We start from the raw sequence: 57,671 nt of genomic DNA, 5'->3' as shown, positions 1-57,671 counted from the left end.
ATATATCGGAGCCTGTACAAAAGGATTGAAATCTGATGAGGTAGAAACGTTTGAGCTATCTCCGATTACTAAACGCGATCCAGCTACTAATGAATTACCAAGTGTCGTATTTGTATTACAGCCACAATCTCAAATGGAAGAGATTGGATATAATGATTTGAATTATGGATGGGATTGTAATTTGATGCTCCCAACTTTGATGCATCCTAATGAAGTATTGGACGGTGCAATGATCTCGGGTTCATTTATGCCGTGTTCTTCAAAGTGGTCTACGTATGATTTCCAAAATTTTCCAATGATCAAACGTCTGTACCAAGAACATGGAAAGTCGATCAATTTTTTAGGCATCATCATGTCAAATTTAAATGTAGCCTTGGAACAAAAGGAAAGAGCGGCGCTTTTTGTAGCTCAAATGGCTAAAAATTTAGGCGCCGATAGTGCTGTAGTAGCCGAAGAAGGATATGGGAATCCGGATGCTGACTTCACTGCTTGTTATGTTGCATTGGAAGATGCTGGTGTTAAAACAGTTGGTTTGACTAATGAATGTACAGGACGTGATGGAGCGAGTCAACCGTTAGTATCAATGGATGACAAATGTGATGCCATTGTATCTACAGGAAATGTCTCAAGTTTGATTGAATTACCACCGATGAAGACCGTTTTAGGCGAATTAGAATCTTTAGCGCGAGATGGACTTTCTGGTGGTTGGTCAAATGATGAGCTGTTAGGGGCCTCAGTTAAAGAGGATGGCTCGATCATTATGGAAAATAATGCTATGTTTTGCGGCGATCAGGTAGTAGGATGGTCGACCAAAACAATGGTTGAATTTTAAGGAGGATAAAATGAAAGCGATTTTATATATTAACCAATTTTTTGGTCAAATTGGTGGAGAAGAATTTGCAGACCACGAACCTGAGATCAGGGAAGGGTTGGTTGGTCCGGGGATTGCATATGCCAATGCGTTGAAAGAGGAGATTGAGATCACCCATACGATTATTTGTGGCGACAATTTTATGGGATCAAATACTGAAGAAGCGGTCAAACGAATTTTAGAATTTTTAGCAGATAAAGAATTTGATATCTTTTTTGCGGGGCCAGCTTTTCGTGCCGGACGTTACGGGTCAGCGTGTGGACATATCTGTTCTGCCGTGCAAAAAAAATTCGGAGTACCAGCTATCACTTCCATGAATGATGAAAATCCTGGTGTCGAAATGTTCCGTAAAGAAATGTACATTTTTAGAGGCGGAGCAAGCGCAGCTGCCATGAGAAAAGATGTAAAAAGAATGACTGCTTTTGCTTTGCGATTGTTACGTAGAGAAACATTGAGTTCAGCTTCGGAAGAAGGATATTTTGGCCGCGGTGTAAGAGATCAAGTTTGGCTGGAACCTAAAGTCCCTGCGACCGATCGAGTGATCGATATGTTGTTGAAAAAAGTAAATGGCGCAGAGTATCAGTCAGAATTGATTATTCCTAAATCTGAAAGAGCACCGATTGCACCGGCTATTCCTGCAGAAAAACTAGCTAAAATGAAAGTGGCCTTGGTCACCTCGGGAGGAATTGTACCAGTAGGCAATCCGGATCGGATTCAATCTGCTTCAGCAACAAAATGGGGGAAATACAATGTTGAGGCTATGGATAAGTTGGCAAAAGGTGAATTCATGACGATACATGCTGGATTCGATCCTGCAGCAGCAAACGATGATCCGAACGTAGTACTTCCATTGGATGTTTTGAAGGAATATGCAGCTGAAGGAAAGATCGGCGGAGTGTATCCATATTTTTATGCAACTGTCGGCACTGGAACGACTCAAGCAGAAGCAACACGTATGGGTCAAGAAATTGCAAAAGAATTGATCGATGATGGTATTCAAGCAGTTATCCTAACTTCCACCTGAGGAACCTGTACTCGTTGCGGTGCAACGATGACCAGAGAGATTGAAAAAGCTGGCATTACAATTGTTCAAATGGCCAATCTGATTCCAGTTGCGCGAACAGTTGGAGTAAACAGAATCGTTCCAACAATTTCAATTCCTTATCCGTTAGGGGATCCGGCAACACCAAAAGAGGAGCAACATCGCTTGCGCTATCATCGGGTTGGAGTAGCACTAGATGCATTAACAACAGAAATCGATGAGCCAAGTCTTTTTGAAGTGAAAATTTAATCAATATCTAACGAGCCGTTTCAAACGGCTCGTTTAATTAGAGAACTTTAAAAAAGGAGATTCACTATGAAAAAAAATCCAGTCTTTTACGTTTCTCTTTTGATTACCGTTGCCATTGTAGTAATTGGATTAATCATTCCGAAGCCTTTTGCTTTAGCTATGAATGCCACAAAAGCATTTTTGGTAGATACATTTGGGTGGTTTTATTTGATTGCTATGTTTGTTTTTGTCATATTTTCGTTAATGATCGCCTTTAGTCGTTTTGGGAATATAAAATTAGGTCCAGATGATTCCGTACCCGAGTTTAGCAACAAATCTTGGTTTGCGATGCTTTTTGGAGCTGGAATGGGGATAGGATTAGTTTTTTGGGGAGTTGCAGAACCACTAAATCATTTTTCTACATTTGGTGGAACGGAGCAAGCCGCTGATTTAGCGATGCAAAAATCATTTTTACATTGGGGCTTTCATCCTTGGGCAGCCTATTCCATTATAGGTTTGGCATTGGGTTATTTTCAATTTAGGAAAAATACTCCGGGTCTGATTAGTAGTATTTTTTTACCGTTATTAGGTGAGGAAGGGGTTAAAGGTCCTATTGGAAAACTGATTGATATTTGTGCAGTGTTTGCTACAGTCGCGGGAATTGCTACGTCCTTAGGACAAGGTACCTTACAAATAAATTCAGGGCTAAATTATTTATTTGATATTCCGACTACTAGATTAGTCCAAATAGTGATCATTGTAGGGTTGACGATTGTGTATACTTGGACCGCTGTAAGTGGGATCGATAAAGGAATCAAAATTCTATCGGATATTAATCTATATTTAGCTATTGCTATCTTAGTTGGAGCATTTATCGTGGGACCTAAAATTATGTCCTTGAATATTTTTACGAATTCTTTTGGTGGATATATTAATAATTTTGTATCAGAAAGTTTTTCCATCAATCCATTCGGTGATAATTCTTGGTTAGGTTCATGGACCATTTTTTATTGGTCGTGGTGGATTGCTTGGGGACCTTTTGTTGGGACCTTCATTGCCAGAATTTCTAAAGGTAGAACGATCAAAGAGTTTGTTTTAGGGGTTATCATTGCTCCTTCAATGGTTTCCTTTATCTGGTTTTCGATTTTTGGAAGTTTGGGATTGAATTTGGATAGTGAAATTATTGATCAAGCCAAGCAAGTGACAGAAACAGCGTTGTTCGTGGTGTTTGCAGAGTATCCGTTAGGTATGTTATTTTCTATTATTGCAATCTGTCTTTTATGTACATTTTTTATTACCTCAGCCAACTCTGGTATTTTTGTGCTATCCATGCTTTCTTCAGAAGGCGATTTGAACCCAGGTAATGATAAAAAGATTTTATGGGGAATCATTCAAGCATTATTAGCATTGGTGTTATTAATGACGGGAGGATTGGATGCCTTACAAACCTGTTCGATCGTAGCGGCATTGCCATTGACAGTCATCATGTTGTTGAGTGCTGGATGTTTACTTAAAGCATTAATAAGTGAAGCTAGGGATAAAAAGAAAATAAAAGAAATACCTATTGTGAACAATGAATAATCAGTTGTCCAAAATGGTAAAAATCATTGTGTTGATCACTATAGGCACTGACCTTTCATCAAGGGGAGAAGCAAATTAAACACGTTACGCATGAATGAATTGCCAATAGCAGTCAGAGAATTTCATGTGCTATCAATAATGAGATGAAGGTTGTTTTACTAGCAAAAACGTTCTGTTTAGCTTGTGTTGATTCATTTTTTCTTTAATTTGTAGGTTGGAGGAGGAAATATGAGTGAGAAGGTGACCGTATGGACAAAGCAACATGCAGCTATTTTACGAGATATAGAAGAAAATAATCGTTATATAGTAAAAAAAGAGTACATTCAACAGAAGATGGAAGAGTATAGCGACCTTTATTTAGAAGCTTATGGATGGTATTTCAAAGCTGCGTCAAAAATTATTCCCCCGCCCAAAGACGTGCGTTACCCTATTTGGGTCTCATTGTCTCCAGAAGAAGCAATCCACAATAGTGAAGGAAATATAAGATTAGAAATTGTAATTGAAAAGAGCCATCTGCTCATGGTTGATTTGTTGAAGTGGGGAAATATCGTTAATCATTTATATATTCCTAAAAATTTAGCCGATCAAAAAGAACATGATCAATTGTTGAAAACTTATGGAATCGATGATTGTACCGCGTACATGACACCATTTTACCCAAATATCAAACAGAAAATCAAAAAGAGTCATGAGCGTTTATTTGAGGATTCAAGTATTTTAGGCGAAGAGAAGGTAGGAACGATATGGGAAATTCGAAAAGAATGGATCACCAAAATAATTCGGTAAGACTGTATACTTCACAAAATACAATTGTAATCGAAAGATTGAAAGAAACTAAAAGATATGTAGTTAAAAGTAAATTCATACAGGATAAATATGGTGAAGTGGCGCCGGTCTTTTCCCAAGCCTATTTTTGGTATCATCATCACGCAAGAAGTCTCGTTCCACCACCTGAAGATGCTGAATCAGCAATTTGGACTTTTACGGACATTAAGTATTTGGACAATCATGAAGATACAGTGCTGATGGAATTATCGGTGCCAATCGATAATGTTATTTTTTTTAGGATGTCTGATTGGAACAAAGTGCTAAATCTCCAATTTTTAGGCAGCGAAATAGAAGTAAAACAGTATAAAGATAAACTAAAAAAAATTAACATAGCTTATGAAGGCGACGTTTTTAATACATCATTTTATCCTATTTTAAAAAGAGAACTTTTAACTAGTTGGGAAAAGCTTTTCCAATATGATGAATGGATAAAAAGAACCAAAGAACTCCCTTTTGAGGATATTCAAGGTGGTATCTGGGAAATCAAAGCTTCTTGGGTTCATTCGTTTATGGATTGAATAAAAAAATAGAAAAACATAATAAGAGACTGTACATTTGTACAGTCTCTTATTATGTTTCTTTTTTTAATTCAATTTGTTGAGCGTTGATAGCATTTAAAAATACTGCGTCATGTTCCACGATCAAGAGTGTTGGTTGAAACTCTTTTAATAGCACTTCTAATTGTTTTTGATTAAACACATCCAGATAATTTAAAGGTTCATCCCAAATATATAATTCAGCTTCTTGAGCAAGTGATTTTGCTAATTCTACTTTCTTCCGTTGTCCCATACTCATTTCTTCGATGCGATTTTGGAAGACGTTCCGCTCCATTCCAAGCTTACGTAAATTATTTAAGAACATCGAATAATCCAAATGATTCGCTTCAGAGAAATCTTTTAGCGACCCTTGATTGTCTTCGTAATTTTGCCGAACATAACTGATACGGATAGCTGGAGAAGTAACTTTGCCGTGACCAGTACCGGTAAAATCGCCTAAGATATGATGCAGGATACTAGATTTCCCACTGCCGTTTGGACCAATCAATCCAGTAATAGTCCCGCGAGCTACTGAAAAAGATAAGGGAGCAAATAAATTTATTTGTCCATCATAAGAAAGTTGCAGATTTTCGATTGTTAAAAGTTGTGTGTGTCGACTAGAATGGTAATTCATCGTTAATTGATCGACGTCTTCTAAATCTTTTAATAAACCTTCTTTTTCTGTGATTTGCTCATCCATTCGATGAACGATCGTTTTTGAACGTTTCATGGTTCGAGCAGCACGAGCTCCAATTGCTCCCGTATCAAAGATTTTTCCGCTGCCTTTTTCAGAAGGTTTGCCGTATTTATCAGTTTCTCTAGAATACGACCATTCAGCTTTTTCAGCCGCAGTTTGTTTCAATCGTCCGACTTCTTTTTTTATTTTTTTATTTTGTGCCAGCTCAAATTCATCACGTAATTTTTTTTGCTCCTCGTACGTAGCAAAATTCCCTTGATAAAGTATCAGCTGACTTTTTTCAATTGCTAAAGTATGATCGGTAATTTCGTTTAAAAAATGACGATCATGGCTGACGACGATGTATCCCTCTTTATGCTTTAAATAATCTGCCACATGTTTCCGACCTAAAATATCTAAATGATTTGTTGGTTCATCGATTAAAGGAAAATAGCCCGTTTGAGTGAAAAGCAAGGCTAATAAGATTTTTGTTTGCTCACCGCCAGAAAGTGATTGAAAAGAGCGCCACAATAATTGTGGATCTAGTTGAAGCAAAGTCATTTCACGTTCTAATTCCCATTGTTCAAAATCCATGATTTCTAATAGGGAGTAGTAGGTGATTTGTGCGGGTTCTTTTATAGCTGATGGAAAATAAATTGGTTGGAGCGGAAAAATAATTTCTCCTTGATAAGGATAATTGTTTAGTAATAAATTTAAAAAAGTTGTTTTCCCGCGACCGTTGCGGCCAACTAAACCTAATTTCCAAGAGCTATCGATGGTTAGGTTTGTATGATTGAATAAATAATCGACTTGTTTATCAAAGCCGAAAGTTAAATTTTTAATTTGGATCGTTGTCATATAGGTCTTCCTCCATTCTATAAATAATCTGCTTAAACAGCTATTTATGATTTTCAGGAAGAGGGGAGGAGGGTGATCAATCGATGTGAAAAAAGCGTACAAAAAAGAGACCTACCTTTGAAATCCTAAGCCAATCCTGAAAATTTGCACACCAATCCATTGACATGGTCAATCTCTGATTAGTTTGCGTCTTCCAATCTTCGCTTAGTTTTTCAATGGCATGATCCCTCGTTTCGTTCTATGTTAGATTTATTAAAACAGAAGTCGTCGGCTTTGTCAAAAAAATATGGACGTAGCCGCTTCCCCAAACATGCTACGCCCTGGAGTGATCCTCGATAAACGAGGTGAAGAAAATTTTTTCTTCTATTATTATAGTAGCATATTTTCACTAAAAATATGAGTTAAAAGCCTAATAATCTGTATTAGTGGAGTTATAATTATGGAATTGATACAATAAAATTAGAAACGGAGGTGGTGGGATGAATTATGCTGGAATTTATCATCGTCCCGAAAGTGAATATGCTTTTCTTTACACACAGGATTTGATGCGCATCCGATTGCAAACAGCCCGCGATGAGATAAAAAAAGTAGAGCTGTTAAGTGGCGATTTCTATTTATTTGCCGAAGAAAAATGGTATCAACATCCGCAAGTAATGCAAAAAGCCTATACGACGGACACCCATGATTACTGGGAAATCGAAGTGACCGCGCCGCATCATCGTCTGGCGTATGCTTTTTTGATTACTGACTTTTCAGGCACGCAGATTTTCTATACGGATCAAGGTATTTTTGCTTTTGATGAACAACGAATAGCACGTGATAATCTTTACTTTAGAATGCCGTATTTTCATGAAATCGATCGTTTTAAGGTTCCTTCATGGGTAGCTAAAACGGTCTGGTATCAAATTTTTCCAGAACGGTTTTGTAATGGTGATCCATCGAATGATCCTGAGGATACAATTGCTTGGGGTAGTGAAAAGCCGACCAGAGAAAGTTTTTATGGTGGTGATCTACAAGGGGTAATCAATCAACTAGACTATCTAGAAGACTTAGGAATCAATGGGTTGTATTTATGTCCGATTTTTACTTCTCCTTCCAACCATAAATATGATACAGTCGATTACTATGAAATTGATCCACACTTTGGTGATAAGCAATTGTTTCGTGAATTGGTTGAAAAAGCGCATGAACGTGGGATTCGCATTATGCTGGACGCTGTTTTCAATCATTTGGGTGCAAGTTCTCACCAATGGCAAGACGTTATTCTACATGGAAAAGAATCTGCTTATGCGGATTGGTTCCATATCGAATCGTTCCCGCCACGCTATACGGCGATCCCAAATTCAGAAAATGCCAAGAATTTGACTTACGATGCATTTAATTTTAATCCGAATATGCCAAAACTCAATACAGCTAATCCTGACGTTCAAAAATATTTATTAGAGATTGCTACTTATTGGATTCGTGAATTTGATATTGATGGGTGGCGTTTAGATGTGGCTAATGAAGTCGATCACCATTTCTGGAAAGAATTTCATCAAGCTGTATTGGAACAAAAGCCAGACTTGTATATTCTCGGTGAAATTTGGCACACTTCACAAAACTGGCTTCAAGGAGACGAGTTCCATGCGGTAATGAATTATGCATTTACAGATGCAATCAAAGCTTTTTTTGTCGAACAGTCGATTTCACTTTCACAAATGATTTTTGGTATGAACCGTCAACAACTGCTTTACCGCGACCAAACTAACGAAGTGACATTCAACCTTTTGGATTCCCATGATACACCAAGAATCTTAACTTTGTGTCAAGGCAATCAAGCATTAATGAAAGCCGTCTTGACTTTCATGTTTATTCAAAAAGGAACACCGTGTATTTACTATGGGACAGAGGTTGGAATGGAGGGAGGAGCAGATCCGGATTGCCGCCGCTGCATGTTATGGGGAGAAGACCAAGATCAAGAGCTACATACTTTTATGAAACAGCTGATCGCACTTAGAAAGCAATTCTCAGAAGTCTTTAGTTATGGATCAACTACTTGGCACTATGATGACGATAAAAAAACTGTTTCCTTGACCAGAACATATAAAGAAAAAACAATTGTTGCATTGTTCAATGAAGGTGAGTTTTTTGAAACAGAAATTAAAGGTCGTCGTTTATTTGGACAAAATTACCATGAATCATCAACCTATCAGTTGGCAAAACATGGTTTTGTCATTGAAGAATGTTAAAAACAAGTCCTATTAATGGGAAAAGTGCCTCAAAATCGTTATAGTGAAGGAAGTAAAATAAAGGGGACGTTTGTATGGGAAGTATTATTTTGGTTCTTTCAACGATTATTGGGATCTTACACGTAATTATCATGGGGTTAGAAATGTTTGCGTCGAATGAAAAACAGGCGCAAACATTTGGGATGCCATTGGAATTTGTAAAATTGTCAAATGCACAGATCGCATTAAAAAATATGGGAATCTATAATGGCAGTTTGGGTTTGGTAATGATAGCGAGTGTTTTTATATTTCAAGGGACCACCCGCTTCAGTGTCTTGCTGTTGTTGAATTTATTCGTTGTGATCGTCGGACTATATGGTGGCAAGACAGTTACCAAATCAATCTATTTGATTCAAGCACTGCCAGCGTTTATTACGTTAATCTTGATTTTAATGAAATTAGTTTAAAAAGATTCGACTAAGAAAAACTTAGTCGAATTTTTTTGTTTACCAGATGATAAAAAGATATATGCATTTTATAAGTGGTTTAATAAAATATATAATCATCTTATTGACAATTAATAAGACTCGTATTATGCTGTATTTAGAACAAATAAACTATTTAAAAGGAGAATGGCATGAATCAATGGGTTTATTTATTTTCAGAAGGGTCAAAAGAGCAAAAGGATTTATTAGGAGGGAAAGGGGCAAATTTAGCAGAAATGACTAAATTAGGTTTGCCTGTTCCAACTGGTTTTACTGTGACAACTGAAGCATGCCTCTACTATTTAAACCACGGCAATCGTTTAACTGATGAAATGAAAAAACAAGTAATGATAGCCATAAAAAAATTGGCACATCAAACTGGCAAATCTTTTAATGACTCTCAGAATCCATTGCTTGTATCTGTTCGTAGTGGTTCAAAATTTTCGATGCCAGGTATGATGGATACGGTTTTGAATTTAGGTCTGAATGATCAGACTGTTGAAGCTTTAGCTATAAATAGCCAAAATCCGCGTTTTGCCTATGATTGTTATCGTCGACTTTTACAAATGTTTGGGAATGTTGTGATGGGTATGGAGACAGCTGATTTTGAAAAACATATTACGGCTTTAAAACAAGCGAATGGACTCGTTTATGATCATGAATTGACTGCAAAGCATTGGCAACAAATTGTAAGCGAATACAAAATGCTTTACCAAAAAAAATTGAAGCGTGATTTTCCTCAAGACCCAATTGAACAGTTGTATTTAGCAATCAAAGCTGTTTTTAGTAGCTGGAACAATTCACGCGCTAAAACATACCGCCGATTGCATGAAATTAGTGATGATCTAGGGACAGCTGTTAATATTCAGGAAATGGTTTTTGGCAATTTTGGTGAGACTTCTGGAACTGGAGTGGTCTTTTCGCGGAATCCTTCACTTGGTGATCGCGGATTATTCGGCGAATATTTGATCAATGCTCAAGGTGAAGATGTCGTTGCAGGCATTCGTACACCTAAACCGATCCAAGTGTTGGCTGAAGAGTTGCCGGAACAATTCCAGCAATTGACAACTATTTGTGAGCAGTTGGAGCATCATTATCAAGATATGCAAGATGTTGAATTTACGATTGAGCGTGAACAATTGTTTATTTTACAAACAAGAAACGGCAAACGGACATCAAAAGCGGCATTAGCGATTTTACTAGACTTATACAAAGAACAAATCATTAATGAAAAAGAATTGATTCAACGGATCGAAGCAAAAGATTTGGCTGCTGCCCTCCACCCAAATTTTGAAGAGCAGGCATTACAAAAACGAGTAGCCTTTTTATCGGGATTGGCAGCTAGCCCCGGTGCTGCTACAGGAGCGGCTTATTTTTCGGCCGAAGCAGCTACAGAGGCAAAAGCCCGAGGTGAACGAGTGATCTTGGTACGTGAGGAAACTTCCCCTGAAGATATCGAAGGAATTGCCGTTAGTGAAGCAGTCATCACCAGCCGTGGTGGGATGACTTCTCATGCGGCTGTAGTAGCGCGTGGGATGGGAATCTGTTCCGTTGTAGGATGTGAACATTTGTCTGTATTGGAAGAAAATCGCGCCGTAGTTGGTGAGGAAGCGATTGAAGAGGGGACGATTCTTTCGGTCGACGGCTCGAGTGGAAAAATTTATTTTGGTGAAATACCCATGGAAGAAGTCGCCCAGACGGTGGCATTAGATGAATTGCAAGCCATTTGGGATCAGTATTCTACGATCCAAGTAAGAGCCAATGCTGAAACGCCAAAAGACATTGAGATGGGATTAACTTTAGGAGCTGTAGGAATTGGTTTAGCACGAACAGAGCATATGTTTTTTGAAAAAAATCGTTTATTGCAATTTCGACGTTTGATTTTGGCGGATAACTTAGCAGAACGATTAGATGTGTTGAAGGAACTAAAAACTGTTCAAAAACAAGATTTCAAATTTATTTATCAAGCATCGTTGGGAAAACCGACAACGATTCGCTTGTTGGATCCGCCATTACATGAATTTTTACCTAAGACTAGTGATGAATGTCGAGAAGTCGCAACGGAATTAGGAAAAACATTCAACGAAGTCAAACGAAAAACCGAAAATTTAGCTGAAGTAAATCCTATGTTGGGATTTCGTGGATTACGTTTAGGTGTGGCTTATCCAGAAATCTATCAAATGCAAGCTGAAGCAATCGTTGAAGCAGCTTACGAAGTCATGGATGAAACCGGCTATATGATCCAGCCAGAGATCATGATTCCTTTTACGATCGATGCGCGAGAATTTGCACATGTGCGTAAAGCAATTGAAGCGGCTATCGTCGAGAGTTTGTCTAATAAGGAACAGCCATTAAATTATCAAATCGGGACAATGATCGAGATGCCTAGGGCCTGTTTTGTTGCGGATGAGATCGCCAAGTATGCTGATTTCTTTAGTTTTGGTACCAATGATTTAACGCAAATGACGCTAGGTTTATCACGGGATGATTCTCCGCGGATCATCAATCAATACTTAGATGCTGCGATTCTAAAGGATGATCCATTCCAAGTATTAGATGAAGCGGGAGTAGGAGCATTGATGAAACTAGCGATTGAACGTGGACGGCAAGTGAATCCCCAATTAAAAATCGGGATCTGCGGGGAAGCGGCGGCACATCCGAAATCAATTGCTTTTTTGAAAAATTTAGCGATCGATTATATTTCATGTTCGCCATTTAGAATTCCACAAGCTAAAATGACCTTAGCACAAGCGAAAGTTGCTAGCCTATAAAAAAACAAAAATTAATTTTTGGTTAGATTAAAATAGTAAATCAGAAAGAGAGTGTCTTGATATAGACACTCTTTTTTTACTATTGTACAAAAAATATGAAAAAAAGAGATTAATCACATATGGCATTAAAATGAGAGAAACCGCAATTAAATGAATAAATTGTAAGTTGTAAACGTATACATACTTAGATATACTTTTATCAGGCGTTAAATCAGTCATGTCGTGAATGTCGAACTCAATAATTATTCAGCTAAAATAGAATAAATTTTTATGAAAAAACCTTATTTCTGATAAAAAACTGTTCATTTTTTTTAAAATGATAGATTTTTCACAATGACTTATTAGATAAAATACGGTATAATGCTAACTTGGGAGGTGAAACACACTGCAGAATTAGGAATGATAGAATAACATTTTCATTATTCAGAAAATGATTTTTTATGAATTGTCTGACACAATAAATTTTTCTCACAAATTGTTGTTCAGTTGAATTAATGAGTTATTCTAAGCTGTCAGAATCTGAGTATCACATTTTAGACATGTACTTTCTAATGAAACTAACAAGTTATATAGCTTGTTTAAAAAAAGAGAAAGCAGGGATTAAATAATGACAATCGATTGGCAAAAAGAAGTAGACGCACGTAAAGACGACTTATTAAAAGACTTAGGTGATTTGATCCGTATCAATAGTATTCGCGATATTGAGCATGGAACTAAAGAAGAACCTCTAGGACCTGGACCAGCTGCCGCATTACGTAAAGTATTAGAATTTGGCGAACGTGATGGGTTTGTTACTAAGAATATCGAAAACGTTGCTGGACACATCGAATATGGTGACGGCGAAGAAATGTTTGGATTATTAGGACACGTGGACGTAGTTCCTGTGGATGATAACTGGGATACAGATCCATTTGAACCAGTAATCAAGGACGGAAAATTATTTGCACGTGGTTCTGCCGATGACAAAGGACCTTCAATCGCTGCTTACTATGCAATGCGCATCATCAAAGATTTAGAATTACCGATTTCTAAGAAAATCCGCTTTATCTTCGGTACTGACGAAGAAAGCGAATGGGTAGGAATCCACCGTTATATGGAAGTTGAAGAAATGCCAAAAGTTGGTTTTTCTCCAGATGCACAATTCCCAATCATCAATGGTGAAAAAGGAATCTTATCTTACGAAGTAACATTTGCAAATAAAGACAACGCTGAGTCAGGTGACTTTGATTTAGTAAGCTTCAAGTCAGGGTTACGTACGAATATGGTCCCTGGTGACGCGACAGCTGTACTTAAAGTAAACGATGAAGCAAAAGTTGCTGATTTAAAAGCTGCTTTTGAAGCTTTTGTTAAAAAGACAGATGTTAAAGGTGAATTTGCCGAAGCAAATGGCGAAGTAACTTTGACAACTATTGGTAAAGCTGCTCATGCACAAGAACCAAAATTTGGCGTGAACTCTGCTACATTCTTAGCTACATTCTTAGTAGATTACAAATTGGATGGAAATGGCGCAAACTATATCCAAACAGTTGCTGAATACATGCACTTAGATTACAACGGTAAGAAATTGAATGCTTACACAAAACACGATGTAATGGGTGAAACAACTTCATCAGCAAACTTGTTTGATTATACTGCTGAAGGCGACAAGAAAGTTACCTTGAATGTCCGTCATCCAGAAGGTATCACTAAAGATGATATTTTAGCTAATATGGAAGAAGTTCTTAAAGATGCAGGTGTTTCAATCGCGATCATCGGTGACGTGAAAACTCCTCACTATGTTCCAGCGACTGATCCATTAGTGAAAACATTATTGGATGTGTACGAAGAACATACAGGTCTTGAAGGCCACGAAGAATCAATCGGTGGTGGAACTTACGGTCGAATCCTAGAACGTGGTGTTGCATATGGTGCGATGTTCCCAGGTGAAGAAAACGTAATGCACCAACCAAATGAATTTATGCCTATTGATAGCTTGTTCAAAGCAACAGCTATCTATGCTGACGCAATTTATCGCTTAGTTAAATAATAGTCGGTAATGAGAGGATTCGGAATCCTGTCTTTACGGGATTCCTCGTCTCATTAGGGGAAAAGATAGTAAGGAAGGAATTTCAATAATGAAAAAACTCTCGAAAGACGCTTTTGGCGGAATTGACGGAAAGGACTATGTCCCGTACGTTGCCGAAAAGCCTAAAAAATCTGGTTCACCAATTATCATGATTTTAGGTATTTTACTTGCAGCATTATTTGCTGCATCAACTGCATATTCAGGTATGAAAGCTGGTTTAACTGTAGCAGCAGGTATCCCAGGTGCAATTATTGGTTCAGGTTTGGTTGCTTTGTTTGTAAAACCAAAAACAATTTTAGGTAAGAACTTATTACAATTAATGTCTAGTGGTGGGGAATCAGTTGCCTCAGGTATGATTTTCGTATTACCAGCGGTTATCTTAGTTGGTGGTAAAGTGAACTTTATCCAAGGTGTCGGTCTAGGTATCGGTGCTGTATTACTTGGTGTTGGTGTATTCTCACTTGTTCAAGATTACATGTTAGTCAGTGAACACGGAAAATTAGTTTATCCTGAAGCAATGGCTATTTCAGAGACACTAGTTGCTTCTGATACTGGTGGCGACTCATTGAAATATATGGGTATCGGTTTTGGTATCGGTGGTATCTTAACTGCATTGACTGGTTCTGTTTTCGGTGTGATGAACAACGTGATCAGCTATGTCAATGAAAGCTTCTACAAATGGAAATTTGAAACAGAAGTAAACCCATTATTAGCAGGTATCGGTTTTATCGTTGGTATGGATGTTTCTGTTTTGATGTTTGCGGGTGCGATCTTAGCGAACTTCGCGATTGCTCCTTTATTAGGCTACTTCATGGGAATGGCTGATGGAGGCGCACATGTTTGGGATAATGCTTCTCAATTATTGAATGCTTCTGATTTTGCAGTGATCTCTGGTTCTTATGTTAAATACATCGGAGCTGGTATGATGATCTCTGGTGGATTGATCGGTGCGATCAAATTGATCCCAACAATCATTTCATCAATCTCTGCAACATTAAAAGGTCGCAAAGACGGTTCTGAACAAGAAGGCGGCGGAATGTTGCCATTAATCATTGGTGCTGTTATCGGTATCGTAATGGGATTTGTTATTACCGGTAGCGTAGCAATGGCATTAGTTGGCGGCATCATCTCAATCATCTTGAGTTTCTTATTCGTTATCGTTGCTGGTCGTTTGACTGGTACGATCGGAACTTCAAACTTGCCAGTATCTGGTATGACGATTGCTTCAATGGTTATCTTAACACTAGTATTTGTTATGATGGGTTGGACAACAACTGAAAACACACAACAATTACTATTATTTGGTACATTTATCGTATTAGCAATCTCTGTAGCTGGTGGTTACTCTCAATCACAAAAAGTTACTTTCGTAATGGGCGGAAACTTCTCAGAAGGACGTCGTTATTTCTTGATTTCTAACATCGTAGGTGTGGTTATCGTTACAGGTATGATGGTTATCTTAGCTCCACAATTAGCGATCACTGGTTCTAACCCTCCATTCGGTTTACCACAAGCGAACTTAATGGCAACATTAACTTCAGGTATTATGACTGGCTCACTTCCATGGCACATGGTTATTGCAGGTATTGCCATGGGTATCGTGTTACACTTCATGAAAGTGCCGATCATGACATTTGCAATTGGGTTCTACTTACCAATCTCAACAACTTCAATCATTTTAGTTGGTGCGTTGATCCGTCGTTTGATCGATGAACTAAACAAAAAAGAAACAGAAGAAGTTGCTGAAGAACGTGTTACTTTAGGTGTCAGCTTATCATCTGGTTTAATCGCTGGTGGGTCAATCATCGGTTTGATCGGAATCATCTTACAAATCACTGGTGTAGTAACTCCAGGAACACCAACTGGATTCTTAGGATCTAATGGTGCAGCCTTCTTACTACTTGCGATTTTAGTTGTGGCGATCATCGTTCCGTTGTTAAGCGTGAAGAAAGTGAAACACAATGACTAATCAACAGCCTAATGCTGTGAATCCTGAAACAGATCGATTATTAGATCGAGTTTATCGTCAAAAAGAAGATTTGCATTATGAAGTTCGTGATGGCATCGTATTTGTGATCACTGAACAAAATGCTTGGGTCCAAAGATTCTTACGTAAGATTCATTATAAGATCCCAGAAACTTCTGAAATGGAACTTGATAAATATGGTAGTTTCATTCTCCAACAAATCGATGGCCAACGAACAGTGAGAGAAATTGGTGAAAACCTTGGTGCAGCCATTGAAGAAGCCAATAATCAATTGTACGATCGTTTATTGATTTATCTAAATCATTTAGAGAAGAATGAGAAATACATCGAACTAGTATAAACAAAAGACCTTCCAGCAAATTTTGCTGGAAGGTCTTTTTATTTTATGCATTCATCGGAAACGATTTCTTTTTTAAGCGAATTTAAACGTCTTGTTTGTTATACTTGATTTATAGAATAGGTAAAAACAAGCTAGTTTTAAATAAAGGAGTGAAGAGATGAAAATCAATCAATATGGTATCAAACGAGTAGTTTTAAAAGAAGCAAAGCAAGAACTTAGTCAAATTGGTTTTTTAGCTGACAAGGATTTTTATGATAGTAAAACACTTTGGTTTGACTTCTTACAAAAAAGTTTTTTAAACGTTCGTGATCAAATTGGTTTTATTAATAAGTTAGGCAATTTTTTGGTTTCCGAAACAATGGATGCGGCAGCCTTTTATCAAACAACCGCACCTTTAACGAATGAAATTTTTTATACGATGGCGTTACAGCTGTTGGAATTTGAACCCACAATCGATTTTGTGCCAGAAAAAGTTTTAGCGGACGCAAAGAAACTCGGAGTTCCTTTATTTGCAGGGGATTTTACGCAGACGGATACGATTATTGAAGCTTGGTATTTATTATTAACGACCCATACAAAAAACGGCTTGAATTATTTAGATAAGCTGGCTTCTGAGGGATATTATGATAATAAAGTGATCGAAAAGCCGCTCTTCTTTAACGGAAAAGCGCAAGCTGTTTTTGATACTAGTCGTTTGATCCGAGAAGTTGTCTATGTAGAAGCGCCTTTGGATACGGATCAAGATGGCAAGCGTGATTTATTAAAACTAGAGATCTTGCGGCCGATTGAAACAGAAGAGGAATTGCAGGTACCAACATTATTTACAGCTAGTCCTTATAGTCAAGGCGTCAATGGTCCTGCCGGTGAGGAACGAACGTATGATGTGAATGTCCCTTTAGAAAGAAAAGAACCTAATAATACAACCTATGAAGAAATCAAATACCAGCCAAAAGCAGTAGAACTTCCTGCTGAGCGTGAGGTTAAAGGTCAAGCTACGCACGCAACGGAAACATTTAGTCGAGAAAGTAATTATAGTTTGAATGATTTCTTTTTAGCACGTGGATTTGCTGTCGTTTATGGTGCTGGAATCGGCACGCGAGATTCAGATGGTATCCAAACCTGTGGTTCAACAGAACAAACAACGGCAATGGTGGCGTATATTGAATGGTTGGCAGGCAATCGTCGTGCGTTTACCAATCGAACAGATAATATTGAGATCACCGCTTGGTGGAGCAATGGTAAAGTAGCGATGACTGGCAAATCTTATTTAGGTACGCTAGCAACCGCTTGTGCAACACGTCATGTCGCTGGATTAGAGACAATCATTTCTGAAGCAGCTATCTCTGATTGGTATCAATATTATCGTGATAATGGTTTGGTGATCGCTCCGGGAGGATTCCCGGGAGAGGACGCCGATGTACTGGCCATTGAAACCTTCAGCAAAATGCGAAATGCGGGTGATTATTTACACAGCAAAGAGTTCTTTTTAGATTATCTAGATAAAATGGCGAAATTACAAGACCGTCAAACCGGTAATTATAATACTTTTTGGGATGAACGAAATTATTTACCGACTATCAAAGATATCAAGTGCGATGTCATAATGGTTCATGGATTGAACGATTGGAATGTCAAACCACGCCAAGTTGCTGATTTATGGGATGCATTGCAAGAAGTTCCGGTCGCCAAAAAAATAATCCTTCATCAAGGACAGCATATTTATATCAACAATATGCCGTCGCTAGATTTCCAAGATATGATGAATCTATGGTTGAGTCATAAACTTTACGGATTAGAAAACGGTGCTAAAGACATTTTGCCAGACATTCTTTATCAAAAAAATACGGAAACAACGAGCTGGTCTTCATTAGAAAATTGGGGATCTGAGCAGAAACAAACCTATTATTTCGGCAAGGCGCAATTGGATGCAGAAAGAAGTTCTGGTAGCGTGACATTCAATGATCAATTACCAGTTGAGCAATACGAAAAATATACGAAAGACATTGCGCTTTGGGAAAAAGAATTAAAAGAACCTGGAGCAATGGAGGGGCATCGTTATTTGGCTAAAACGGAAAGCTTACCTGCAGAAGTATTTTTGAATGGTCGACCAACTGTCAAAGTAAAAGTGGCTTCTACGGCTGATTTAGGAATGTTGAGCTTTGAGCTGATCGATTTTGGTAAAGCTAAACGGTTAAAACTGGTGCCAGATGTCTTAGCATTGCATGGCTTGCCGCTAGGGAGAAAATGGCGGGAAGATAACTTAGTTGAATTTAAATTGGGCACCGCAGATGAGTATAAATTAATTAGCCGTGGACACATCAACCTCCAAAATCGCAGCAATCCATGGAAAGTCGATGATTTAAAAGCCGATGAATTTGTCGAAATCGAAGTCGTGCTGCAGCCAACGCTGTATCATCTTCCCGCAGGCCATCAAATTGGACTGGCAGTTTATGGAACTGATTTTGGAATGACGGTCAGAGGCAATCAAGCAATTGAATATACGTTGGATTTAGCCGAATCAAGATTAGAATTGCCAATTAATAAAGAATAGAAATCAACCTGCCACATAAAAATGTGGTAGGTTTTTAATTGGTCTAAGTTGTCAGAATTTTTTGAAAAAGCCTAGCACATTAAATAGAGAATGTTATAATAATAAAAATATCGAAAGGGAGTTTTAAATGAAAATAAAGGGTGTATTATTGGCTTGTTCGGCGGGAGCCTTATGGGCTTTATCAGGGATTATGTGCCAGATTTTATTTGAACAATATTTTGTAAGTCCAGAATGGCTAGCTAGTGTGCGTTTATTGATGGCGGGAATAGTATTGACTGTTTTCAGTTTTTTTCAGCGTTCATCAAAGAAGCAAACCATTCATTTAAAAGATGGAATCAGTCTACTGCTTTTTTCATTGATAGGAATGTTAGGTGTTCAGTATACGTATTTTAAAGCCATCCAATATAGTGGAGCGGCAATTGCGACGATTTTACAATTTACCGGCCCTATTTTTATTTTCATTTATTTAGTTCTGAATAAAGAAAAACGAATCAATTTGATTGAAATTTTTTTGATGCTGATGACTTTTGTGGGGGTCTTTTTTATCGTGGCTGAAGGAAATATACAGACATTAAATATTTCTCCAATGGGTTTTACGATGGGGATGGCTTCAGCAGTCACATTAGCTTTTTATACCATTCAACCACGAAAACTATTGATAAAATATGGCGAGATCCGAATCTGTGGATTAGGGATGTTGATTGGCGGGATCTTGTTCCAGCCCATTCAGCCTTTTTGGCAAACCAATTTTCATGTTGATGGATTATCGATGCTTTTGATTGCCAGTATCATTATCTTTGGAACCGCCTTGCCGTTTTTATTCCAATTATCAAGCTTACGTTTCATCGAGGCTTCGTTGGCGGGGATTTTGACGGTGGTAGAACCTGTTTTAGCAACGATATTGAGTGTGGTCCTATTTCATAGCCGGTTTGGGATTACCCAAACTTTCGGATTTCTTTTGGTGATTGGATCAGTTATTCTTTTAACACGCTTTTCTAATAAAAAGAAAGATCTAAGTGAAATCGAAATCTAATAAGGGTCCCTTATCATTATTCTTTTTTTCTGGTATAGTATATGATGTTAGGAAGGAGATGAAAAAATGAAAGAACGTGTTGTAGTATTTGGCGATGCCATTATCGCGATTATCCTCACGATCATTGTTTTAGAATTACCGATTCAAACTGCAGCCAATGGGATGGTTGATATGAACTCTTTGTTCCGAGCAGTTGGTATTTATTTCATTAGTTTTTGTTTTGTGGCAAATCTTTGGTTTCAAACGGGCTATGCTTTTAATAAAATCGAGCAAGTTAAAAATAAAGACTTAGTTATTTATCTACTACTACTATTTTTCTTGTCATTGGTTCCTTCAGCAACTAGATTATTGATTGAAGATACCACTAAACAAACTTTATTGATTTATGGTGTATTAACTTTGATCGTCACATTTGTCATGCGTCGTCTGATTGTTGCTTTAACTGGTCAAGCGTTAACGGACAACGAACAACGGAATCAGCGTTTTCATGAATTGAATCGACAAGATTTAGTTGCGATCAGTTTTCGGATCCTTTTGTTAGTTTTCGGGAATTTCTTTGTCAAACCAGCATTAGTGATTTATTTGATTTTACCGATCTTAGCTTTCTTACAGAACATCGTTGATCGGGAAGAAGATAATTTGGTCGCTACGTTAGATGAAGAGCAACAAGCAGATTACTTCCAAGACCGCGATCAACTATGGGGAAATTCGGTTCGACGTTATTCTTCTTTATTGAGAGATTCAATGAAACAAGGGAATGACCAAGATCCAGATCGTTGGAAACAAGTGATGGCTGAATGGGAAGGAAACATTGATCAAGAAATCAATGAGCGTAAAAAACATTTGCTCGAATTGCAAGATTCAGACAAACATCATGCAGAACGCGACATCGCTCGTTTGGAGAAGCAAAAACAACGGTTAGAAATGCAAAAGGCTATAACTGAACGACGAATGAATCAACAAAATAAAAAATAAAAAAGACCAAGTATAAGCAGAGAAATGCTCTTTATACTTGGTCTTTTGCTAATAAATGGATATAATGAAGTATAAATATCGCAAGAGAGCTAGGTGGAAAAATGTCTTTAACAATGATTGAACACCCGATTAAAATGTATATTCGACGTGACTTAGGAATTACAGTGGAACAATTTGGAAAAGTAGCAGGTATCCCACAATCGACATTAGCCACATGGATCAAACGTGAGCGACGAGTCGAAAAATTACCGATCGATTTTTATAGTGCCCTGGCGACGGTACGCGAACAAAAAATCGAAACGGTCTATCGTGAACTGTTAGAATGGCAGCAACGTTACGATCGCTACAAACAAGAAACACTGCAAGCAATTGCAGAAGAACAGCCCTTGTTTTCTCTAGCGGCCGAAGAGGGCCGAAAAATCTATAAAATTTATCGGACACAACATATTGAAAGCCGTTTACTTGAACCAGCCAAACGGTTGCGAAAAGCGATCGATCAATTGAATACGTCCTCGTTCATTCAAGTGATGATCGAAATCTATGGAACCGTAGAAGTACCGATGCCTACATGGATCGCAAAGTCATTTAACAAAAGTGAATTAAAAGAAATCGGTCAAGCCTTTTACAATGAGTTATTATTAAAAGGCTAAGTGCAATATAAAAAAGAAGCGATTAGTCGCTTCTTTTTTATAATTCCTCTCGAACAGAATGGGTGATTTTTTGTAGCAAGTCAGTCGTTTGGCCGGAATATTTAATGATATCGGAAACACGTAAAAAACTATTTTTATACATGGCCACCTCGCGGAATTTTTTATATTTCTCTTCGATTTCATTGAAACTCGCTGGTTTGCGATCTGTTTTCTCAACTGTTTCAGAGCTATTTACATAATGCAAACTTAAAAATGAAAGGGCATCATTGATCCCGTCTAAAAAGGCTTCATATTCTTCCTGTCTAATTTTTCCATCAGCTAAACGCTGACGTTGTTTTTCAACAAATATTTCTATGACTTGTTCCATCCAAAAACCTCCAATCCCTCTACTTTTTCTTGATACTTATCTTACTTATTGTACTATGAAACGGCTTGCTTGTGTTATGAAAATCACGAATTTTATTTTGAATTCTTAAGATAGAAAGTTTTTAAGCGTAATTTATTTCAAAAAAATTTGACAGTTTCTTTTTTTTTAGGAATAATAAATGATAAATTAGAAAGTTATTTAAATAGTGAACATGAAGGGAATAGTTCGATGGAGAAAAAAAAGCAAAAACAGCTTTTAAAGTTGATTGAAACAGATTGCCGGTTAAGCATTGAAGAATATGCCATCATGCTAGGTGAAGAAACGATCATTGTAGCCAATGAAATCAAACGATTGGAACAAGAAAAAGTCATCTGCGGTTATCGAGCGCTGATCGACTGGGATAAAGTCGAAGATGATTTGATCGAAGCAATCGTAGAAGTGCGCACTATTCCTAGAGGGGAAGAAGGCTATCGTGAATTAGCTGATCAAGTACGTAAATTTCCAGAAGTAAAATCACTCTATTTTATCAGTGGCGGTTTTGATTTTATTTTGCAGCTTCAAGGGCGTAACATTAAAGAAATTTCGAAATTTATCTCTGTTAATTTGGCTTCGATTCCTGATGTCTCAGGGACGCGGACACATTTCTTATTAGATAAATACAAAGAATGGGGCATCGATCTTTCTCAAGATACGACAGATCATCGAATCCAGGTGAGCCCATGAGAGATTTTTTAAACCGTAATATACGTGAGATTCAGCCATCAGGAATTCGCAAATTTTTTGATATCGTCTCAGAACGGCCAGACGCGATTTCATTAGGTGTCGGGGAGCCCGATTTTGATACCCCTTCACATATGGTCCAAGAAGGCGTGCGTTCACTCCAAGAAGGGCGGACTTTTTACACCGCAAATGCTGGTCTAATGGAATTAAGAGAGAAAATCAGTGAATATTTGCAGTTTCGCAATAAAGTAAAATACGATCCAGCATCTGAGATCATTGTGACAGTCGGCGGCAGCGAAGCTATCGATATGGCTTTACGAATTTTTGTGGAAAAAGGGGACGAGGTGATTATTCCTCAGCCTAGTTTTGTTTGTTATCAGCCAATCACTAAAATTGTTGGTGGCACACCAGTCACCGTTGATGTATTGGCCGAGGATCAATTCCAACTGACAGCTGAAAAGCTGGAGCGGGTCATAACGGATAAAAGTAAAATTTTGATTTTATCTTATCCTAATAATCCAACAGGTGGAACGATGGATCGAGAAGCGTTGATTAAAATTGCTGATGTTGTAAAAAAATATGATCTATTAGTGTTAACAGATGAAATCTACGCCGAACTGGTCTATGATGAACCGTTTGTCAGTATTGCAGAATTACCTGGTATGCGAGAACGAACTATTGTAATCAACGGATTTTCAAAAGGTTTTGCTATGACAGGATGGCGTTTAGGCTTCGTTGCAGGACCAGAATTATTTATGGAACAATTATTAAAATTGCATCAATACACGATCATGGCTGCTCCAACGGCTAGTCAATATGCTGCGTTAGCAGGACTGAAAAATAATTGGCAAGAAACAGTGGAAGAGATGCGTCTGTCCTATGAAGAACGACGTAATTATCTACATCATCGCTTAGAAAAAATGGGTTTGCCTTGTTATAAAGCCAAAGGAGCTTTTTATCTATTTCCACAGGTCAGCCATTTTGGGTTGAGTAGTGAAGCGTTTGCCTTAAGATTGTTAGAAGAAGAAAATTTGGCGGTTGTTCCAGGTTCAGCCTTTGGTGACAGCGGCGAAGGATTTATCCGGTTATCTTATGCTTACTCGTTAGACGAATTAAAAGAAGCAATGACACGCATGGAGCGTTTCATCGCGAAAATCAATTAAAAAGCAACATTCCAAATTATTTGGAATGTTGCTTTTTTGTGATTTATTTATTTAACTTAGAATATTTAAAAAATAACAACTTTTAATGTTTGATGTCAGAATTCATTAAAATTTCATTCGATTCTGGTTTTTTATTTTTGAATTTAAACTGGTAAATCACTAAAAGCACGATGAACCATAGTGGAGAAAAGATCAACGCTTCTCTTGTATCAGGCGCTAGTGCTAAAACGAACAAGACGAAGGCAAGAAAAGCAAAAATCAAATAGTTTGCATAAGGATAAAGATGCAATTTAAATGAGCTTTTAGCAACAAGTTCGGGATTCGTTTTACGATAGCGCATGTGGGTCCATGTGATCATTCCCCAAATGAAAATAAAACAGATCGTAGCGATTGAACTAATCAATGTAAAGATTTGACTAGGAACGAAAAAGTTCAAAAGAACAGCGATGAAAATGACCAATGTTGAGAATACTAAGGCATTCCCTGGTACACGGTGACGGGTCAATTTCGCAAAACTTTTAGGCGCACTGCCTTCTTGTGCCAATGAACGAGCCATTCGGCTGGTACTGTAAATCGCACTATTACATGCAGACATCGCAGAACTCAATACCACTAAATTGACGATTGAAGCGGCTGCTACGATTCCGATTTCTGAAAAAACTTGAACAAAGGGGCTGCGATCAGCGGATAAACTCGTCCAAGGGTAGATCGACATGATAACAAACAATGAACCAAGATAAAATAAAATGATCCGAATCGGAATATTATCGATGGCTTTTGGTAAAACGGTTTTTGGATCAGAAGTTTCCCCACCAATCAGCCCAACTAATTCCACACCACAAAAAGCAAAAGTTGCCATTTGGAAGGAGAGGGCAAAACCGTGAACTCCTTTAGGAAAGAACCCGCCGTGACTCCATAAATTACTTATTTGCACAGGTCCGGCACTGGTTTGAAAATGCATAACGATCATGACTGCTCCCACAATAATCAAGGCAATGATCGCGATGACTTTTACTAATGCGAACCAGAATTCCATTTCACCAAACAGTCCTACCGCAACAAGATTGAGTCCTAATAAAATTGCTAAAGCAATAATTTCAGGAATCCATTGTGGAACATTTGGGAGCCAATACCTAACATACATACCAGTAGCGGTTAAATCGGCCATCGCAATTGCAATCCAACAAAACCAGTAGGTCCAACCTGTGACGAAGGCCGCTTTTTTGCCAAGGTAATCGGCAATAAAATCCAAAAATGAATGGTAATTTAAGTTTGATAACATTAATTCACCAAGAGCGCGCATAATCAAGAAGATAATACCACCAGTAATGGCATATGATAAAAGAATCGAAGGACCTGTAAGTTGGATGGTTTTACCAGAGCCAAGAAATAGTCCGGTTCCGATTGCTCCTCCAATCGATATTAGTTGCACATGACGATTCTTTAATCCTCTTTCTAATTCCTCATGACTTTCCAATAAAATCAGTCCTTTTTTTAAGATTAGTAAAATTTTATCAGAAAATTTAAAACAGTAAAGGAAATTTGATACAATATGATAAAAAGGTGAGAATTTTCCAATTATTTTAAAATAACAAAAATATAGAAAGAGTTATCGAAGATTATCCTATAAAAGATCGTCTGTATCAATTAAAATGTTATAATATTGACAAATTATATGAGGAGGAACCGATTTGAGTAAGAAAATAGTCGGTTGGGTCATCCTGGGAATCATTGTTTTTGGAGCGGTAGGACTTGCTAGTTACCGTATTTTTCAGGACAAAGTAGCAACTACAGAAAATGAGAATCAGAAAGTTTTAAATGAGCGTTTAGCAAATTTATATGAGGATCAATCTACGGGCTATTTTAAAGCGGATATTACAGCCAGTGATTTTGATGACTTAATTCAAGATGTAAAAAATCAAAAAAGTAATAGTGAAACCATTAAAGACATTGAGCAAGCAAAGGCAGATTTTACGATCCAAACAGATATGAACGATCTTTTTGAGACGGAAGTTTTGAATGGATTAGATCTTTCCGCCCATCCCATTCTAAAAAAGCCTAATGAAAGTTCAATCGATCAATTAAAAACACAATTGAGCAAAAGTTCGAATAAAGGAACAGCGTGGGGCGAAGATATCAGTATGATTCTACGTATCGCGTCAACTCAGTCAGCTGATTATTCGAAAGCTGATTCAGAAGTGACCAGTTTAGTCACCAAGGATGATGTATCTTTATCTGAATATTTGGCAGGCGTAAAAACAATCGCGATTTTACCAGATGGTGACTATAAAGAAAATCTATTAGCTAAGTTAGATCCAGTCAAAAATAATTTGACCAATCAAAATGATAGTTTTGCGAATGAAATCCAACAAAGTGAATCAGAAATGGCGACTGCTGAAAAAGAATACCAAGAACGTCAAGCCAAAGAATTGGCTGAACGAAATAAAGAATTAACAGAATTAAAAAAGACTTTAGCAGAGAAACAAAAAACCTATGAGTCATATCAACGATTAAAGGCATCGCTTGATGATAGCAAAAAAGAAAAAGAATCATCTTCGTCAGAGGATTCAAGTTCTTCAAGTAGTTCAAGTTCTTCAAGTTCCTCTAGCAGTTCGAGCTCAAGTAGCTCTTCAAGTTCATCTGAGGATGATGATTAAAAGGTAAAGGAGTGCTTCCCAGTGGAAGCACTCCTTTTTAGGCCAGCTTTTGATGGTAATGCTGCTGATAACTTTCGAACAATATCGTGATTTGGGTACGCTTTTTAATGTTTAACTTGATAAAAATATTATGGACATGAGTCTTAACGGTGCCTAGAGACAAAAAAAGTTCATCTGCGATTTCTTGATTGGAATGATGAAGCAGGAGCAACGTGAAAATTTCTGATTCTCTTTGAGTAAATTGATGATCTTGGCAAAACTGACGAATCATTACAGAGTGATCATCTATCGTAGACGTTTGAGGGCTTCGTTCTTTAAGGAAAAATTGAAGTAATACAATGCAGATAACGATTGAAAAAATATCTTCTGAAATACTGCGATTGTATATTTTAGTTGTTAGAGAGCTATATTGGTCAATATTAAAAATCACAAAGCTATCTTCAAGAATGATCAAAAGTGAAAAGAGCAGATTAATTCCAGCTAATTTTTTTAAGAGCCCTGAAGTATCGGGAGCGAGCTTTTTCTTTGTTCCTTGCCAACAATAAAAAGCAAGAAATAAAAGGAAAAGTTGATTTGGTATATAGTACAGCCAAACTTTTATAGCTGAGTTAGGAAGCATCGGAATCGAGATCATCCAAATGGCTAAGAACACCAAGAGGGCATAATGGAAGATAGTTAGTTTTTCTTTTCGTATTTCTGCAAGAATTGAGATAGCTAGAAAGGCATTGCCCATAAAAATGATGGTTTTGATTGCAGGAGCACTCATAAAGGCTTGATCATAACTGTGAGCAAAGGAATTGATGAATTCAGTCATATAAATGATAACGTTATCAAAAATAAAAAAGGCGAGATAGAGACTAATGAATAAAAAGACTTGCTTTCTTTCTTTTAGATAAGCATTGATTGCAAAGGCCAATGTGATAGAGTAAAGAACGATCAAAAGAATGTTGTATAAAAAAATAGCAACCATTACGAAACTCCTCTCAATTCTTATTTTAGTTCATCTGCTTTTGAAGTAAGTATAACATCTTTTATCCTTGCTCAAGTTCGAAATCCGCTAAACTTTCAACTAAACTTTTTTAAACCCTTGATAAATAAAAGGTTTATATCCAAATATAAACCAATGAAAAATCGTAGCCAAATATTTTTGTTAGCGTTTACAACCTTTAGCTTATCGTAAACTTCCTGTTTTTTGTTTAAAGTCAGGATGTAAAGCAAAACAAATTATTTAGGAGGCGTCAATATGACTAAACGCGATTTTATCACCACTGAAAATTATACAAAGGAGGAAATAAAATACATCGTTGATCTATCATTGAAAATTAAAGCGGCTATCAAAAATGGTTTTTATCCACCACTATTAAAAAATAAGTCCTTAGGAATGATCTTCCAACAGTCATCCACTCGGACACGTGTTTCATTTGAAACAGCAATGACTCAACTAGGAGGACATGCGGAATATTTAGCGCCGGGTCAGATCCAATTGGGCGGGCATGAAACGCTTGAAGATACGAGCCAAGTATTATCTCGTTTAGTAGATATTTTGATGGCACGTGTTGAGAGACACCATAGTGTAAATGACTTAGCTGCTCATGCGACGATTCCAGTAATCAATGGAATGTCTGATTATAATCACCCTACGCAAGAATTAGGTGACTTATGCACAATGATTGAACACTTACCGGAAGGAAAGAAAATAGAGGATTGTAAAGTTTCCTTTATTGGTGATGCGACACAAGTGTGTTTCTCTCTAGGGTTAGTAGCCACAAAGATGGGCATGGATTTTGTCCAATTTGGTCCAGAAGGATTTCAATTGAATGACGATCATCGGGCGAAATTAGCTGAAATCTGCAAGGAATCTGGAGGTTCATATGTAGTATCTGATCAAATCGATGTAATCGAACACTCTGATTTTGTCTATACGGACGTTTGGTACGGTCTTTATGAAGCAGAATTATCGGAAGAAGAACGAATGAAAACGTTCTACCCTAAGTATCAAGTCAATGATGAATTGATGCAACGTGCTGGGGGGCAGGCTAAATTCATGCACTGTTTACCTGCTACACGAGGAGAAGAAGTGACTGACGAAGTGATGGATGGTCCAAATTCTATTTGTTTTGATGAAGCAGAGAACCGCTTAACTTCGATTCGAGGATTATTGGTTTATTTAATGAATGATTATGCTGAAAAAAATCCAATCAACGAACAAAAACAAGCCGATGCTAAAGCTGAGTTAGAAGATTTTTTAGGAAGAGCACTCTAAAGACAGAGGCAGGTAGGAAATAATTTATAGGCAATCATTTTTGAGCTGATTATTTCCATTCGGGGATTGAGGCTGTTTCTCAATCCCTGTTTCTACCGGAAAGGAAGAAAACAATGGGTGAAAATAAGAAAAAGTTTAGTTTGATGAGTGCGATATTATCCGTTATCTGTGTAGTATTTGTGGCTGAAGCAGCCGCTCCTGTAGCAGCAATCGGAAATTCACAATTTTTTTGGTGGATCTTTTTATTGATTGCATTTCTTTTGCCTTATGGATTGATCTCTTCAGAATTAGGTACCACTTATATTGGTGATGGCGGCATTTATGATTGGGTAACCAAAGCTTTTGGTCATCGTTGGGGTTCACGTGTGTCTTGGTATTATTGGATCAATTACCCATTATGGCTAGCATCACTAGCAGTCATGTGTCCAGGTTTGCTGACGACGATCACAGGTGTGGAGTTTTCGACAGTTACCGCTATTTTGATTGAATTAGCATTTACTTGGATCATTGTTTGGATTAGTTTTTATCCAGTCAGTGATAGTGTTTGGATTCTTAATGGTGCAGCAGTGATAAAAATGTTATTGGCCATTTTGATTGGTGGCTTAGGCGTATATACTGCATTGACAAAAGGTGTGGCAAACGAGTTTACGCTTAAATCGATGTTGCCAAGTTTTGATTTAAATAGCTTATCTTTTATTTCAGTTATTATTTTTAACCTGTTAGGCTTTGAGGTTATTTGTACTTTTGCAGATGACATGGAAAATCCTAAAAAACAAATACCGCAATCGATTATTGCGGGAGGCTTAGTAATTGCTGCAATCTATATCTTTTCAGCTTTTGGGATTGGTGTTGCCATTCCAACCGATCAAATCAGTACCGGGAGCGGATTGATGGACAGCTTCAAATTGTTGACGGGTTCAACTGGCGGCTGGTTTATCATCGCAATGGCTTTCTTATTCTTGCTGACCCTATTTGGGAATATGATCTCTTGGTCACTAGGGGTCAACAATACGGCGTGTTATGCAGCTGAAAATGGAGATATGCCAAAAGTATTTGCTAAACGAAGCAAAAAAAATGAAATGCCGATCGGAGCTGCGATCATGAATGGCGTAGTTGCCTCGATCGTTGTGATTATTGCTCCGATTTTACCGAATCAAGATTTATTCTGGGCATTCTTCTCTTTAAATTTAGTGATGTTCTTGATGTCGTATGTTCCGGTCTTTCCAGCTTTTTACAAATTACGTCAAATCGATCCAGAAACACCACGACCTTTTAGAGTTGGCGGTAGCAAAAATGTGTTAAAAATCTTAATCGCATTGCCAATGATCATGATTATTATTTCACTCATTTTTACTGCAGTACCGTTACAATTTGATGCTGAAACACTGAGCCAGCAATTACCGATTACGATTGGAGCGGTCGTATTCACACTTTTTGGTGAAGTGATCATTAAAGTAAAAAATATTAAAAAAGAAGGAGTTCTTTATCATGGCAAAGAGAATCGAACAGACAACACCGAAACAAGACGGGTATAGAATGCCGGGAGAATATGAACCACAAGAAAAGGTTTGGATGATCTGGCCGGAACGTCCCGATAATTGGCGCGATGGCGGAAAACCAGCGCAAGCAGCATTTACTGAAGTGGCAAAAGCAATCAGTCAGTTCACTCCAATGAACGTAGTCGTTTCTCAGCAGCAATTCCAGAATTGTCGACGTCAACTACCTGAAACGATTACTGTTTTTGAAATGTCCAATAATGATGCCTGGATCCGAGACTGCGGGCCAAGTTTTGTCATCAATGATCAAGGAGAGCTGCGAGCAAATGATTGGGGTTTCAATGCATGGGGCGGTTTAGTAGAGGGTCTTTATTTTCCATGGGATCAAGATGATTTAATTGCTCAAAAAATTTGTGAAATTGAACAAGTCGATTCTTATCGGACTGCCGATTTTGTTTTAGAAGGTGGCTCATTCCACGTAGATGGAGAAGGTACGGTGTTGACAACCGAAATGTGTCTGTTAAGTGAAGGCCGAAATCCTCAACTGTCTAAAGCAGAAATCGAACAAAAATTATGTGAGCATTTGAATTGTGAAAAAGTATTGTGGTTAGGCGATGGAATCGATCCGGAAGAAACGAATGGGCATGTGGACGATGTAGCATGTTTTGTCCGCCCAGGAGAAGTGGCGTGTATTTATACAGAAGATCAAGCTAGTCCATTCTATGAAGCGGCTCAAGATGCGTATAAACGTTTGAGCCAGATGACGGATGCAAAAGGACGGCAATTAAAAGTCCATAAAATTTGCTGCCCAGTAGAAAATGTTACGATCAAAGGGGAATTTAAAATCGATTACGTTGAAGGAACGATGCCGCGTGAAGATGGGGACATTTGTATCGCTTCTTACATGAATTTTTTGATCACAAATAATGGTGTGATCGTTCCGCAATACGGCGATAAAAATGATGCGTTAGCTTTGGAACAATTAGAAATGATTTTTCCCGATAAGGATGTCGTTGGAGTAAATACAGTTGAGATCGTTTACGGTGGAGGAAATATCCACTGTATCACGCAACAACAACCAAAAAGGTAGGAGAAGCACATGTCAAAAATCGTTATCGCATTGGGCGGAAATGCTTTAGGAAATTCTGCCAATGAACAATTAACTAAGGCGGAACTTGCCGCAAAATCGATTGCTGATCTAATTACTGCGGGTCATTACGTAGTCATTGCTCATGGGAATGGACCGCAAGTTGGGAAAATTCGTTTAGCTTTTGAAGAAACAAGTCAAGCGCCAGAAGATACGATGCCATTTCCTGAATGTACTGCGATGAGTCAGGGGTACATCGGTTATCACTTACAACAAGCAATCGATGAAGAATTGGTTGCTCGTGGTCTAGAAGATATTCCAGTTGTATCAATGCTGACACAGGTGGTCGTAGACTCAAAAGATCCTGCATTTGAAAATCCTACGAAACCAATCGGTGGTTATTTTAGCGAGTCAGAAGCGAAACAATTGATGAAAGAAACCCAAGAGGTGTACGTTGAAGATGCGGGACGTGGTTGGCGTCGAGTAGTTCCTTCACCTAAACCAGTCGACATTTATGAAAAAATCAGCTTAAAAACATTGGTTGATGCTGGTCAAGTCGTGATTGCTTGCGGCGGTGGAGGTATTCCAGTCATCTATGAAGGTACGCGTTATAAAGGTATCGATGCAGTGATCGATAAGGATTTTGCAGCAGCAAAAATGGCAGCCTTAATCGATGCGGACATATTTATCATTCTAACTGCAGTGGATCATGTCTTTGTGAACTTTGGAAAAGCAGATCAAAAAGCATTAGTAAAAACAACTGTCGCAGAAATGCAGAATTATATTGAAGAAAAACAATTTGCGCCAGGTAGTATGCTGCCTAAAGTGGAAGCAGCGATTGATTTTGTACAATCAAAAGTAGGTCGCCAAGCCGTGATTGCTTCATTAGAACAAGCTTCGGCAGCTATTACGGGTAACAGCGGAACAACTATCCAACAATAAATAAAAAAGACGATTAGTTAAACTAATCGTCTTTTTCGTCTTCAATTTGTTTTTTCAACTCACTGATTTGCTTGTCTAAATCTTTAGTTTGATTTTTAGTATCATCTATCTGATCATCTATAGTAGAGACAACTGAATTTAGAGAAGATTTTGCACGAGCATATTCGGTCTGTTTATTTTGATAAACATTGGTGTATTGATTTGATAACGTACCACCAGAAGGTTCAACTTGTTGAACCAAGGCATAAACTTGTTGGGCATATTGATCAAATGTTTGCCAATTATCTTGGGTATCTGTGACGATGATTTCAAAATCACTTAAAGTATCGATTCGATCAGCGATCAATTGATTACTAAAAGTTGTCGCATCGGATACCATTGGAGTATCTAATTTGGCAGCCGTGATTTCATTCGCTTTTTGTTTTGCTAAAGTATCCAAATTAGTCGTCGCAGCTTGCAAAGCATTTTTTCGGGTTTCTAAGACTTGCTTGGTTTGACTTGAACGAGTAACCAGTTGTCCACCCGATTGCTGAACGGACGAGGGCATCTGGAAGTCGACATCGTCTTTGCCATTGTTCAAAAGATCCATCGTTTGTTTGAAAATTTCTTTTGTTGCTTGTCCGACACTGGAATTATCTTGTGCTTGCGGTGTGTCATCACCAGCCCAAACAGCCACCGTATAATAAGGTGTAGCACCAACCGTCCACAGATCTTTGGCTTCATCGGTCGTTCCGGTTTTTACGGCCCAATACTGGTTATGTGCCAGTGTCAATCCAGCAGCCGTACCATTGGCATCTTGATGGACAGCTTTCATCGTGTCGATCGTTAGGTAGGCCGCGTCATCACTATAAACTTTTTGTTGCGTTAAATCATTTTGCGAGAAAACTTCTTTGCCGGTATCTTTGCGTTTGATCGTTTGTACATTCAAAGGCGTTCGATAGTTTCCTTGATTTACTAATGTAGCGATTCCGCTAGCCATTTCTTGGGTAGTGGCACCGTAGGTCATCCCGCCGACAGCAATAATCGGATTGTCATCCTGGACGTCCAGACCTGTAAACTGCATCTGAGATAAAGGACGGTAAATCGCTTCTTTAGATTCATCTCGATTTTCACTAGCTAACTTATAAGCAACAACGTTTGAAGAAATTGCTAAAGCATTTCTTAGTGTTAAATTGCCTTTAGAACTATTGTAAACATTATTTGGATAAGTATTATTTGGTCGATCATCTGAAACGGTACTTGTTTCTAATAAGCCACGTTCATAGGCCGGGGCATAAGAGACAAGGGGTTTGATAGCTGATCCAGGTTGTCGATAAGATAGGAACGCTCGATTATAGTGATTGCCTTCTTCACCACGCCCACCGATACTTGCAACGACATCGCCCGTTTGATTATCAATAACTGTCATCGCAGCTTGCTTTGTGTAAAGCCCGCTAGAGTCATCTTTATCTTGCCAAGTATTCATGACATTGCTTACGATATCTTGTAATTGATTGTGTAAATCGCTATCGATATTAGTACTGATTTGATAGCCGCCGGAAAGGATTCGTTGATAAACCTTATCATAGGCTGTTTTGTATTCTTTGTTATATTGATCTTCCTCTTCTTTAGAGTCAAATTGATATTGAAAACGAAAATCTTGTTGTTCCATCAAAATTTTAGCTGTGGAATCTACTGCTAGCGCTACTTCATTATTATCCAATTGATTGTTTAACGCATTACTGTGGATCTTAGCGGTAAAATCATCAGCGATCGCTTTGTTGTATTGATCTTTAGTAATATATCCTTGCTGGTTCATTTGTTTCAGGATTACTTTTCCACGTTTTAATGCATTCTCTTTGTTGGAAACAGGATCAAAGATCCCAGGATTGTTAGTGATACCGACTAATGTGGCTTTTTCTAACAAACTAGTGTCATTGATGGATTTGCCGAAATAAACTTTCGCAGCGGCATTGATTCCGTAAGCACCATGACCAAAATAGACATTGTTTAAATAATATTCTAAGATTTGATGTTTAGTGAATCTTTTTTCCAACGCTTGAGCCATGACCATTTCTTCAATTTTTCGCGAAATAGAGACTTCCGGTGTTAAATAAATATTTTTGACGAGCTGCTGCGTGATCGTTGAAGCCCCACGAATACCACGACCAGTGGCGGCATTCAACGCTATCGTCAATAGACCTTGTGTATCGACACCGTGATGTTCATAAAAACGTTTGTCTTCAATCGAGATCAAGGCTTCGGAGACTAACGGATCCATTTTGTCGTAGGTCAGGTAATCACGTTCTTGTGTTTTTAATTCTTTGATGACATTTCCATTTTTATCTAAAATAGTTGTTGGATAATGTTGTTTAAAATCACTCTCTTGGATCTTTGCTGCATTCGCTTCACCAGCATCAATTGCTGCAGTCACTTCTTTCCCATATTGTTGAAAAAAGAAGACAGATCCAGCAATGAGCATTAAAAGAAGTACTACAATAATACTAATTGAAATTTTAGTCGATTTTGCTATTTTTTTTTGAGTAGTATTTTTGTGTATTGCTTTCTTTTTGTTTGCTGCTTTTTTTTTGTTTGATTCTTTTTTTTTGTTTGATTCTTTTTTATTTGCCATGTTGTGCCTACCCTTATTCAATCATTTCTTTTATTTTAATGGAAAAGAGTCATAATAACTATCATAAACCAATTATTCCAAGAAAAATTTTAGATATTTTTGTAAAAATGATAAGATATTTAGTAGAAAGACTTGACGACGTTTCTATTTGTATCCACAATATAAAAAGAATGAGGTGAATTATGGAGACAAAGAAAAAATGGCTGATTTTTTGGGGGATATTGGCAGCCTTATTTGTTGGGATGTTTGCTATCGTCTTGAGCGGGAATTTTCCACAGTTTACAATTCCTTTCGGTGTTTTTGTTAGTGATGATAAAGAAGAGAAACAAGAAGAAATCCCTAAATTAAACTCTTTAGCACTCAAAGATGTTAATGATCAAACATTATTAGAAGAACAAACAGACAAAATAGAAGCATTGAATACTGCTTTTTCGGATAGCTCAAATTTTTCTAGTTCGCAATCGATGGCTGAGGCGATTGAAAAAGTTTATGGTCCTGCTAAAAACAGTAAAAATTTGTTTGATTTTTATCGTAAAATCTATCCTATGGTCAGTTCTGAAGAAAATGGATTTGTCAGTGTCAGTTTAGTAGGATATGGTCAGCGATTAATCAATGATAAAACTTATACGTCACAAAGACAGCTTTGGAGTTTTACGGACTCTAATGGCACACGGCATGATTATATGGTCAGTTTGCAGTTTAATACAAAAGAGTTGTATCAATTAACAATTGAAGAAAATAGCGAGGTAAAATCGGTGATCACTAAGGATGATACTTACTTAGATAAATCAGCTGATTTTGAAACAGCCTGGACAGAATTGGTTCAACGAGGAACCGATGTTCAACTTTATCGCCAAATGAAAAAAGATGGTATGAATAGTGATCAAACAGAATTTAAAGCATTGGAGAAGAGTATGAATGTTACAGATCCAAGCGGATTCTTTGATTTATTTAGAGATACAAGAGGTGATTTGACCCACGCCTATTTATCAGGATTTTATCATACCAACACACCGACTGATGGGCAGTCAGATTATTATTTTCGTGTTCCGACCTCTGAAAAAGGAATAGCGGAATTTATCGTAGTATATGATCGTTTGCAACAAAAAATATTGTCGATTAATAAGCAAGAACTAGCAGAAAATAGTGATGAGTGATCTAAAAGCAGACAACTGGATGGAAAGTTGCCTGCTTTTTTATTAATCATAATGACAATATTTTTTTTGAAATGTGGGCTTTTGTAGATATTTATCATGAAAAAATTATATTTATTACAACAGGAACAGCGCTGCCAAACAGATACTTTTAGTGATAAAAACGAATTAAAAAGTATTTGAAGATACGAAAAGAAAGGGTGATAATATTCAAAGTAAAACATAGAAGCAGAACGAAATAAGCATTTTATGAAACAGTAAAAGGTTTGAAGAAAAAGCAGTATATTTTGAGTGTATCAAAGAATAAAGGATAACAGGGAGCAAAATGTTCAAATAGAAATCCGTTTTTGAGTAGTTTCAAAAATACAACGTCCAAAAAAGTGGTAGGTGAGGGGTCTCCTACCACTTTTTAATCGATGATGCGGATTTTATGTCCTGTATAGGGTAAAAACTTTTCCAATAGATCCTTTGTGGCTAATTTCATGTAATTAGTCACTGAACCAGAGCTGCAGCCATACCAGTCACGTTCTGCAATCCTACGATCAAATACGAGCTGAATCTCATGCTCTGAATCAAGGAGCAGACCGAAAATCGTAGCGGCACCTGGAATGACGCCTAATCGTTCCTTTAAAAGCTCAGCTGAAACAAAAGAAACTCGAGAAATCGCTAATTTTTTTCCAAAGTCTTTCGTCACAAATTTAAAATCAGCTGGAGTAACATACAGATAGAACTGGGTCTTTTTTTGATTGCAGAGGAAAATAGTTTTAACAACTTCGATACCTAGGCGTTTATCGATATCAATACAATCTTCCATCGTCAATGCTTCTCCAGTAGCTACTTGATAAAAAGGGATATCCAGAGTCGTTAAAGCCTCGTAAGTCATTTTTTCTAATTCAGAACCATACTCATCGGGGCGGGTGATAGAAATTTCACTAACGTAAACCATAAAAACCTCCTCATAATCTTATAATGATAAAAACAATAACTGTTATTTATCAAACAAGCAATATTGACCAACTTTTTCTGGTAAGGGAAGTAAACTTTTCTGAACGATTGCTTGTAACTTTTGATCAATATCATAATAATCTTTTTCTGAAATATTTGAACGAATGACGATCGATTCTTGTTCGTCTAACAAAAACAACCGACAAGTAGGTGTCGTACCAATGACTAACTGAGCATCTTTAGGATGCTGAGTAAATGTCAGCTGATAGTGATTTCTAAAATGTAAATCAATTTTCTGATGAATATAAATATTAAATAATTCACAAAATTCTGTATGAACATACACGCTAACTTGTGGTAAACAATTTTCTAGCGAAAAGAGCGTGACACTGGTTAAAACGGAATAGACATACAATTGTCTTTGCTTATATTCTGGAACTGTTTGAGTGAATTCTTCCCAAAAGGCTTGGAACCGATTGAAATAATAAGGAAATTCAGCGTACATATTTTCAAGAGCAATACTATTACATAGTTGGTCTAACATCGCATCATTTAATTTGAAAAAGAAGAACGAAGCATACTGTTGTTTGATTTTTTCAAAAACATATTTTTGCTCGATCGCAGTTAACGGACGGAAATGTTTTGAAAATAAGCTGACCCAGTGAGCAGAAGCATAGTAAAAAAAGTCTTCTTCCGCGGGATCTTTAGTCTTTAATTCAAAATTACTTAATTGTGAGCAATGAATCGCGGTTAAAAAGTATTGCCAATCATCTATTTCCCAATTTTTTAAAAAAGCAGGTTTTGGTGGAAACTTAAAGCGACTCATCAAGTCTGCTTCTTTATCGCTTAACAATAAAGGACTTTTCTTATCAATTGCTTGGTAAGTGATAAAAATCCAAAAACTGATCATTTCTAAATTAGTTAGATTGTTTGATAACTTCAAATATTCTTCAGTCTGTAAAGCTAATTGCAAATAATTATCGGTATTAAACCAGGTAATCTGATCAAATTGACGATAAAAGCCTCGCAGAAAGACATAATAGAAACGACGAACATCAACTTCACGAGCTTTGAGACTAATAGTGGCAGAGCATGAGATATGTACACGATAATCAGCAATTTCACAATTGATTTGTTTAATTTTACGACGCAGTTTAGATTCACTGATATTATTATCTAAACAAAATTGAATTGTTGAAATTGAACGTTTTGCCAAAATCTCACGGATAATTTCAAAACCTAAATCTTTTTGGTATAAGTAGATTTTCAATGTCTGCAAATTCGAAGAAGAACGAATCAATTGAATTCCTCGTCCATTGTTCATCAATAATTCTAAAGAGTAACTTTTCGCGGTATAAAGTTCATCAATGATAACTTGCAGTTCTTTACAATTTAATCGAATTGTACCAATACTTGCGTAACCGATTTTTTCTTGCAATTCTTTTAAGGAAATTGGAGTTTGAAAACTATCAAGAATATCAATAATTTGAATTTTTAACAAAGTATTTCTGTCCATCCCCAACACGACAGTCTCCTCCTTTCATGTATAAAATTACTTCAAAAATATCCTCATTTTTTATCATAATAGAATAAGTAGCAAGAAAATACAATTAGTGATCGAATTTTAAGTGAAAATAACGTCTGTGGTTTAATATTTTTATAACAAATGACCAATTTATTGAGAATAAAATAATTTCAATTGTATTAAAATTAAGAGGATTTTTAAATTTTAAATACACTAATGCAAAAGTTCGATTCGGGTTAAAATTTTTTTCTAAAATGACACATTTAGTTTTTTAATTTAAGGTATAATTAAAATAAAAGGAGTCTACAATGAGATTAGCTGAAATGAGAAATATCGGAGTGATTAATGAAGCAAAATTAGTGCAGGTAGGGATACGTACACCAGAGGCATTGATCGAACTGGGAGCAGAAAATGTATTTATGGAGGTATACCACTTGGTAGACAAGGGTTCTTGTCTGCATTTACTGTATGCTTTAGAAGGAGCGATTCAAGATATCCCTAAAAGAGAATTGAGTGAAAGGCGGAAAGAAGAACTGCGTAATTTTTATCAACAAATAAATTAAAATTACATGAGTTTCATTGCAGCAAAAAATATAAAAAAGTACACTATATTTAAAAAGGAAGTGTCTTTTTGTATTTATTAATATTAGTGATTTTTATTATTCTAGTGGGAGGATACAATATTTTTCTGAATCTTGCACGACGTAAAAAGAAATCAATCTCTCCCTTAATGGTAAATATTCAAGTGACATTGAATTTGGTGTTGATCCTTGCAGGGCTTGCTTATCTGATTTTTGGTTAAAAAAAGAAGACATCCGTCTTCTTTTTTTTATTAGTTTAACGAATTGGAACAATCTTTGCGCCAAAAGGCATTAAAGCTAAGCGTGCAAGTTTTAATGACTGAGCTGCAAACGGAATACCGATGATTGTGATACATAGCAAAGCAGCGCTGATTAGGTGCCCAATCGCTAACGGGATACCTGAAATAATTAGCCAAATAATATTGATAATCAGATTCATTCCGGTCGATTGGTAAATAACGTCTTTACCAAAAGGAGCAAAGCTTAAACTAGCTAATTTGAAACACTGCATGCCGATTGGAATACCGATAATGGTGATACACCAAAAAATACCTGCGACACACCAACTCAATCCTCCAAGTAAACCGCCAAAAATCAACCAGATGATATTTCCTAAACAAGACATTTTTATCCCTCCAATGATATAAATAGTGTATCATTTCTAATGAGGAATTACCTCCATCTTAAGGTGGATAGAGAAAATCCAGCTAATAATAATTGTATAGAAAGAACGGTATATTTATGTATGAATCATTTCAAGTAGTATCTGCTGAAAAAAAGACAGTAGTGCAAGGCTATCATTGGGCTTGCCAAGAACCTAGAGCTGTTCTACAAGTCGCACATGGAATGGCTGAACATTTATTGAGGTATCAAAATTTTGCCGAATTTTTGACTGAACATAGAATCGTTGTGATTGGACATGATCATTTAGGTCACGGTAAAACAGCGGAAAGTGGTACTTTAGGCTATTTTCATGATTCAACTGTCGAACATGGCCTAGTGAAGGATATGTTTCGAATCACTCAGTGGGGGAAAGAACAGTATCCTGGGCTTCCGTATTTTATTTTAGGACACAGTATGGGGTCCTTTGTTTTACGAAACTATCTATATACGTATGGACAAGAAATTGATGGGGCCATTCTTGTAGGCACCGGACAGCAACCAACGTGGTTAACCGCTTTAGGAAAAAATACGGCTGCTGTTTTAAGTAAAATTCAAGGTGAGAAGCATCCAAGTAAATTAATAGATATTTTAGCTTTTGGATCGATGAATCGAAAAATTCAAAACAAAAGAACAGATAAAGATTGGCTTGTAACGCTCCCAACAGAGGTAAATGCTTATTTAGCTGATAAAGATTGTGGTTTTTTATTTACACTAAGTGGATATCGAGAACTGTTTTCATTAATTATTAGGTCTCAAGATAGCCGCTTACTAACGATGATTCCGACTGGATTGCCATTATTATTTTTATCAGGAAAAGAGGATCCTGTGGGAGAATATGGGAAAGGTGTGATGAAAGCTGCTTCATCGTACCGTAAAGCAGGTGTTGAAAATGTTACTGTCAAACTTTATGAAAACGCACGACATGAGCTGTTGAATGAAAAGCAGAAAGAAGTTGTTTTTCAAGATATATGCAAATGGATGGAAAAGATTTATAGAAAATGATATCATTGTAAAAATTTTACGTGATTGAGGGGTTCTATGAAAGCAGAAGTAAAAACTAAATTTTTAATTGATTATTGTCATCAACATGATTGGGATGTTCAAGGTGGAAAACTACAATCACCTATCGATATCCAAACAAATCAAACACAAATGGAAAGTACTCGTATTGGAATCCAGCTAAATCTTTCATCAACGCCAGCCACGTTTTTTAATAATGGTCAAAATCTTCAATTATTAGGGTCAGGACAAGCTTGCCTTAATCATCGTGTATTTGATTTTGTACAAGTCCATTTTCATGCCGATGGTGAGCATAGGATCGACGGTGAGCATTTTCCGTTAGAAGGCCATTTTTTATTCCAAGCACCCAATGGTCAAACCGGTGTGATTGGTGTATTGTATCGCGCAGGAAAACATAACTCTGATTTCGATCATGTTTTAAAGCAATATGAAGAGGAAAAAGGGGAAGGGTCTTTTTCAGTTGAAACTTTGATTCCTGAAAATAAAAGTTACTATCATTATATTGGCTCTTTAACAACACCGCCTTTGACGGAAGGAATCGAGTGGTATGTTTTACAAACTGTATTAGAAGTTTCAAGCGAGCAAATCGAGCGCTTCATTTCGCTTCATGGTAAGAACAGCCGTAGCTGCCAAGCGCTCCATGACCGCCAAGTAATTGAATTTGGGGAATAGATGTATTTATATAGAAAGAAAAAGCCGCTCATTGCTTGAGCGGCTTTTTCTAGTTTAGATATTCATTTAAAACAGTTGCGACACCAGAATCATTGTTTGAGGTGGTTAAACGATCGGCTAGCTGTTTGACTGCCGGAGCTGCATTGGCCATGCCGATACTCGTTCCACTGATTTCTAGCATTTCTAAATCATTTTCTTGATCCCCGATTGCTAATACTTCATTTAAATCAATGGCGAGATATTTAGTCAAAAAATTTAAAGCCGCTCCTTTATTGATGCCTTCAGCCATTACTTCTAACCAATATTTATCAGAATAAGAACTGTTGATCTGTTCTTTTTCCAGTTTGGCTCTTAATTTTACTAATTTACTAGTATTACCATCAGTAAAAGCTAATTTGAAATAACTAATATCGCCATTTTCGATTTTCTCCCAAAGGTCTTGGACCCGAGATTCTTGCAAATTGAATTGTGCATAATAAGGACTATCGACTTCATTATGGTCCTGAGCAAAATTGATTCGATCATCTCGTGTTGCCCGGCTTGCCACAACAGTAACACCTTCCTCCATTGCAAAAGAAAGAGCTTTTTTCACTGTGTCCGCTGGAATCGTATAATTTTTTAATACTTCAGCAATTTCCCCATCTTCGATCCGCGCCACATAGGCACCATTGGATGCTAAGGTATAACCATTTAATTTCAATTCAGCGAAAACTTCTCTTGCCGATTGAATCGAACGTCCAGTAGCTAAAGTGATAATTCCACCTTGCTGGTTAAATTTTTTTAGTGCTTGCCCATTTTCGGTTGTGACTTTTCCGTCTGAATCTAATAGTGTGCCATCAAGATCCACCGCTATCAATTGCATACTCATCCGTCCTTTTATGTCTTTCTATTTAATAGCTTCTTACTTTAGACTAGCTTAAACGACAAAAAATGAACAATCAAACGCTCAAATTTAATATAAATCTATTTTAAGTTCAAGTTAATTCTCAAATTTTTATTTATCTTAATAAAAAATTAATAAACTTGAAAAGTGTTATCTAGCGGTTGTTTTTGCTATTATTTTGCATAATTTATATCGTTTGTAAAGCGTATATTTTGCTAAAACTAATAAATGAGATTATTCTAATATTTGTAAACTTCTGTAAATATTTTTTATCATTTAAAAAAATTTGGGTTAGGAGTGAAGTATCATGTTTACAAAGACCGAAGAAATTCCGGTAGTTACAGCATCTGATGAAGCATATGCTCCTTTTCTGAGTGTGATGATTGCCACATTGCTCGAAAAGACTACGCGTAAAACACCGGTTCGTTTTTTGATTATTGATGACAATCTATCAAAATCGAGTAAAGAAAAACTGATTCAAACCGCCAATGATTTTTCCGACTCTGCAACGATTCAATTTGTAAAAGTAGATGAAGAATTATACAAAGATTTTTTAGTTAGCGATCATATTACAACGACTGCTTATTTTAGAATATCGATGCCTAAACTGTTAGCAGAAGAAAATTATCATAAATTATTGTATATCGATGCAGATACATTGGTGTTAGATGACATCAGCACTTTGTATCAATCGAGTTTAGAAGGAAAAACGATCGGGGCAGTTATTGATCCCGGACAAACTAAAGCATTACAACGATTGGGTGTTACTTCTGAGGATTATTATTTTAATTCCGGCGTAATGGCTATTGATGTGAAACGTTGGAATCAACAAAAAATCACTGAAAAGACGATTGATTATTTGAAAAATAATGCTGATAAAATCATTTTTCATGATCAAGATGCTTTGAATGCAGTGCTATATGAAGAGTGGCATCCGTTCCATCCAAGATGGAATATGCAATCATCATTGATCTTTGATAAGCATCCGGCACCTACTGAAGAATATAAACAATTGTATAAAGAAGGACGTGAAGATCCTGCTATCGTCCATTTTACAGGCCATGATAAACCATGGAACACGCTTAAAGGTCATCCGTATCAAGATTTATATATGAAACGTTTGAATGAAAGTATTTTTAATGAAAGGGTGAATGTACAATGATGAAAGAAAAGATTACCGTCGTTTCCAGTTGCAATGATGCATTTGCTCCTCATGTCTCGGCTTTATTTGTTTCGATTCTTGAAAATGCCAATCGAACGACTTCAGATTACGAGTTTTATGTGATCGATGATAAAATTACTATGGCGAATAAACGTTTGATGCGAGAAACAATTTCTCCGTATAATGTAACAGTTAAATTTTTAACTATCGATAAAAAGTATTTTAAAAATGCTGTTGAGAGTGATCGGATTCCAGAAACTGCTTATTATCGAATTGCGATTCCCGAATTATTTAGAGATCAAAAGATTGATAAGTTATTATACTTAGATTGCGACATGATTGCGTTAACGGATATTTCTGCGTTATGGAAATTAGATTTGACAGATTATACGCTTGCAGCTGTTGAAGATGCAGGCTTTCATCATCGATTAGAAAAAATGGGTATTGCTTGTAAGTCGACCAAATATTTTAATTCAGGTTTTATGTTGATCAATGTAAAAAAATGGTTAGCAGAAAACGTTACTGAACGAGTAATGGATTTCATCCAGGATCATCCTGAAAAATTAAGATTCCATGACCAAGATGCCTTAAATGCAATACTCCATGATCATTGGTTGCAGTTACATCCAAAATGGAACGCTCAAAGTTATATTATGAAACGAGAAGTAGATCATCCCGATCCAGAGGGTGAAAAAGAATATTTTGAAACTCGCAGAAATCCTAAAATTATTCATTACTCTGGACATGATAAGCCTTGGAACAAGGATTACACATCGTCATTAAAGAAATATTATGATAAATATGAGCGGATGACAGCTTTTTCAGCAGAATACGAAGAAGAATTATCTTCGAAGATTTCATCAAATAGAAAATCAAGTTAAAATGATAATTTTTTAAAAAAGGCAATGGGAAGGGGAGAACAACATGATTCATCTTTTAGAGAAAAAATCAGTACAAACTAAAAAGCATCATGGCAAAACGAACCACTCAAAAGATACTAGTGCCGCAAAATCATTAGGATTCAAAATAATATCGGTACTAGTGATCGGCTATATCACCACTAAAATCAAAAACCGCAAGAAAAATTAAAACAGGAAAAAGACGGGAGCTAAGTCATCTTTAGCTCCCGTCTTTTTATTGTTTTTTTAAAAGACTGAATGATCACGATTGCCCCAACGATCGCGCGGACGATGTTTGATTTGAGGTTCGATTTCATTGATTAATTTGGTCATGATATGATCAAATTGTTCTTTTTCTTCAGCGGTCAATGCTTCTAAAATAACCGGTTGAAAATCGTCTGATTGCTGAGCGGCTATTTTTCCTCGAGCAGTTAAATAGATTTCCATTACACGTTTATCTTTTTGCGATTTCTCACGAGTAATATATTCCTTTTTTTCTAGTTTACGAATCATTTCAGAAGCAGATTGAGGGCGCATGTCCAATTGGTTGACTAAGTCTTTTTGCGAAATTTTCCCATGTTCGCGAACAATACTTAGTATTTGTCCCTGTCCGCGATTTCTATTTTCAAATTTAAAAGGTCCACGAGTATTTTCCCTAAAAAATTGCATGAATAAGCTATTCAAACGCATATATTTTTGTGTTAATTCAATATTTAAATTTTTTTCATCCATGTGTATTTGTGACTCCTTCTCATCATTCCCTATCATTTTATCAGGTCACCGAAGTAATAGAAAGAATTATCTTAACGGGAAACGATTGATTTTCTATCTAGAGATAATTCTCAGCCTCATTTTGTGTCAGCCAAAAATGAATCCCACCGGTCGAGTCCACCCAGCGATTTGGATTAAAATTTTCAGCTTCGACCCATTCGCCGACACGATAAATAAAATGATCGTCTACATAAGAAATCGCCTCGTTATAATTTTTATAAGTGTGCATATCTTTGATTGATAGGACTTTAGCTTTATCACAACGACAGCAAGTAGTTGTTGCGGAACTTCTTCGAGCTCCACTAGGGATCAATAGTTGTACAATACGATGGCCGTAGCATTTTTTATAACCCAAAAATGCGCCTTTAACAGGGCAGCGAAGGGCAAAAAACTTGGTTGTTGCATCAGAAATAATAGCCGTCAAATCAGCGTTTTCTAACTTTGCATGAAACAAATTAGCACCGGAAATATCAGCTTCATTTAGACTAGAAGCTTGAAAATCTGTACCTACCAATGAAGCATTTCGCAAAATACTTTGAGAAAAATCACAATCTATACATAAACAATTATCAAAATTTGCTCCGGTCAAATCGGCACCAAAAAAATTGACCTGTTTAAATATCAGATCATGAAAATTTGCAAATGGCAATTTACGAAAAGAATAATCCTGGTTTTTTAAGACAGGCTGCATGAAATATCTCCCTTCTGTTAAATAAAGTTAATTCATTTTAGCATCTTTTGAAGAAGAAGATTCATGAAATTTAGTTTGGAAAGCAGTAGATGAACAATTGACAAATACTTTAAAAAAATTTAAACTAAAAACGAACGTATGTTTGTTTTTAAAAAAGGAGGCTTAATATGAATCTTTACGTAGATGAACCAGTTAGAGATGTATTTTGTATGGATTCAAAAAGTTTTTATGCTAGCGTGGAGTGTGTCGAGCATGATGTCCATCCTTTAGAGGCGCTTTTAGTCGTGATGAGCGGCGATCGTGAGAATTCAGGCCTCGTTTTAGCCGCAAGTCCTAAAGCAAAAGAATTATTAGGCATCAGTAATGTGAGTCGTGGTTTTGAGATTCCTAATCATCCTGATTTGATCATTGTCCCTCCAAGGATGACACTTTATATTGATTACCATATGCGAATTCAAGAAATTTTTCGTCACTATATGGCGGATGAAGATATTCATACTTATAGCATCGATGAGCAGTTCGGTGATTTAACCCACAGTTGGAGACTATTTGGTGACAGTCCAACAGAAGTAGCGAAGCAGATTCAGCGCCAAATTATGGAACAATTAGGGATTTATACTACTTTAGGAATTGGAGATAATCCATTGTTAGCTAAAATTGCGATGGATATTGAAGCTAAAAATGATTCTACGCGCTTTGCTGAATGGCATTATCAAGATGTTTCTAAAAAAATTTGGCCAATTAGATTAGGTGACTTTTGCGGAATCGGCCGACGAATGGAAAGACGTTACCAGTTAATGGGTTTTTACACGATGGGTGATTTGGCACATAGTGACCCATTTGAGTTGAAAAATCATTTTGGGATTATGGGAATGCAACATTATATGCATGCGTGGGGGATTGACCGTTCCGTTTTGTCACAAAAAGGTCTATATCCTAATAAAGAGAAATCGATCGGTAATTCTCAGATTTTACCAAAAAATTATGCCCGTAAATTAGACATCGTAATAGTTATTGCAGAGATTTGTGAGCAGGTTTCTCAAAGATTACGTAAAAAAAATTTATTAGGTGCTACGCTGCATTTAGGTATCAGTTACGCTTACTATGGAAATGGTAAGCGTGAGGGATTTCAACACCAGCAGAAAATATCCGCGACACAACAATCAAAAGAGTTAACAGCAGCAGCGATTGGGTTGTTCGAAAAGTATTGGGATCATTCGGAAGTCCGTAGAATAGCTATTACAGTTGCTAGCCTATCATCTGCAGGAAGTTTACAACTAAATCTTTTCGAAGAACCACAAAAAACAATCAAAGAAGATCAAATCGATGAGGTGATTGCTCAAATTAGAAGCCGTTATGAATTTGCATCGATTGTCCGAGCACATTCGATGATTGAAGGAGCAACTGCTATCAAACGAGCTGGTCTGGTTGGTGGACATGCAGGTGGAATGGAAGGACTTGAGTAACGATGATTTACGATGATGAAAGTGCAGAAAAACTTTTTCTTGAAGCTAAACGGGTTTACCAAGATCGCGGTATGCTGAAATGGGTAGGCTTTTATCTATCTGATCATACTGCAGAATTAACCAAAGATAGTCAGAAGCGAAATCATATCAATAAAGAAAAAGTGCAAATGAGCATGGAAGAAATTGGTGGACTGCTTCAACAGGCCTATTTAAAAAATCAGCGAGTCGCACTACAGCTATCCGCGTTAGATAATGAAGGGCAGTTTCAAGATGATTTGGTTGGGAAGCTGGCTGGTCAAAGAGATAACTTGATTTTTTTTAATGAAGAAACGCGCGGGATGCTTCAGCTGACAATTGAACAAATTCATCATGCAGAAATTATTCTACCTCAAAAAATTCTTTCGCAAAAAATGAAGGAGATCAATGAATGAAAAAATAAAAAGCCCTGACACAGCATGTCAGGGCTTTTATTTAAAAGATTTTAAATTCATTTAATGGCCAAAAACGTAATACAACTTTTCCTTGAATCAAAGATTGATCTACAAAGCCGAAAATTCGGCTATCCTTTGAGATTAGACGATTGTCTCCTAAAACAAAATATTTATTGTCGGGAACTGTGACATCAAAATCATTGGTGAAGCTGGTCGCATTGGCAGCTTGTTCTTGGAAACCTGTACTGTAGGAATATTCGCTTGCTAATTTATCTTTTTTGAATTTTTGCTTGTAATCATCAAGATAGGATTCATCGTATTTTTTTCCATTGACAGTCAGCACGTCATCTTTCATAATTACACGATCGCCAGGTAGTCCGATGATTCGTTTTACTACATAGACACTTTCATCATCAGGTTCTTTGGTAGTGATGATATCTTGCCGTTGGAGCGAAGATATTTTAGATGTAATCAAACGTTGCCCATCATGTAATGAAGGATCCATTGAGTGTCCATCTACTTTGACAGGAGAAAAAACAAACATTCTAGCTAGAAAAACCAATAAGATAATTAGGACTATCGGAAGCCATTCTTTTAATTTATTATTCATAATTCACCTCGTTCGAAGATAATTTTATCATGCTTCAAAGTAAAAAGCTCTTGTTAACTTCTTTTGTATCAGAAAATTTTGATTCAACTAGAGAAAACAGCTTTTTTGTGGCACACTAAGAAGCATATCAACCTAAATAAGGAGTAAATTTATGACACGCAATTATCCAGCTCCTCCGAGCCTACCACGTTCTTTTTCAAATCATTTTTATTTAGAAGATGAGGCCTCGATCGATGAAGTTCAGGTTGCCGATGATGATTATAGTTATTCGGAGTTTGAAAACGTGATTATACGCCGCTCGTTTTTAGAAAAAGTTACCTTGCAGCGGACAAAATTGATCCGTTTTGAAGCTAGTAATACAGTATTTAAAAATTGTGATTTTTCAAATCTTGATTGGATCGGAGGAAGTTTTCATCAAGTGATCTTTGAAAATTGTAAGTTAACTGGGTGTAATTTCGCTGAGAGTTATTTACGAGATTGTCAATTTAAAGATTGTGTGATCAACTTCGGATCATTTAGCAATACAAATCTGAAAAATGTGGCTTTCGAAAATTGCCAATTAACGGATAGTAAGTTTTATGAAGTAACATGGAAGCATTTATTTCTCGTGAATAATCAATTTGACAATAGTAATTGGATGCGAACTAATTTAAAGGGCTTGGATTTTACACAGAATCAATTTAGCAAAATCGCTTTTTCAATGGAACAGCTTAGTGGGCTGAAAGTTACGGCTTATCAAGCATTAATAATTGCTGCAGGCTTAGGCCTAGAAATAACAGAATAAATACACCGGCTCTTAAGAATAAGAGCCGGTGTATTTATATTTATTATAAATGCCTAATTATTTCCGGCTTTAGTAATTCAAGACGTTGGTTAGGGTGTTTGCGTAAAATGTATATCTTTTTTTAGGATACAAACGTGATTTTAAAATAAATATACGGTTATTTTATAAATAAATCTAAAGAAATGGTTATATTCTTTAAAACCTTTTGATATTTATCTTCAGAAAAAGTAGTATTCTTTGTGAAAGTAAATATAAGTGAACTTGTTAGGTGAGGCTCCTAAACAAACATAAGCTATTGCGCAGAAACGTCGAAAGACGCCAATGTGTAAAACAGGAATTGTCGGATTAAGGCTTTTCATAAAATAGCTAAGAGTAATTCTTTACGTTGTTTAGTGCTAAAACTCAGACGATGAGATTGTATGAGACACCAAACTTGTTAGTTCTTTTTGCTAACGTTTGGTGCCTTTTTTAGTTATTTGTGGTGCTGCTCTCGTCTATAACATCGACTTAGACGAAGAGGGGGAAATAAAGATGACGAAAAAGAAAAAGATCGATTGGCTTCTAGTACTGCCTTATTTAGGTACAAGCGTAATTGGTCTTTTAATGGTCTACAGCGCAAGTTCATATCGCTTGATAGCGGCCGGTGAAAATCAATTTTCATTATTTATGAAGCAAGCAATTTTTATGGGACTAAGCTGGATAATCGTGTTACTGATTTATCGAGTAAAAAGTACGGTGATGCTACAGGGAAAGTTTGCCAAAATTTTATTGGTGATCGGATTAGTCAGTTTGATTTTAGTCAAAGTCCACGGGGTGAGCATCAATGGAGCACAACGATGGGTATCGATTATGGGGATTCAATTTCAACCATCAGATGTGACCAACGTCGCATTGATCTTTTATTTGGCGTATTTCTTTCGTAAAGAACGAACAACTAGAGAGCTAGTTGCTCCTTGCAGTATCGTTTTCATCAGCAGTTTACTAGTCTTGTTCCAACCTAAAGTTACTGGGGCTATCATGATTTGGCTTATTGCGTTAGTGATTATATCAACAGCTCAATTTCCTTATCAGTTAACGATTCTGATTTTTTTAGCGCTCGTTTTAGGTGCAGTAGCTGCGGGAGGGTTGATTCTTTTCTTAGGCAGTCATCAATTACTTCCGGGAATCTTCGCTCACACGTATGATCGGATTCGTTTAGTGGGAAACCCATTTTTAGATCCGTATGGTAAAGGTTTTCAAATGAGTAATTCTTATTACGCATTATATAATGGCGGATTTTTTGGTAGAGGGATCGGCAACAGCATTACTAAAAAAGGCTACTTACCTGTAGCAGAGACAGATTTTGTCTATTCTATTTTAGTTGAAGAATTAGGTTTGGTCGTTGGTCTAATCGTTTTAGCAATGCTATTTTTGATTATATTGCGTCTATTCGTATTAGCATCAAAAGAAACACAACAGCAAGTTAGTTTGATTTATTTTGGTGTTGGAACCCTTCTATTGATTCAAACAAGTATCAATATTGCGAGCATTTTAGGGTTGATCCCGATGACGGGGATTCCCTTACCCTTTATCAGTTATGGTGGAACAAGTTATCTTTTATTATCGATAGCGTTGGGTGTCTGCTTAAAATTTTCTTCGGAGGATCGTGCCAATGAAAAAACGCCTGAATTACGAATCATTTAATTATCCATTGTTTTTACCGATCCTAGTTTTTTATTTGGTCAGTGTCATTGTTCAAACGATGGCGGCGAGTCTAGATGGTGCAAACGTAAAAAATGTCATGATCAAACAAATTGTTTTTTGTTGTCTTTCTTTATTGGCGATGGGAATTGTTAGCCGTTTTAAAACTGCCACTTTTTTGAAATATGCACCGGTATTCTATGTCATTTCTTTAGGTATCATGGCTTTATTGTATTGGTTTTATGATCCAGCCATGTATTTAGTTACGGGAACAAAACGCTGGTTACGATTTGGTGGTTTTTCATTTCAACCATCGGAACTGATGAAATTAAGTTTTGTACTTTTTATGGTTCGTTTAACGGTGACTTATGAGATGAATTGTGCGGAACGGACCTTGAAAAGTGATTTGCGGTATTTAGGTAAAATTTTATTGTACAGTTTACCAACCTTTATTTTAATGTTCGTTCAACGTGATTTTGGGACTAGCTTAGTCTTTATTGCTATTTTAGGTGCGTTATTTGTTATATCCGGGATGCACTGGGAAATTTTAGCGGTAATTACTGGTTTAGGTGCGAGTGCAGGTGGTACGTTACTATTTTTAGTTTTTAGTAAATGGGGAAACAAATTACTTTATGCGCTGCACTTTAAGACCTATCAATTAGATCGGGTACGAGCTTGGGTCGATCCTTTTCAATACAAAGATTCCATCGCCTATCAGCAAGTCCAAAGTTTATATGCAATTGGATCTGGTGGATTGATCGGAAAGGGATCAGAGCAAACTGCTGTGTATGTGCCCGTGCGCGAATCCGACATGATTTTCACTGTAGTAGGAGAGAATTTTGGTTTTATAGGTGCAACGTTTGTTGTATTTCTTTACTTTTATTTATTTTATCAAATACTTTCTACTGCTATGCGGACTAATAATAAAGCCAATTTATATGTGGCTGTTTCTTTTGTTTTTGGCTTGTTATTCCAAATTTTTGAAAATATTGGAGCAGCGATCGGAATTTTACCATTAACAGGGATTCCGCTGCCGATTTTGAGCCAGGGTGGGACATCGTTGATTGTTTTAGGAATCGGTTTAGGGATCATGATGGGATTCAAAGAAAATTAATAGAGAATAGAGGTTAATTATGCGAAAGAAAATTTTTTTAACTAGTAGTATCGCACTGGTAGCGTTACTAGGCCTTAGTATTGCGGTTACGTTAGATGCACATTGGTTGCAAGGGGTGGATCATTTTTTTATTGATCATCGCATCCCTAATATATCTGTTCTTACTACTGTAGTAGGCTGGATTGCAAAAATAGCAACAATCGGACCAATTTTAGTATTATTTAGCTTATATTCACTATATTTGTTAAAGATAAAACAAAATAGATTGATTATTTGGAGCTTTCTAAATCTATTTTTCGTAAGTGGAGTGGGCTATGTCTTAAAACATATCATTCAACGTACTAGGCCTGAGGAACTTCAATATATTACACGGGATTCTTATAGTTTTCCTAGCGGTCATTCTCTTTTGGTTACAACGTTAATTTGCTCGTTTTTAGTTGTGTCTATTTTCTTAGAAAAGCGAGTGTCAAAAGAACAGAAACTGGGATTAGGTTTATTTGCATTGTTGATTATCGGAGGAAGAATTTATTTAGGAGTCCATTATGTTAGCGATGTTTTAGCAGGAGTATTTCTAGCTGTAGAAGTTACTTTAGGAACGGCTGCTTTGTTTTATCGCTATTTGCTTTCTTTTCCGAGTAATTCAAGGAGAAGTCGGACTTCGCTATTTTCAACTTGGCAAAAATTACTCTTAGGCGGCTTAGTCGTATTACTGACTTTAGTTTCAGGAATTAGTGTATTTGCTTTAAAACTGCATCATAGCTCGCAAAAAGTGGCTGATTCTATGTATGCTCCGATTGAAAGGTCGGGGAAAACTAAATCTCCCGAAGCTTCAGAACCCATGAGTATTTTGATTCTTGGGATAGCCAATGATTCTAAACGCCAAACTGATTATCGTGCAAATACGATTATGGTTGCAACATTAAACAATGAAACGAAAAAAACGACATTGACGAGTATTCCTAGAGATTCATATACTGAAATCGTTGGAGCTGATTATGAAGATAAAATAAATCATGCCCATTCGATCGGCGGACCAGAAATGATCATGGATTCAGTAGAGAATATGATAGATATACCACTGCATCATTATGTTTCTGTGAACATGGATGGTTTGGAAACATTAGTCGATGCCGTAGGTGGGGTGACGGTAGATAACGATTTTGCTTTTTCTGCGGAAGGAATCAATTATCCTAAAGGAAAACAGCACTTGAATGGTTGGGAAGCCCTTCAATACTCTAGAATGCGGTATGAAGATCCAACGGGAGATTATGGCAGGCAAGGCCGTCAAAGAGAAGTCATTGAATTATTGGTAGATAAGATCTTATCTCCGAAAAGTCTCTTCAATTACCAAAAAATCTTAGATAGCATCGGTGAAAATGGAAAAACAGATTTAACATTTGATCAAATGCAGCAAATTTTGAAGAGTTATCGTTCGTCACTTAAACAAATTGATAGCGAACAACTTCAGGGTGAAGGTTTTACGGGGGATGGCTATACAGGAGAAGAAGGGATTTCTTACCAAATGATTCCCCAAGATGAATTGGATCGTGTAAAAGATTTGTTACATGTACAATTAAATTTGTAATTCCAATCTATGAAGGGCTACTTAGGTAATTACTAACTGATTCTTTAGTGACTTGCGTTATAATAGCTACAGAAAGGCGGGAAGTTATGCTTAGTCAGATAGTATTATTACTTGTGACCGGTGTTTTTGCTGGGATATTGGGCTCGATTTTAGGAATCGGTGGCGGAATTATTTTAACACCTTTTCTAACTTTGGTGATGGGATTAGATATTAAATATGCCATTGCAGCTAGTATTGTTTGTGTTATTGCCACTAGTTCAGGAGCGACAATCGCTTATTTAAAAGATGATATGTTGAATTTGCGTGTAGCGATGTTTTTAGAGATTGCGACGACAATTGGAGCAATCGTTGGGGCTTTGCTGTCAGGAATTGTTCCAACCGGTTTTCTATTTGTTTTATTTGGCGGGTTTCTCTTATTTTCCGTGGTGAACATGATTCAAAAATTACGCGGGAAAATGGAAAAAAAGAGTGTCAAAGCTTCCGTAGATTCTCTAGCCGAAAAATTGAAATTGAATGGTTCATATTATGATCAGGTTTTGGATGAGCAAATCGATTATCAAGTCGAAAAAGTTCCAGGCGGTTTTGCGATGATGTTTGGAGCAGGAATCGCTTCTGGATTATTAGGTATCGGTAGTGGGGTATTCAAAGTGACTGCAATGGATACGATCATGAAAATGCCACTGAAGCCCTCAAGTGCGACCAGTAATTTGATGATGGGTGTAACGGCGGCAGCGTCAGCAACCGTTTATTTTTTTAGTGGAGCTATTTTACCTCAAATTGCAGCTCCATTGGCTTTAGGTGTCTTAGCTGGGGCGACGATCGGTTCTAGAATCATGCAACGCATGAAACCGAAAGTGATACGAATGATTTTTATTCCAATTTTATTATTTATGGGAATTCAAATGGTTCTTCGTGGATTTGGGGTGATGATTTAATGGAAAATAAGGAAGAAATGTTAAAAATAGAGCGATCGATCGGCTACATTTTACGTATCGGGGTGATTGTGTCAGCAGTAATCATCTTGATAGGAATGTTATTGCTTTTTTTCCAACCCGCCAATGATCAAGTACCAACTGATTTATGGTTGATTTTCCAAGGTGTACTCAAATTGAATGGTGAAGCATTTATTATGTTGGGACTATTTTGTTTGATTTTGACCCCGGTATTGCGAGTGGTTGTCTCGATAGTTGCTTTTGCAAAAGAGAAAGATTATTTGTATGTCATCATTACGCTGATTGTTTTAGTCATTTTGATTATTGGTATGACTTTTGGCTTAGTAGAAAAATAACCTTTTTTTCAGTCAATTAAAGTGGTAGGATGATAAAAATGAGGAGGGGTTAGATGATAACTATTCGGGAAGCAACAACTGCGGACGCGCAGGAACTAGTCAAAATTTATGCACCGTATGTCAAAGAAACAACGATTACTTTTGATTACGAAGTGCCTAGTGAAAAAGAATTTTCTCAGCGAATACTTGAGATTCAAGAAAAGTATCCTTATTTTGTAGCAGAAGAAAATGGTGGGATTTTAGGCTACGCTTACGCACATGCCTATAAAGACCGTGCTGCTTACGATTGGGCTGTGGAAGTCAGTGTTTATGTAAATCAAAATAAACGGGGCCATGGTGCAGGCAAACGATTGTATCAAGCATTAGAACAAGCACTGGACAAACAAAATGTCGCGATTCTAACTGCCTGCATTACCGGTGGAAATGATGGAAGTATTCACTTCCATGAGCAATTAGGCTATCAGCAAGTGGCTAGATTTCCTAAAATTGGTTATAAATTTGATCAATGGCATGATGTACTGTGGCTGCAAAAATTTTTGATCGAACCTCAAGGGGAACGGCCAGTTTTTATCCCATACAATCAATTATAGAAAAGACCACTAGCATGATAAGTGCTAGTGGTCTTTTTAATTAATTCAATTGAAAAAGAAAAACAATTAAGCTTAGAATACCTAAACCAGTAATAACGATGAACAATACCTTATCTCTTTTAGTATTGAAAATTGGTCGGTGGTATGTATGGCTATTCCATAACCAAAAGACAAAGCTTAATGCATAGATCCCGATACAGTATAAAAGATTCAATGCACCTGATGAATACAGCATATAGATACCATAGAGGATTCCGCCGAATGCTAAAAATTGTTGTCCTTTATGTTGTTTAGTACGAGCTACTTGCCACAAAAAAGCTGCCGATAAAACGTAAGGTACTAAGACCATAGTTGTTGCTGTATTTGTGACAGCTTCAAATGCATCCATCGCCCAACGTGAAATTAAAAAGACGATTTGCATGATAGCGCCATTTACGATCAATGCGTTCACAGGAGCATTTTGTTTATTTGCTTTGCCAAGAAAGGCTGGAAACATTTTGTCTTGAGCTGCGTCGAAAGAAATCTCAGCAGCTAAGATCGTCCATGAGATCCAAGCACCTAATACAGAAATGATGACACCAATATTGATCATGTTTGCGGCCCATTGTCCAGTGGATGCTTGCAGCACACCCCCTAAAGAAGGGCTAGATAAGTTCGCCAATTGTTCTTGTGGTAATGAACCAAAACTTAGCATAACAATTAAAACATAAATAGCTAAAGTGAGTGTATAACCAATCAATGTAGCTCGTCCAACATCACGAGCCCGTTTAGCGCGACCAGATAACACGACTGCACCTTCGATTCCTACGAATACCCACATAGTCTGCAACATGGCATGGCGAATTTGGGTTGGAATACTTCCTAGATGTTGCCCATTTGTTTCGATGTTTTTTGCAAAGACATCCAATGAAAAGATATGATACCTGAAATGAATGAATAAAAGAAAAATAGCCATTAAAATAGGAATAACTTTAGCACCTGTTGCGATTGTATTTAAAAGACTAGCTGTCCGAATACCACGAGCAACTAAAAAGATGACACCCCAAATCATAAATGTTCCGAGAAATAGACCAATTCGTCCACCGGAACCACCGATTTGCGGTATAAATTTACTCAATGCATCTAAAAATAAAATGACAAACGAAACATTTCCGATAATATTGCTTAACCAGTAACCCCAAGCTGAATTAAAACCGACATAATCGCCAAATCCATCTTTGGCATAATAATAAATTCCGCCAATAATATCTGGTTCTTCTTTTGATAATGTTTGAAATACCTTGGCGATAAAGAAAACGCCCGTACCAGTAATGAGCCAAGCAATTAGTGAGGCGATCACACCAGCTGATTGCGAGATACTACTTGGTAAATTGAAGACACCGCCCCCAAGCATTGACCCGATAACGATCATGCTTAAGCCTAAGAGACTCATCTCTTTTGTATGGTGAGTATCTTTTTGCTGTTGTTCCATAGGTTCCCCCTCATTCATATGTACTGTTATAAGAAATTTAACAGTAAAAAATAGCAAAAAAAAAACGCTGTTTCTATTCAAGCATATTTAACAACAAATAGCATTAGCATAAGATGAAACTCTAATGTTTTAAATTAGATCAGGATAATTAAATTCTAATCAAATTAATAAAAAAATATTAACTTGCTATACCAATCGTTTGTTATCCTTACAGTGTAAAAGTTAGGAGGGCTCGAATAGCACGATGAAACAAGAAAAGAACACTTCGAAAAATGAGGTAAAATCTACTGACTTTCTGTTGGAAATGTTGGCGTTGTTCATTCTGATTTCTTTAACTATTTATGCCGTAAGAACCGGAAAGATTTTTTAATTTAAGAAATGATTTTGCTATTATTTGATATCTCAAAAAAAGAGAGGGCCTTTTAGGAACTGACACTATAATTAGATACAATTAAAAAAGAGCACCTCAAATTTAGTAAAATAAATTTGGAGGTGTTTTTCTAATGGCAAAACATAATTATTATCCGGAGAAATTAAAAATTCAAATCGTTGAGAGATTATTAGCAGGAGAATCAGGTTCCTCCCTTCGGGAAGAATTTAATATCCCAAGTAGAGGAACAATATATAGGTGGAAACAGTGGTACATGAAAGGAGAAATTCACCGTTTAAAAACTTCTTCAGGTCGTCCTTTAG

52 protein-coding genes and 1 riboswitch (1 of these 53 running past the window's edge) are annotated in these 57,671 nt (G+C 36.9%); of the genes, 39 read left to right on the top strand and 13 right to left on the bottom strand.

What is annotated here, in order from left to right:
• The 5 genes from ACKTSC_RS08220 to ACKTSC_RS08200 all read left to right on the top strand — a co-directional run.
• Positions 1-832, top strand: the 3' portion of a protein-coding gene (locus ACKTSC_RS08220) for a glycine/sarcosine/betaine reductase component B subunit (protein ID WP_407857334.1). It extends 494 nt beyond the left edge of the window; the window shows 832 of its 1,326 coding nt (coding positions 495-1,326); its start codon lies off the left edge, out of view; it ends in the stop codon at positions 830-832.
• A gap of 10 nt (positions 833-842) precedes the next feature.
• The gene (gene grdH / locus ACKTSC_RS08215; RefSeq protein ID WP_407857333.1) at positions 843-2,162 is read left to right on the top strand and encodes a betaine reductase selenoprotein B; all 1,320 of its coding nucleotides are present in this window, start codon (positions 843-845) and stop codon (positions 2,160-2,162) included.
• Positions 2,163-2,228: 66 nt separating this feature from the next.
• Positions 2,229-3,722, top strand: coding sequence for a BCCT family transporter (locus ACKTSC_RS08210; RefSeq protein ID WP_332581318.1), 1,494 nt, complete (start codon positions 2,229-2,231; stop codon positions 3,720-3,722).
• A 228-nt stretch (positions 3,723-3,950) separates the two neighbouring features.
• The gene (locus ACKTSC_RS08205) at positions 3,951-4,508 is read left to right on the top strand and encodes a DUF3841 domain-containing protein (RefSeq protein ID WP_407857332.1); all 558 of its coding nucleotides are present in this window, start codon (positions 3,951-3,953) and stop codon (positions 4,506-4,508) included.
• Positions 4,466-5,068 (top strand): DUF3841 domain-containing protein, encoded by a 603-nt coding sequence (locus ACKTSC_RS08200; RefSeq protein WP_407857331.1) that lies wholly within the window; start codon positions 4,466-4,468, stop codon positions 5,066-5,068. The genes ACKTSC_RS08205 and ACKTSC_RS08200 overlap by 43 nt, the downstream gene beginning before the upstream one ends.
• Positions 5,069-5,120: 52 nt before the next feature.
• Here the strand turns inward: ACKTSC_RS08200 and abc-f are convergent, their stop codons facing one another.
• Entirely contained in the window at positions 5,121-6,620 is a 1,500-nt protein-coding gene (abc-f, locus tag ACKTSC_RS08195; RefSeq protein WP_407857330.1) for a ribosomal protection-like ABC-F family protein, read from the bottom strand.
• A 479-nt stretch (positions 6,621-7,099) separates the two neighbouring features.
• Between abc-f and ACKTSC_RS08190 the strand changes: the two genes are divergently transcribed.
• The 10 genes from ACKTSC_RS08190 (at position 7,100) to ACKTSC_RS08145 (ending at position 21,687) form a co-directional block, all read left to right on the top strand.
• Positions 7,100-8,851: a glycoside hydrolase family 13 protein gene (locus ACKTSC_RS08190; RefSeq protein WP_407857329.1), complete on the top strand. Its 1,752-nt coding sequence runs from the start codon at positions 7,100-7,102 to the stop codon at positions 8,849-8,851.
• 74 nt (positions 8,852-8,925) lie between these two features.
• Entirely contained in the window at positions 8,926-9,297 is a 372-nt protein-coding gene (locus tag ACKTSC_RS08185; protein ID WP_407857328.1) for a DUF1304 domain-containing protein, read from the top strand.
• 170 nt (positions 9,298-9,467) lie between these two features.
• Entirely contained in the window at positions 9,468-12,086 is a 2,619-nt protein-coding gene (ppdK, locus tag ACKTSC_RS08180) for a pyruvate, phosphate dikinase (RefSeq protein WP_407857327.1), read from the top strand.
• A gap of 607 nt (positions 12,087-12,693) precedes the next feature.
• Positions 12,694-14,112: a dipeptidase PepV gene (gene pepV / locus ACKTSC_RS08175; RefSeq protein WP_332581282.1), complete on the top strand. Its 1,419-nt coding sequence runs from the start codon at positions 12,694-12,696 to the stop codon at positions 14,110-14,112.
• An 88-nt stretch (positions 14,113-14,200) separates the two neighbouring features.
• Positions 14,201-16,120, top strand: a complete 1,920-nt coding sequence (locus tag ACKTSC_RS08170; protein WP_332581281.1) for an OPT/YSL family transporter — start codon at positions 14,201-14,203, stop codon at positions 16,118-16,120.
• Positions 16,113-16,478: a PqqD family protein gene (locus ACKTSC_RS08165; protein ID WP_332581280.1), complete on the top strand. Its 366-nt coding sequence runs from the start codon at positions 16,113-16,115 to the stop codon at positions 16,476-16,478. Before ACKTSC_RS08170 ends, ACKTSC_RS08165 begins: the two co-directional genes overlap by 8 nt.
• Before the next feature lie 157 nt (positions 16,479-16,635).
• A complete protein-coding gene (locus ACKTSC_RS08160) occupies positions 16,636-19,029 on the top strand; it encodes a Xaa-Pro dipeptidyl-peptidase (protein ID WP_407857326.1) in 2,394 nt (797 codons plus the stop codon).
• A gap of 127 nt (positions 19,030-19,156) precedes the next feature.
• The gene (locus tag ACKTSC_RS08155; RefSeq protein ID WP_407857325.1) at positions 19,157-20,062 is read left to right on the top strand and encodes a DMT family transporter; all 906 of its coding nucleotides are present in this window, start codon (positions 19,157-19,159) and stop codon (positions 20,060-20,062) included.
• Positions 20,063-20,128: 66 nt separating this feature from the next.
• Positions 20,129-21,037, top strand: coding sequence for a TMEM175 family protein (locus ACKTSC_RS08150; protein WP_407856146.1), 909 nt, complete (start codon positions 20,129-20,131; stop codon positions 21,035-21,037).
• A gap of 101 nt (positions 21,038-21,138) precedes the next feature.
• Positions 21,139-21,687 carry a hypothetical protein gene (locus ACKTSC_RS08145; RefSeq protein ID WP_332581276.1) on the top strand — a complete coding sequence of 183 codons (549 nt, stop codon included), beginning with the start codon at positions 21,139-21,141 and terminating at the stop codon, positions 21,685-21,687.
• A 37-nt stretch (positions 21,688-21,724) separates the two neighbouring features.
• Here ACKTSC_RS08145 and ACKTSC_RS08140 read toward each other — a convergent pair whose 3' ends face one another.
• Positions 21,725-22,054, bottom strand: coding sequence for a hypothetical protein (locus tag ACKTSC_RS08140; protein ID WP_332581275.1), 330 nt, complete (start codon positions 22,052-22,054; stop codon positions 21,725-21,727).
• A 228-nt stretch (positions 22,055-22,282) separates the two neighbouring features.
• Here ACKTSC_RS08140 and ACKTSC_RS08135 point away from each other — a divergent pair, with 228 nt between their 5' ends.
• The gene (locus ACKTSC_RS08135) at positions 22,283-22,777 is read left to right on the top strand and encodes an Lrp/AsnC family transcriptional regulator (RefSeq protein ID WP_332581274.1); all 495 of its coding nucleotides are present in this window, start codon (positions 22,283-22,285) and stop codon (positions 22,775-22,777) included.
• A complete protein-coding gene (locus ACKTSC_RS08130; protein WP_332581273.1) occupies positions 22,774-23,937 on the top strand; it encodes an aminotransferase class I/II-fold pyridoxal phosphate-dependent enzyme in 1,164 nt (387 codons plus the stop codon). Before ACKTSC_RS08135 ends, ACKTSC_RS08130 begins: the two co-directional genes overlap by 4 nt.
• An 82-nt stretch (positions 23,938-24,019) precedes the next feature.
• Here the strand turns inward: ACKTSC_RS08130 and ACKTSC_RS08125 are convergent, their stop codons facing one another.
• Positions 24,020-25,414 carry an amino acid permease gene (locus ACKTSC_RS08125; protein ID WP_407857324.1) on the bottom strand — a complete coding sequence of 465 codons (1,395 nt, stop codon included), beginning with the start codon at positions 25,412-25,414 and terminating at the stop codon, positions 24,020-24,022.
• Between the two features lie 214 nt (positions 25,415-25,628).
• Between ACKTSC_RS08125 and ACKTSC_RS08120 the strand changes: the two genes are divergently transcribed.
• Positions 25,629-26,594, top strand: coding sequence for a hypothetical protein (locus tag ACKTSC_RS08120; RefSeq protein WP_407856148.1), 966 nt, complete (start codon positions 25,629-25,631; stop codon positions 26,592-26,594).
• Positions 26,595-26,631: 37 nt separating this feature from the next.
• On the opposite strand, the gene ACKTSC_RS08115 is transcribed toward ACKTSC_RS08120, so the two are convergent.
• Positions 26,632-27,564: a response regulator transcription factor gene (locus ACKTSC_RS08115; RefSeq protein WP_407857323.1), complete on the bottom strand. Its 933-nt coding sequence runs from the start codon at positions 27,562-27,564 to the stop codon at positions 26,632-26,634.
• Positions 27,565-27,837: 273 nt separating this feature from the next.
• Between ACKTSC_RS08115 and ptcA the strand changes: the two genes are divergently transcribed.
• The 4 genes from ptcA (at position 27,838) to arcC (ending at position 32,382) form a co-directional block, all read left to right on the top strand.
• On the top strand, positions 27,838-28,857 hold the full coding sequence (gene ptcA, locus ACKTSC_RS08110; RefSeq protein ID WP_407857322.1) for a putrescine carbamoyltransferase: 1,020 nt from the start codon (positions 27,838-27,840) through the stop codon (positions 28,855-28,857).
• Positions 28,858-28,970: 113 nt separating this feature from the next.
• Positions 28,971-30,392, top strand: coding sequence for an APC family permease (locus ACKTSC_RS08105; RefSeq protein ID WP_332581268.1), 1,422 nt, complete (start codon positions 28,971-28,973; stop codon positions 30,390-30,392).
• Positions 30,346-31,443 (top strand): agmatine deiminase, encoded by a 1,098-nt coding sequence (aguA, locus tag ACKTSC_RS08100; protein WP_407857321.1) that lies wholly within the window; start codon positions 30,346-30,348, stop codon positions 31,441-31,443. Before ACKTSC_RS08105 ends, aguA begins: the two co-directional genes overlap by 47 nt.
• Positions 31,444-31,452: 9 nt before the next feature.
• On the top strand, positions 31,453-32,382 hold the full coding sequence (gene arcC / locus ACKTSC_RS08095; RefSeq protein WP_407857320.1) for a carbamate kinase: 930 nt from the start codon (positions 31,453-31,455) through the stop codon (positions 32,380-32,382).
• Positions 32,383-32,404: 22 nt separating this feature from the next.
• Here arcC and ACKTSC_RS08090 read toward each other — a convergent pair whose 3' ends face one another.
• Complete coding sequence (locus tag ACKTSC_RS08090; protein WP_407857319.1) at positions 32,405-34,993, bottom strand: transglycosylase domain-containing protein; 2,589 nt, start codon at positions 34,991-34,993, stop codon at positions 32,405-32,407.
• 182 nt (positions 34,994-35,175) lie between these two features.
• On the opposite strand from ACKTSC_RS08090, the gene ACKTSC_RS08085 reads away from it, so the two are divergent.
• Positions 35,176-36,150 carry a hypothetical protein gene (locus tag ACKTSC_RS08085; protein ID WP_407857318.1) on the top strand — a complete coding sequence of 325 codons (975 nt, stop codon included), beginning with the start codon at positions 35,176-35,178 and terminating at the stop codon, positions 36,148-36,150.
• A 406-nt stretch (positions 36,151-36,556) separates the two neighbouring features.
• On the opposite strand, the gene ACKTSC_RS08080 is transcribed toward ACKTSC_RS08085, so the two are convergent.
• A complete protein-coding gene (locus ACKTSC_RS08080; RefSeq protein WP_332580959.1) occupies positions 36,557-37,093 on the bottom strand; it encodes a prolyl-tRNA synthetase associated domain-containing protein in 537 nt (178 codons plus the stop codon).
• A gap of 42 nt (positions 37,094-37,135) precedes the next feature.
• Entirely contained in the window at positions 37,136-38,608 is a 1,473-nt protein-coding gene (locus tag ACKTSC_RS08075; RefSeq protein WP_407857358.1) for a helix-turn-helix domain-containing protein, read from the bottom strand.
• 317 nt (positions 38,609-38,925) lie between these two features.
• Here ACKTSC_RS08075 and ACKTSC_RS08070 point away from each other — a divergent pair, with 317 nt between their 5' ends.
• Entirely contained in the window at positions 38,926-39,180 is a 255-nt protein-coding gene (locus ACKTSC_RS08070; protein ID WP_332580958.1) for a TfoX/Sxy family DNA transformation protein, read from the top strand.
• A 274-nt stretch (positions 39,181-39,454) separates the two neighbouring features.
• Here ACKTSC_RS08070 and ACKTSC_RS08065 read toward each other — a convergent pair whose 3' ends face one another.
• Entirely contained in the window at positions 39,455-39,823 is a 369-nt protein-coding gene (locus ACKTSC_RS08065) for a YccF domain-containing protein (protein WP_332580956.1), read from the bottom strand.
• Between the two features lie 116 nt (positions 39,824-39,939).
• On the opposite strand from ACKTSC_RS08065, the gene ACKTSC_RS08060 reads away from it, so the two are divergent.
• Positions 39,940-40,863 (top strand): alpha/beta fold hydrolase, encoded by a 924-nt coding sequence (locus tag ACKTSC_RS08060; RefSeq protein WP_407857317.1) that lies wholly within the window; start codon positions 39,940-39,942, stop codon positions 40,861-40,863.
• Positions 40,864-40,899: 36 nt separating this feature from the next.
• Positions 40,900-41,553: a carbonic anhydrase family protein gene (locus tag ACKTSC_RS08055; RefSeq protein ID WP_407857316.1), complete on the top strand. Its 654-nt coding sequence runs from the start codon at positions 40,900-40,902 to the stop codon at positions 41,551-41,553.
• Between the two features lie 49 nt (positions 41,554-41,602).
• On the opposite strand, the gene ACKTSC_RS08050 is transcribed toward ACKTSC_RS08055, so the two are convergent.
• On the bottom strand, positions 41,603-42,415 hold the full coding sequence (locus ACKTSC_RS08050; RefSeq protein ID WP_407857315.1) for a Cof-type HAD-IIB family hydrolase: 813 nt from the start codon (positions 42,413-42,415) through the stop codon (positions 41,603-41,605).
• 328 nt (positions 42,416-42,743) lie between these two features.
• On the opposite strand from ACKTSC_RS08050, the gene ACKTSC_RS08045 reads away from it, so the two are divergent.
• The 3 genes from ACKTSC_RS08045 to ACKTSC_RS08035 are packed head-to-tail and all read left to right on the top strand — an operon-like array spanning position 42,744 to position 44,687.
• On the top strand, positions 42,744-43,598 hold the full coding sequence (locus ACKTSC_RS08045; protein WP_332580952.1) for a glycosyltransferase family 8 protein: 855 nt from the start codon (positions 42,744-42,746) through the stop codon (positions 43,596-43,598).
• Positions 43,595-44,479 (top strand): glycosyltransferase family 8 protein, encoded by an 885-nt coding sequence (locus ACKTSC_RS08040; RefSeq protein ID WP_407857314.1) that lies wholly within the window; start codon positions 43,595-43,597, stop codon positions 44,477-44,479. Before ACKTSC_RS08045 ends, ACKTSC_RS08040 begins: the two co-directional genes overlap by 4 nt.
• 43 nt (positions 44,480-44,522) lie before the next feature.
• A complete protein-coding gene (locus tag ACKTSC_RS08035) occupies positions 44,523-44,687 on the top strand; it encodes a hypothetical protein (RefSeq protein ID WP_407856160.1) in 165 nt (54 codons plus the stop codon).
• Between the two features lie 56 nt (positions 44,688-44,743).
• On the opposite strand, the gene ACKTSC_RS08030 is transcribed toward ACKTSC_RS08035, so the two are convergent.
• The gene (locus ACKTSC_RS08030; protein ID WP_407857313.1) at positions 44,744-45,229 is read right to left on the bottom strand and encodes a MarR family winged helix-turn-helix transcriptional regulator; all 486 of its coding nucleotides are present in this window, start codon (positions 45,227-45,229) and stop codon (positions 44,744-44,746) included.
• 97 nt (positions 45,230-45,326) lie between these two features.
• Entirely contained in the window at positions 45,327-45,959 is a 633-nt protein-coding gene (locus ACKTSC_RS08025) for a pentapeptide repeat-containing protein (RefSeq protein ID WP_407857312.1), read from the bottom strand.
• 167 nt (positions 45,960-46,126) lie between these two features.
• On the opposite strand from ACKTSC_RS08025, the gene ACKTSC_RS08020 reads away from it, so the two are divergent.
• Positions 46,127-47,425 (top strand): Y-family DNA polymerase, encoded by a 1,299-nt coding sequence (locus ACKTSC_RS08020; protein WP_407857311.1) that lies wholly within the window; start codon positions 46,127-46,129, stop codon positions 47,423-47,425.
• 2 nt (positions 47,426-47,427) lie between these two features.
• Positions 47,428-47,856 carry a hypothetical protein gene (locus ACKTSC_RS08015; RefSeq protein WP_407857310.1) on the top strand — a complete coding sequence of 143 codons (429 nt, stop codon included), beginning with the start codon at positions 47,428-47,430 and terminating at the stop codon, positions 47,854-47,856.
• 40 nt (positions 47,857-47,896) lie between these two features.
• Here the strand turns inward: ACKTSC_RS08015 and lepB are convergent, their stop codons facing one another.
• The gene (lepB, locus tag ACKTSC_RS08010; protein WP_332580945.1) at positions 47,897-48,466 is read right to left on the bottom strand and encodes a signal peptidase I; all 570 of its coding nucleotides are present in this window, start codon (positions 48,464-48,466) and stop codon (positions 47,897-47,899) included.
• 151 nt (positions 48,467-48,617) lie between these two features.
• Here lepB and ACKTSC_RS08005 point away from each other — a divergent pair, with 151 nt between their 5' ends.
• The 7 genes from ACKTSC_RS08005 (at position 48,618) to ACKTSC_RS07975 (ending at position 55,507) form a co-directional block, all read left to right on the top strand.
• Positions 48,618-49,250 (top strand): pentapeptide repeat-containing protein, encoded by a 633-nt coding sequence (locus ACKTSC_RS08005; protein WP_407857309.1) that lies wholly within the window; start codon positions 48,618-48,620, stop codon positions 49,248-49,250.
• 253 nt (positions 49,251-49,503) lie between these two features.
• A riboswitch (M-box (ykoK) riboswitch) is annotated at positions 49,504-49,671 on the top strand.
• Positions 49,672-49,781: 110 nt separating this feature from the next.
• On the top strand, positions 49,782-50,933 hold the full coding sequence (locus ACKTSC_RS08000) for an FtsW/RodA/SpoVE family cell cycle protein (RefSeq protein WP_407857308.1): 1,152 nt from the start codon (positions 49,782-49,784) through the stop codon (positions 50,931-50,933).
• Entirely contained in the window at positions 50,902-52,044 is a 1,143-nt protein-coding gene (locus ACKTSC_RS07995) for an FtsW/RodA/SpoVE family cell cycle protein (protein WP_407857307.1), read from the top strand. Before ACKTSC_RS08000 ends, ACKTSC_RS07995 begins: the two co-directional genes overlap by 32 nt.
• A 19-nt stretch (positions 52,045-52,063) precedes the next feature.
• Positions 52,064-53,629, top strand: coding sequence for a phosphatase PAP2/LCP family protein (locus tag ACKTSC_RS07990; RefSeq protein ID WP_407857306.1), 1,566 nt, complete (start codon positions 52,064-52,066; stop codon positions 53,627-53,629).
• Positions 53,630-53,715: 86 nt separating this feature from the next.
• Positions 53,716-54,564 carry a sulfite exporter TauE/SafE family protein gene (locus tag ACKTSC_RS07985; RefSeq protein ID WP_407856168.1) on the top strand — a complete coding sequence of 283 codons (849 nt, stop codon included), beginning with the start codon at positions 53,716-53,718 and terminating at the stop codon, positions 54,562-54,564.
• Entirely contained in the window at positions 54,564-54,917 is a 354-nt protein-coding gene (locus tag ACKTSC_RS07980; RefSeq protein ID WP_332580939.1) for a DUF1634 domain-containing protein, read from the top strand. The genes ACKTSC_RS07985 and ACKTSC_RS07980 overlap by 1 nt, the downstream gene beginning before the upstream one ends.
• A 53-nt stretch (positions 54,918-54,970) precedes the next feature.
• A complete protein-coding gene (locus ACKTSC_RS07975) occupies positions 54,971-55,507 on the top strand; it encodes a GNAT family N-acetyltransferase (RefSeq protein ID WP_407856169.1) in 537 nt (178 codons plus the stop codon).
• A gap of 40 nt (positions 55,508-55,547) precedes the next feature.
• On the opposite strand, the gene ACKTSC_RS07970 is transcribed toward ACKTSC_RS07975, so the two are convergent.
• On the bottom strand, positions 55,548-56,978 hold the full coding sequence (locus ACKTSC_RS07970; protein ID WP_332580937.1) for a basic amino acid/polyamine antiporter: 1,431 nt from the start codon (positions 56,976-56,978) through the stop codon (positions 55,548-55,550).
• Between the two features lie 503 nt (positions 56,979-57,481).
• Here ACKTSC_RS07970 and ACKTSC_RS07965 point away from each other — a divergent pair.
• A partial coding sequence (locus ACKTSC_RS07965; protein ID WP_407857206.1) for a helix-turn-helix domain-containing protein occupies positions 57,482-57,671 on the top strand: 190 nt, incomplete at its 3' end.

It is taken from the genome of Enterococcus hailinensis (assembly GCF_045862035.1).
In the GTDB taxonomy this organism is placed as follows: domain Bacteria; phylum Bacillota; class Bacilli; order Lactobacillales; family Enterococcaceae; genus Enterococcus_A; species Enterococcus_A hailinensis.
Note: the sequence above shows the minus strand (reverse complement) of the source record. Positions and strands in the feature narration are given on the sequence as shown.

Bases quoted from the DNA above. Each gene is read 5' to 3' on its own strand.
- ACKTSC_RS08210 (WP_332581318.1), top strand. From the start codon at position 2,229: ATGAAAAAAAATCCAGTCTTTTACGTTTCTCTTTTGATTACCGTTGCC.
- ACKTSC_RS08205 (WP_407857332.1), top strand. From the start codon at position 3,951: ATGAGTGAGAAGGTGACCGTATGGACAAAGCAACATGCAGCTATTTTA.
- ACKTSC_RS08200 (WP_407857331.1), top strand. From the start codon at position 4,466: ATGGGAAATTCGAAAAGAATGGATCACCAAAATAATTCGGTAAGACTG.
- abc-f (WP_407857330.1), bottom strand. From the start codon at position 6,620: ATGACAACGATCCAAATTAAAAATTTAACTTTCGGCTTTGATAAACAA.
- ACKTSC_RS08190 (WP_407857329.1), top strand. From the start codon at position 7,100: ATGAATTATGCTGGAATTTATCATCGTCCCGAAAGTGAATATGCTTTT.
- ACKTSC_RS08185 (WP_407857328.1), top strand. From the start codon at position 8,926: ATGGGAAGTATTATTTTGGTTCTTTCAACGATTATTGGGATCTTACAC.
- ppdK (WP_407857327.1), top strand. From the start codon at position 9,468: ATGAATCAATGGGTTTATTTATTTTCAGAAGGGTCAAAAGAGCAAAAG.
- pepV (WP_332581282.1), top strand. From the start codon at position 12,694: ATGACAATCGATTGGCAAAAAGAAGTAGACGCACGTAAAGACGACTTA.
- ACKTSC_RS08170 (WP_332581281.1), top strand. From the start codon at position 14,201: ATGAAAAAACTCTCGAAAGACGCTTTTGGCGGAATTGACGGAAAGGAC.
- ACKTSC_RS08165 (WP_332581280.1), top strand. From the start codon at position 16,113: ATGACTAATCAACAGCCTAATGCTGTGAATCCTGAAACAGATCGATTA.
- ACKTSC_RS08160 (WP_407857326.1), top strand. From the start codon at position 16,636: ATGAAAATCAATCAATATGGTATCAAACGAGTAGTTTTAAAAGAAGCA.
- ACKTSC_RS08155 (WP_407857325.1), top strand. From the start codon at position 19,157: ATGAAAATAAAGGGTGTATTATTGGCTTGTTCGGCGGGAGCCTTATGG.
- ACKTSC_RS08150 (WP_407856146.1), top strand. From the start codon at position 20,129: ATGAAAGAACGTGTTGTAGTATTTGGCGATGCCATTATCGCGATTATC.
- ACKTSC_RS08145 (WP_332581276.1), top strand. From the start codon at position 21,139: ATGTCTTTAACAATGATTGAACACCCGATTAAAATGTATATTCGACGT.
- ACKTSC_RS08140 (WP_332581275.1), bottom strand. From the start codon at position 22,054: ATGGAACAAGTCATAGAAATATTTGTTGAAAAACAACGTCAGCGTTTA.
- ACKTSC_RS08135 (WP_332581274.1), top strand. From the start codon at position 22,283: ATGGAGAAAAAAAAGCAAAAACAGCTTTTAAAGTTGATTGAAACAGAT.
- ACKTSC_RS08130 (WP_332581273.1), top strand. From the start codon at position 22,774: ATGAGAGATTTTTTAAACCGTAATATACGTGAGATTCAGCCATCAGGA.
- ACKTSC_RS08115 (WP_407857323.1), bottom strand. From the start codon at position 27,564: ATGGTTGCTATTTTTTTATACAACATTCTTTTGATCGTTCTTTACTCT.
- ptcA (WP_407857322.1), top strand. From the start codon at position 27,838: ATGACTAAACGCGATTTTATCACCACTGAAAATTATACAAAGGAGGAA.
- ACKTSC_RS08105 (WP_332581268.1), top strand. From the start codon at position 28,971: ATGGGTGAAAATAAGAAAAAGTTTAGTTTGATGAGTGCGATATTATCC.
- aguA (WP_407857321.1), top strand. From the start codon at position 30,346: ATGGCAAAGAGAATCGAACAGACAACACCGAAACAAGACGGGTATAGA.
- arcC (WP_407857320.1), top strand. From the start codon at position 31,453: ATGTCAAAAATCGTTATCGCATTGGGCGGAAATGCTTTAGGAAATTCT.
- ACKTSC_RS08090 (WP_407857319.1), bottom strand. From the start codon at position 34,993: ATGGCAAATAAAAAAGAATCAAACAAAAAAAAAGAATCAAACAAAAAA.
- ACKTSC_RS08085 (WP_407857318.1), top strand. From the start codon at position 35,176: ATGGAGACAAAGAAAAAATGGCTGATTTTTTGGGGGATATTGGCAGCC.
- ACKTSC_RS08080 (WP_332580959.1), bottom strand. From the start codon at position 37,093: ATGGTTTACGTTAGTGAAATTTCTATCACCCGCCCCGATGAGTATGGT.
- ACKTSC_RS08075 (WP_407857358.1), bottom strand. From the start codon at position 38,608: ATGGACAGAAATACTTTGTTAAAAATTCAAATTATTGATATTCTTGAT.
- ACKTSC_RS08070 (WP_332580958.1), top strand. From the start codon at position 38,926: ATGAGATTAGCTGAAATGAGAAATATCGGAGTGATTAATGAAGCAAAA.
- ACKTSC_RS08065 (WP_332580956.1), bottom strand. From the start codon at position 39,823: ATGTCTTGTTTAGGAAATATCATCTGGTTGATTTTTGGCGGTTTACTT.
- ACKTSC_RS08060 (WP_407857317.1), top strand. From the start codon at position 39,940: ATGTATGAATCATTTCAAGTAGTATCTGCTGAAAAAAAGACAGTAGTG.
- ACKTSC_RS08055 (WP_407857316.1), top strand. From the start codon at position 40,900: ATGAAAGCAGAAGTAAAAACTAAATTTTTAATTGATTATTGTCATCAA.
- ACKTSC_RS08050 (WP_407857315.1), bottom strand. From the start codon at position 42,415: ATGCAATTGATAGCGGTGGATCTTGATGGCACACTATTAGATTCAGAC.
- ACKTSC_RS08045 (WP_332580952.1), top strand. From the start codon at position 42,744: ATGTTTACAAAGACCGAAGAAATTCCGGTAGTTACAGCATCTGATGAA.
- ACKTSC_RS08040 (WP_407857314.1), top strand. From the start codon at position 43,595: ATGATGAAAGAAAAGATTACCGTCGTTTCCAGTTGCAATGATGCATTT.
- ACKTSC_RS08035 (WP_407856160.1), top strand. From the start codon at position 44,523: ATGATTCATCTTTTAGAGAAAAAATCAGTACAAACTAAAAAGCATCAT.
- ACKTSC_RS08030 (WP_407857313.1), bottom strand. From the start codon at position 45,229: ATGGATGAAAAAAATTTAAATATTGAATTAACACAAAAATATATGCGT.
- ACKTSC_RS08025 (WP_407857312.1), bottom strand. From the start codon at position 45,959: ATGCAGCCTGTCTTAAAAAACCAGGATTATTCTTTTCGTAAATTGCCA.
- ACKTSC_RS08020 (WP_407857311.1), top strand. From the start codon at position 46,127: ATGAATCTTTACGTAGATGAACCAGTTAGAGATGTATTTTGTATGGAT.
- ACKTSC_RS08015 (WP_407857310.1), top strand. From the start codon at position 47,428: ATGATTTACGATGATGAAAGTGCAGAAAAACTTTTTCTTGAAGCTAAA.
- lepB (WP_332580945.1), bottom strand. From the start codon at position 48,466: ATGAATAATAAATTAAAAGAATGGCTTCCGATAGTCCTAATTATCTTA.
- ACKTSC_RS08005 (WP_407857309.1), top strand. From the start codon at position 48,618: ATGACACGCAATTATCCAGCTCCTCCGAGCCTACCACGTTCTTTTTCA.
- ACKTSC_RS08000 (WP_407857308.1), top strand. From the start codon at position 49,782: ATGACGAAAAAGAAAAAGATCGATTGGCTTCTAGTACTGCCTTATTTA.
- ACKTSC_RS07995 (WP_407857307.1), top strand. From the start codon at position 50,902: ATGAAAAAACGCCTGAATTACGAATCATTTAATTATCCATTGTTTTTA.
- ACKTSC_RS07990 (WP_407857306.1), top strand. From the start codon at position 52,064: ATGCGAAAGAAAATTTTTTTAACTAGTAGTATCGCACTGGTAGCGTTA.
- ACKTSC_RS07985 (WP_407856168.1), top strand. From the start codon at position 53,716: ATGCTTAGTCAGATAGTATTATTACTTGTGACCGGTGTTTTTGCTGGG.
- ACKTSC_RS07980 (WP_332580939.1), top strand. From the start codon at position 54,564: ATGGAAAATAAGGAAGAAATGTTAAAAATAGAGCGATCGATCGGCTAC.
- ACKTSC_RS07975 (WP_407856169.1), top strand. From the start codon at position 54,971: ATGATAACTATTCGGGAAGCAACAACTGCGGACGCGCAGGAACTAGTC.
- ACKTSC_RS07970 (WP_332580937.1), bottom strand. From the start codon at position 56,978: ATGGAACAACAGCAAAAAGATACTCACCATACAAAAGAGATGAGTCTC.